Raw genomic sequence first — 57,171 nt, forward strand, 5'->3', positions numbered from 1 at the left:
AGCAAAACTGGGCCAGTCATGGATCGGGGATCAGGCGGGGGCGTGCGCCTCGAGGAACTCGTAGACCTCGGTGGGGTCGACGCCGGGGAAGGTGCCGGTGGGTAGCGCCGCGAGCAGGCTCGTGGGGGTGCGCGCGACCGGCCAGGCCTGGCCGGCCCACCGCCCGGAGAGCTCGTCGGGGGCGCGCCGGCAGCAGGACTCGTCCGGGCAGCGGGACACGGCCCGGTTGGTGGTTTCCCGGCCGCGGAACCAGTTGACGTGGGCGAACGGCACTCCAACGCTCACCGAGTAGTCGCCCTCCTTGGCCTTCTCGATGCGGGAGGTGCACCAGAACGTGCCGGCCGGGGTGTCGGTGTACTGGTACCAGGGGCTGAACCGGTCGGGCACGTCGAACACCGTGCGGGCCGTCCAGCTGCGGCACACCGTCGAGCCCTCCACGGCGCCGAGCGCGTCGCTGGGGAACTGCACGTCGTCGTTCTCGTAGGCCTTGATGATCGTGCCGGACTCGTGCACCTTCATGAAATGCACCGGGATGCCGAGACGCGCGGTGGCCAGGTTGGTGAACCGGTGCGCGGCCGTCTCGTAGGAGACCGAGAAGGCATCCCGCAGGTCTTCGAGCGAGATGCGGCGGGCGGCCTTGGCGTCGTTGAGCAGCCGCAGCGTGTCGGTCTCCGGCAGCAGGATGGCCGCGGTGAGGTAATTCGTCTCCACCCGCTGTCGCAGAAACTCCGCATAACTTTCGGGCTCGTGATGCCCGCAGAGATGGCTGGCGAAGGCCTGGAGGATCGGCGAGCGGCTGTCGCGCGACGTTGACTGTTCGGTGGGCAGGTAAATTCGGCCGTTGCGCTTGTCGGTGACCGACCGGGTGGAGTGCGGGAGGTCTCCGACATAGTGCAGCGAGAAGCCGAGGTGGGCGGCCATGTCGGCCACCACCTGCTGCGAGACCGGGCCACCGGAGTGCCCGACGGCGGTGAGGAGCTCGAGCGCCTGGGCCTCGAGGTCGGGGAAGTAGTTGTCCCTGGCGCGCATCTCGGCGCGCAGCTGCGCGTTGGCCCGGCGCGCCTCCTCCGGGGTGGCCGCACGCTCCCGGTGCAGCCGCTCGATCTCGTTGTGCAGGGTGAGGATGGTCTGCAGGGTCTCGTCCGGCTGGCCGGGCCCGACCCGCAACCTGGGCAGCCCCAGGGCGGGGAAAACCGGGCCGCGCTGGGCCCGTTCGACGGCGATCTCCAGCGCCGCGCGCGGGCTGGGGGCGTCGGTGCGCAGCAGGTCGTCGACGGTGGTGTCGAGGGCAGCTGCAATCAGCCGCAGCATCGAGAGACGCGGTTCGCGCTTGCCGTTTTCGATCATCGAGATCTGCGACGGCGCCCGGTCCACGGCCGCGGCGAGGGTGTCGAGGGTGAGGCCGAGCCGGTGGCGCTGGTCGCGGATGCGGCGGCCCAACGTGATGGCGTCGAGACCCCCTTCGCTCTCGGCGGCGCCGGCAGGCGCGCGGGACGGGGTGGCTGAGGCAGCGGGGAGATCGACGGTGACCATGTGCTCATGGTCACACGCGGTGATTGTTCACACAACCGGAAGAACTCGTTTTCTTCTTCGGAATGAGTCGCCGGCCGAGGTTGAACCGGGTCGCAGAGTGGGTGCAGGCAACACCGGGACCGACCCCGGTGTAGCCGCCACCGATCCAGATCCGCACCGTCGCAGACCGAGGAGAACACCATGACGAACCCCACCGCAGCCACCCCCGCATCAGGCCCCGCTGCATCCGGCTACACCGGCACCCGCCCCGGCGACCAGACCCAGACGGCCGCGGAGCTCGCCCTGGAATGGGCCGCAGACCCCCGCTGGGAGGGCGTGCGCCGCGACTACACCGCCGAGGACGTGATCGCCCTGCGCGGAGCCGTGCGGGAAGAGCGCACCCTGGCCCGCCGCGGCGCCGAGAAGCTCTGGGAGCTGATCCACCAGAACGGCACGCCGGAGAACCCCGAGTGGGTCGCCGCGCTCGGCGCCCTCACCGGCAACCAGGCCGTGCAGCAGGTGCGGGCCGGGCTCAAGGCCATCTACCTGTCCGGCTGGCAGGTCGCCGCCGACGCGAACCTGTCCGGCCAGACCTACCCCGACCAGTCCCTCTACCCGGCCAACTCGGTGCCGGCGGTCGTGCGGCGGATCAACAACGCGTTGCTGCGGGCCGGCCAGATCGAGGGGGCGGAAGCCGTCGCATCCGGCGCCGACGCCACGAACAACGGCGCCGGCATCGACTGGCTGGCGCCCATCGTCGCCGATGCCGAGGCCGGTTTCGGCGGCCCGCTGAACGCCTACGAGCTGATGGCCTCGATGATCGAGGCCGGCGCGGCCGGCGTGCACTGGGAAGACCAGCTGGCCAGCGAGAAGAAGTGCGGTCACATGGGCGGCAAGGTGCTCGTGCCCACCGGCCAGCACATCCGCACCCTCAACGCGGCCCGGCTGGCGGCGGATGTCGCGGGCGTGCCCACGATCATCATCGCCCGTACCGACTCGCTCGCGGCCACCCTCATCACGAGCGATATCGACGAACGCGACGGCGCCTTCCTCACCGGCGGCCGCACCGCCGAGGGGTTCTACGACACCGCGAACGGCCCGGACGTGGTGATCGCCAGGGGACTGGCCTACGCGCCGTACGCCGACCTGCTCTGGGTGGAGAGCAGCGAGCCAGACCTCGCCCTGGCCCAGCGTTTCGCGAAAGAGATCCATGCGCAGTTCCCCGGCAAGAAGCTGGCCTACAACTGCTCCCCGTCGTTCAACTGGAAATCCCACCTCAACGACGAGCAGATCGCCGCGTTCCAGCGCGAACTCGCCGCCTGCGGCTACGCCTTCCAGTTCATCACCCTGGCCGGCTTCCACGCCCTCAACCACTCCATGTTCACCCTGGCCAAGGACTACTCCGAGCGTCAGATGAGCGCATACGTCGACCTGCAGGAGGCCGAATTCGCCTCAGAGGCCGACGGCTACACCGCCACCCGCCACCAGCGGGAGGTGGGCACCGGCTACTTCGACCGGATCGCCACCGCGCTCAACCCCACCAGCGCCACCCTCGCGCTGGCCGGCTCCACCGAGGCCGAACAGTTCTGACCCGGCTCTTCGGCATCACCACAGACATCCGAATCGCTTCGAAGGAGAAACCGATCATGACCACCCCACCACTCTCAACAGCACCGAGAACCGATAGCCGGGTCTCGACAAGCTCGACCACCGGGACCAGCTCGACCACCGGGACGAGCCCGACTACCGGGCGCGCATTCGGTGAGACGAGTACCGGCAGTTTCGCCACCATCCGCCCGCACCTCGAGATCACCGGCGAGCTCGGCGACCGCTACGACGAGATCCTCACACCGGAGGCCCTCGAGTTTCTCGCCGAGCTGCATGACCGTTTCGCCGGCACCCGGCACGACCTGCTGGCCGCCCGGCTGCAGACCCGGGTTGACGCCGCCAACGGCCGCGACCCGCGGTTCCTGCCGCAGACCGCGCACATCCGAGACGACCCGAGCTGGCGGGTGGCCGGCCCCGGCCCCGGGCTGGAGAACCGCCGGGTGGAGATCACCGGACCGACCGACCGCAAGATGGCGATCAATGCGCTCAACTCCGGCGCGGCAGTGTGGCTGGCCGACCAGGAGGACGCCACCAGCCCCACCTGGGCGAACGTGATCGAGGGCCAGCTCACCCTGTCCGACGCCGTGCGTGGCACCCTGTCGTATGACGGCCCCGACGGCAAGGCGTACCGGGTCACCGGCGCCCCTTCCGACCGGCACGACGGCGCGACTCCCGGGTCCACGCCCACGATCGTGATGCGGCCGCGCGGCTGGCACCTGGTGGAGAAGAACCTCACCTTCGTCGACCGGGCCAACCGACGGATGCCGGCCTCCGGCAGCCTGGTCGACTTCGGCCTCTACGCCTTCCACAACGCGCACAGGCTGGTGGAGAACGGCTCTGGGCCGTACTTCTACCTGCCCAAGCTCGAGAGCCACCTCGAGGCGCGGCTGTGGAACGACATCTTCAGCCACACCGAGGACCACCTCGACCTCGGCCACGGCACGATCCGGGCCACGGTGCTGATCGAGACGATCCAGGCCGCGTTCGAGATGGACGAGATCCTCTACGAACTGCGCGACCACTGCGCGGGCCTGAACGCCGGGCGCTGGGACTACATCTTCAGCATCATCAAGACCTTCCGGGCCAGGGGCCGCCGGTTCGTGCTGCCCGACCGCAAGGAAATCACCATGACGGTGCCGTTCATGCGCTCGTACACCGAGCTGCTCGTGGCCACCTGCCACCGGCGCGGGGCGTACGCCATCGGTGGGATGAGCGCCTTCATCCCCAACCGGCGCGACCCCGCGGTCACGGCCCGGGCGCTCGAGCAGGTGGCCGCCGACAAGCGGCGCGAGGCGCACGACGGTTTCGACGGCACCTGGGTGGCGCATCCGGACCTCATCCCCACGGCCAGGGCAGAGTTCGACGCCGTGCTTGGGCGTAGCCCCAACCAGCTGGAACGCACCCGCGACGACGTTGAAGTCACCGCCGCCGACCTGCTTGATGTGGCCTCCGCCGGCGGCCAGATCACCGAGGCCGGGGTGCGCGACAACGTGCGCATCGCCCTCTGCTACATCGAGTCCTGGCTGCGCGGTGTGGGCGCGGCAGCCATCGACAACCTGATGGAGGACGCCGCCACCGCGGAAATCTCTCGGTCGCAGGTCTGGCAGTGGATCCACGACAACTCGGCACTCGCCGACGGTCGCCGGATCGACGCCGACTGGGTGGCCGGACTGGTGGCCGAGGAAATGGCGGCACTGCCCCGCACGACCGGAGACAGGTTCGACGACGCCCTCGAGGTTTTCAGGTCGTCGGCGCTCGAACCCGAGTTCCCGACGTTCCTCACGGTGGCCGCGTACGCCCGCTACCTGTAGGCGACAGCCCCACCCGAACGGCCTCGCCGGCACCCCGGCGGGGCCGTTCGTGTTGCCGCGGGCGGCGTTTGCGTGCCGGCGGCCGGACTGTGAAGCTGGAGCCATGATCGATTCCCCGCCTGTCGCGCCGGGCCCGCAGGTGCGGGTCCGCACGGCTCGACCCGACGAGGCCGCCGCGCTCGCCGAGTTGGCCGCCGCCACCTTCCCCCTGGCCTGCCCGCCGCACACTAGCGCAGAGGCGATCGCCGATTTCATCCGCACCGTGCTCGCCCCGGCGAACTTCGAGTCCTACCTGGCGGACCCCGATCGGCTCCTGCTCGTGGCCGACGACGGCACCGGCACCCTCACCGGCTACACGATGCTGGTCTTCGGCGAACCGCACGACGCGGATGCCGCCGGCGCGATCCGCATCCGCCCCACCGTCGAATTGAGCAAATGCTACGTGCGGGCAGAGGCGCACGGCACCGGAACCGCGGCGGCGCTGATGACGGCCACGCTGGCTGCCGCCCGCGGCCGTGGCGCCGCCGGGTCGTGGCTCGGCGTGAACGAGGAGAATGACCGTGCTCTGCGGTTCTACGGCAAGCACGGCTATGAGCGCGTCGGAACCAAGCATTTCCTGGTCGGTGCCCGCTACGAGGACGACTACGTCCTGGAGCGCGCCCTCTAACCCGCCGCCGCCGCGCAACTGGTGCCGAAGCGGACTTGTGCGCCCGGCACACCGGGCGCATTTGTCCGCACGGGGAACAGTTGCGCCGCGCGAGTCAGGTGGGGCGCGCGGCCTTGACCTGCTCGTAGGCGGCGAGGGCGGCGCGGCGGGTCTCGCCGAGGTCCACGATCGGCGCCGGGTAGGCAGCCGTGCCCCACTCGGGCACGTTCTGCCGCACGTACTCGTTGGCGGGATCGAACTTGGCCGCCTGCAGGTCGGGGTTGAATACCCGGAAGTATGGCGCGGCATCCGCCCCCGAACCGGCCACCCATTGCCAGCCGAACGGGTTGCTCGCGGCGTCGGCGTCGACTAGGGTGTCCCAGAACCAGCGCTCGCCCTCGCGCCAGTCGATGAGCAGGTTCTTGATCAGGAATGACGCCGTGACCATGCGCACCCGGTTGTGCATGCTGCCGGTTCGCCAGAGCTCGCGCATGCCCGCATCCACCAGGCGGAAGCCCGTACGACCCTGCTGCCAGGCGCGCAGCGCATCGGCGTCGAGCGGCGGCCAGGGGAAGGCGTCGAAGCCGGGGCGCAGGTTGGCCGTGGCCAGATCGGGTGCGTGGAAGAGCACGTGGTAGGCGAACTCCCGCCAGCCGACCTCGGTGAGGAAGCGGGTGGCGCTGGTGGCGGCGGCGCCGGTGAGGCCGCGGCGGGCGATGTCGGTGGCGTGCCAGATCTGGTGCGGGCTGATCTCGCCCCAGCGCAGGTACGGCGAGAGCCTGGAGGTGGCCTGCTGCGCGGGCAGGTCGCGTTCGGTGCCGTACTGCGGCAGGGACTCGGAGAGGAAGGTGGCGAGCAGTTCCTGGGCGGCGGCCTCGCCGGGAGTCCACGCTTCCCGGAGGCCATCGGCCCAGTCCGGGTGGCGCGGTTCCAACGCCCAGGATGCGAGGTCGTCACCGGCCAGGGTCGCTGAGGCGTCGGTGAGTTCCACCGGCGCCGGGTAGGGCGCCCGCGGCGGCGGCCCGGCCGTGCAGGCCCGCCAGAACGGGGTGAAGACCGTGTACGGCGTGCCGCCGCCGGTGCGGATGGTCCACGGTTCGAAGAGCAGCGTACCGGCCAAGCTGTGCGCCACGACGCCGGCCTCGGTGAGGCTCGTCTTGATGTGGGTGTCCACCTCGCGTTCGGCGGCGCCGTAGCGGCGGTTCCAGAAGACGGCGCCGGCGCCGAGCTCCTCGACAAGTTCGCCGATCACTGCTTCGGCCGCGCCGCGGCGCAACACCAGACGGCCGCCGATCGCCGCGGCATCGGTGGCGAGCGAGACCAGGCTCTGGTGCAGCCACCAGCGCGCGGCACCGCCGAGCGGGCGGATGCCGGGGGAGACCTCGTCGAGAAGGTAGACCAGCGCGATCGGCCGGCCGCGCTCGACGGCGGCCGTGAGGGCAGGGTTGTCGCCCAGCCGGAGATCGTCGCGCAGCCAGACCAGCGAGGGGCCGTCCGGGCGGGCCGGGGTCATGATCGGGGCGGCCGCGTCGCCCGTCCCGCTCACGCGGCGCTCTCATCGGCGTCGGAGACCCGCAGCACGATCTTGCCGCGGGTGTGCCCGCCCTCGAGGGCTCGGTGCGCGGCGGCTCCGTCGGCGAGGTCGAAGACCTGGTCGATGTTCACCCGCACGGTGCCGTTGTCGATCAGGGCGGTGATGGTGTCGAGAACGCGGGCGTCGGCGGAGACCTTGTATCCGGTTGCGCGCACGCCCGCCGCGGCGGCCTCGGCCTGCATGGTGGGCCAGCTGCCGGTGGGCGCGTTCACGAGCAGGCCGTCGGGGCGCAGCACCGCGAGCGACCGGGTGCCGGTGTTGTCGTGCACATTGCCGATCAGGTCGATGACGCTGTCGAGGCCGCGCAAGTCGTCGTCGAAGCGGGTGGTGCTGTAGTCGATCACCTCGTGCGCGCCGAGGCGGTGCAGGAACTCGACCGAGGCGGTGGAGCCGGTGGCGGTGACGTGGGCACCCAGGTGTCGGGCGAACTGCACCGCGAAGTGGCCGACACCGCCGCTGCCGGCGTGCACCAGCATCCGCTGGCCGGGAGCCGCGCCGGCGAGGGTCACCATGCCCCAGGCCGTCATCGCGGCCAGGGGGATGCCCGCGGCCTCCGTGTGGCTCACCGCCGCGGGCTTGCGGGCCACGGACATGGCCGACACCGCCACATACTCGGCATACGTGCCCGCGATCCGGGGCGGCTTGGCCATGCCGTACACGGCGTCGCCGGGCTGCAGCGGGAAGGTGTCGTAGGGAGCGCGCACGACGATTCCGCTGAAATCATTGCCGAGCACGGTGGGGAAGCCAGTGATCGCGGCGGCGGCGCCCGAGCCGGCCCTGGTCTTGGCATCGATGGGGTTGATGCCCGCGGCCAGGACGCGCACGAGGAGTTCGTCGCTCACGGCGACGGGCAGCGGCAGCTCGACCAGGTGCAGTTCCTCCGGGCTGCCGGTGCGGTCGATGACGAGGGCGCGCATGTGTGTGGGCAGGACCGGAGTAAGGGGCATGAACCTATTCTGCGGCAGCGGAGCGCCGTGCGGGCGGTACCCCGGTCTCAGCGCCCGTAGTCGTATGGCGGCGGGCCGTCGGCACGCTCGCGTTCGCGCTGGTGGTTGAGCAGGTCGATCAGCTGGTCGGCGAAGCCCACCAGGATGCTGATCTGATCGTCGTCCCTGTCGATCCACCGGCACTCCGGCACGTCGGAGCGGGGCACGAAGTTGTCGTGCTCTTCCCAGACCAGCAGGGTGCGGTCGGCGCCCAGCACGTACTGCTGCCACCAGATCTGGCGCAGGTACGAACGGGGGATGCTGCGCCACGGCTTGCTCGTGGTTTTAATCTCGGCGAGCTCGAAGACGCCGCTGCGCCCGAGGCCCAGGCCGTCGGGGGTGGCGAGGTGGCGAGGCTGGCCCGCCGCGTGGAAGAGGGCGGTGCTCGGCTCGATGCCGTAGTTGGCCAGCACCCACGCCGCAATCTCCGGCTCCCTGGCCCGACCGTGGTCGGTGTACGGGTTGCCGCCGAAGCCGCTGCCGTTGATCTTCTCCCTGGCCGCGTTGTGCACGGACTTCTCCGTGGCCAGCTTGGCTACATCCGTGGCCGTGATGCCCTGACTGCGCGCCCGCAGCCAGGCGACCCGATCGGTGGAGTCGGCCACGATGCGGCCGAGGTGCCCGAGTGGCGGCGTCACGGCGGCGAGCAGGGCCGCGGCGGGCACTGCAGCGGATGCCGCCACGGATGCTTCCGGGATCTGCTCGTCCAGCTCGAAGAGGGACAGCAGGGAGTGGGACACAGCTTCTATTCTGCTCTGTGTCGGCGGCGGTGGCGGACACCCCGCCGCGCTTTCGCCGACCTCGACCGCCGGCGCGGACGAAGAGACGGCCGGATACAGAGAGAACACCCCGGCCGATAGTCGCCCGGGGTGTCCGTTTGTTCGTCGGGTCCGGTGTTCGCCGGCGCCGCGCCTAGGGGTGAGGTCAGGCGACTTCCTTGACCACGCCCTGCTTGATCAGCAAGCGACGCTGAGCGCGCCTGGCCACGGCCGAGTCGTGGGTGACCACGATCAGGGTGAGTCCGCGATCACGCCACATCCCCTCGAGCAGTTCCATGATCTCGTCACGGGTCTGTTCGTCGAGGTTTCCGGTCGGTTCGTCGGCCAGGAGCACGGCCGGCTCCTTCACCAGGGCGCGGGCGATCGCAACGCGCTGCTGCTGGCCACCGGAGAGCTCGGCGGGCAGGTGGCTGCCGCGCTCGCCGAGTCCGACGGATTCGAGTGCCGCCGCCGCGCGGGAGGTGCGCTCGACCGAGGAGATGCCCAGCGGGGCGAGGGCGGTCTCCACGTTCTCCTGCGCGGTGAGGGTGGGGATCAGGTTGAACCCCTGGAACACGAAGCCGATCTCCCTGGCCCGGATCTCACCCAGCGGTCCCTGGCCGAGCTTGGAGAGGTCGGAGCTGCCCAGCTGCACGATCCCCTCCGTGGGGCGGTCGAGGGCGCCGAGCATCTGCAGCAGCGTGGACTTGCCGCCGCCGGTCGGCCCCTGGATGGCGACCATCTGGCCGTCCGGGATGGACAGGGTGACCTTGTTGAGGGCCGTGACGGACCTCTTGCCCTGGTCGTACTTCTTGGTGACATTCGTCAGTTCATACATGAGAGCTCAATTCGCTTGTCGAAATCGTCGGGGTGAGGGTCACGCGATGCTGCGGAGCGCTTCGGACGGGCTCAGCCGCGAGGCACGCCAACCGCCGATGGCGCCGGCCAGCAGGCCGCCGAGCACGGCCAGGCCGACGGCGATGAGGATGACCGACAGGGTCACCGGAACCTGCAGCACGATGTCGGAGGTGGCGGCCTCCACGGCCGCCTGCCCGAAGCCGCCGGGGGCGCCGCCTCCTGCGCCGGGGCCGAAGCCCGCCGCGGCATCCGTCGTAGCAGCGCCGGCGGTGAGGGTGGGCGCGACGAGGTTGATCACGAGAATGCCGATCAGGCCGACAGCGATGCCGACGACTCCGCCGATGAGGCCCTGCACCAGGGATTCGCCGGCCACCTGGCGCACGATCCGGCCGTTCGACCAGCCGATCGCCTTGAGGGTGCCGAACTCGCGGGTGCGTCTGGTGACGCCGGAGATGGTGAACAGGATGGCGATCAGGAACGCGGCGGCCAGCACGATCAGGGACAGCCACAGGCCGAGGTTCTTGACCAGGTCGGAGGCGCTGGAGAGCGAACCGGAGACGCTAGACGCCAGGTCGGCCTGGGTTTTCACTGTCGAGTCCGGCAGGGCGGTCTGGACGTCGGCCTGGATCTGGTCGATGTCGGTGGACGAGGCGGCCTGCACGTAGATGTCGGTGACCTGGTCGGTGAGGCCGGACAGGGTCTGGGCGACGTCAAGCGGGATGTACACGTTGGAGGCGGTGGCGGCATCCGCGGAGGAGGCGGTGACCAGGCCGACGACGGTGAAGTCGGTGCCGGCGATGGCGACGGTGTCGCCCACGACGAGCTCTGCCGTGGTGGCGTAGCTGGCGTCGAGAACGGCCACGTTGGTGCCGGCATCCGTGCTCTCGAGGCTGCGACCGTCGGTGAGGGTCACGGCGGAGAGCGGGCCGACGGCGTCATCGGCCGGGTCGAGGCCGAGCACGGTGAAGGAGTCGACGCTGAAGGAGCTGCCGCCGGCGCCATCCGGTCCGCCGCTGGGCGGGGTGCCGCCGGCCGCGGCGTCGCCGCCGGTCGGTGCGGTGCCGGTGCCGTCGGTGGAGCGCTCGGGCAGTGCGCCGTTGAAGGTGGTGTTGCTCAGCGACAGGGTGGCGGCGGCCGCTGTGACGTTGTCGATGCCGCTCACGGTGTCGAGCGCGGCCGCGTCGAAGGAGGTGGTGCTGCGGTCCACGGAGAGGCGGGCCTGGCTGACGGTGGTGGTGCCGTCTGTGGTGGCGCCGTCGTCAGCGCCGAAGTCGAAGTTCTGCGGGCCGCCGGCGCCGGCCTCGCCCTCGGTGGGCGCGACCGGGGTCTCGCTCACGGTGATGTCTGTGCCGACGCCGTAGACGGAGGCCAGCACCGTCGACTGGGCGAGCTGAACGCCGCTCGACACGGCGTTCACGATAATGACCAGGGCGATGGCGAGTGCCATGCCGATGGCGACGATGGCGGTCTGCTTGCGGCGACCCGCCAGTTCTCGTCGCAAATAGGTGACAAACATCGATTCTCCAGTCCGGTGGCAGGGAGGATCCCGCCTCTACGCGTTCGAACCTAGAGAGCCCGTTTATGCAGCGACTATGGCCAACCTATGAATCTGCCCAGGGAATCCCCGGTCGATTCCGCCCGGCCGGCCCACCCGGCTTTCACAGGGTCGCCGTGGGCGACGTATAGGCGATTCATAGAAAGCACCCGGATACTGAATGCATGACCACACGAGCGAACGAGCAGTCGGCCCACGGACCCCGCCTTCACAAGGCCGACGGTTCCCCTATCCGGGTGCTCGTCGTCGACGACGAACCCACCCTGACCGATCTGCTCTCGATGGCCCTGCGATACGAGGGCTGGGAGGTGCGCACGGCCGGCGAGGGCCGGCAGGCGCTCACCCTGGCGCGCGAGTTCCGGCCGGACGCCATCGTGCTCGACATCATGCTGCCCGACATCGACGGCCTGCAGGTGCTGCAGCGGGTGCGGGCGGATGGCTACGAGACGCCGGTGCTCTTCCTCACCGCCAAGGACTCGCTCGACGACCGAATCGCCGGCCTCACCGCGGGCGGCGACGACTACGTCACCAAACCCTTCAGCCTGGAGGAGGTCGTCGCGAGGCTGCGTGGACTCATCCGCCGCTCCACGATGGCCGTCTCGGATTCCACCGACCCGCGAATTACCGTGGGCGACCTCACGCTCGACGAGGACAGCTACGAGGTGTTCCGCGCGGGCGAGCAGATCGAACTGACCGCGACCGAGTTCGAACTGCTGCGCTTCCTGATGCGCAACCCGCGCCGAGTGCTCAGCAAGGCCCAGATCCTCGACCGGGTGTGGAGCTACGACTTCGGCGGCAAGTCCTCCGTCGTCGAGATCTACATCTCCTACCTGCGCAAGAAGGTCGACGCCGGCCGCGACCCCATGATCCACACGGTGCGCGGCGCCGGATACATGCTGAAGATCGCGTAATGAAACGGCGCATCCGGGAGGCGGCCCCGATCATCCCGACCCGAAGCGGCCGGGCACCGTGGACCCTCCGCAGGCGCCTGGTGGTGGCCGTGGTCGCGATGCTCGCCCTGGTGAGCCTCGTGATCGGCGTGGTGAGTGTCGCCATCCTCAGCGCCAACCTGATGGACGGCCTCGACAACCAACTGGGCAATGCTGCCCAGCGCTCCCAAACGGCAATGGACGGCCGTCCTGGCGGCTTCGTGATCACGACCCCCACAGCCAGCGATGTGCTCAACGGTCCCGGCCAACCGTCCGGCACCCTCGCGCTGATCTACGACGGCAGCACTGTCACGGCCGGCTACACCGACGAGAGCGGAACCGTCGTCAGTCTCACCAACGACCAGATCACCCAGCTGCTCACCGAACTCGAGTCCGCCGTGCAGAACAACAGCACCTCGGCCCCGTTCACCGTCAACCTCGGCGGTGACGTCGGCGAGTACCGCGTGCTCGCCGCCACGGCCAAGACCGGTGAGCTCTACCTCGTCGGCCTGCCCACCGCCAGCGTCACGCAAACGGCCGCGCAGCTGGCCGTGACCATCGGCATCGTGTCGCTGGCCGGCATCGTGCTCGTGGCCTTCCTGGCCACCGCCATCGTGCGCCTGGCCCTCCGGCCGCTGCAACGTGTCACCGAAACGGCCACCCGAGTGTCCGAATTGCCGCTGGATCGCGGCGAGGTGCTCCTGGTGGATCGCGTGCCTGCCGCCGACACCGACCCGCGCACCGAGGTGGGCCGGGTGGGGTCTGCGCTCAACCGCATGCTCGATCACGTCGACCTCGCGCTCGAGACCCGCCAGGCCAGTGAGAACAAGGTGCGCCAGTTCGTGGCGGATGCCAGCCACGAGTTGCGCACGCCCCTCGCCTCCATCCGCGGCTACTCCGAGCTCACCCGCCGCAGCGGCCAGGAACTGCCGCCGGACACCATCCACGCCATCGGCCGCATCGAATCGGAGTCTGTGCGGATGACGGGGCTGGTGGAAGACCTGCTGCTGCTCGCCCGGCTCGACGAGGGCCGCGAGCTGGAGCACGAGCCCGTCGACCTCACCATGTTGCTCGTCGATGTGGTCAGCGACGCGCATGCGGCCGGGCGTGACCACACCTGGGACCTCGACCTGCCGGAGGAGCCCGTGCTGGCGGCCGGTGACGGACCGCGTCTGCACCAGGTCTTCGCCAATCTGCTGGCCAACGCACGAGTGCACACCGACCCCGGCACGAGGGTCGAGGTGGCCCTGGTCACCGAGGGTGACCGCGCCGTGGTGACCGTGACCGACAACGGCCCCGGGATCCCGGAGAACCTGCGCGCGACCCTCTTCGAGAGGTTCGCCCGCGGCGACAGCTCCAGGTTCCGCGGCACCGGCGGTAGCACCGGCCTCGGCCTCGCCATCGTGCAGGCCGTGGCCCAGGCCCACCACGGCGAGGTCACCGTGGACAGCCGGCCGGGGCGCACCTGCTTCCGGGTGGCGTTGCCCCTGGCCTGACGAAGAGGGCCGGCGGCTCGGCTCCACGGCGGCTCAGTCCGGGCGCACTCCACCGATGATCGCGCGAAGGCGCTCCATCGGCGCCTTGGCCGTGCGGTCTTCATCGAGCAGCCCGTTGGTTTCCTGCAGGGTGTCGGTCAGCTGGGTGTAACAGAAACCCGCCAGCACGGTGCTCCCGTTGACGGCGGTCACCAGGGCGGACAGCCGTGCGAGGAAGTCCTCGGTGGAGCTGGCGCTGGAGTACCCCCAGGAGCCGGCGTCGGCATCCTCCCGCGGGAAGGAGATGCCGCCGAACTCGGAGAGCATCACCGGCCGGCCGGTACCGTCCCGGCCGGGGAGTTCCTGGCCGGGAAGGAGCAGGCGTCGCCCGGCCGGCCCGGTGCCGGAGAGCAGGCGGGCCATCGCAGCGTCATCCAGGTAGCGCCCGCCGAGCGTGCGGGCATCCGCGTCATAGTCGTGGATCGTCACGATGTCGGAGTCGACGTGCTCCCAGCCGTCGTTCGATATCACGGGGCGCGAAGGGTCGATGGCCCGGGTCAGCTGCACCAGCGCGCGCACGAAGGCCGCCTGGGCCGGGTCGTGCGCCAGGTGCGGCACTCCCCAGCTTTCGTTCACCGGCACCCAGGTCACGATCGACGGATGCGAGAGGTCGCGCTCGAGCACGGCCGTCCACTCCGAGGTGGTGCGCCGCATGGCCGTGGCGCTGAACTCGAACGCGCCGGGCGCCTCGCCCCAGACCAGCAGCCCCAGGCGGTCGGCCCAGTACAGAAAGCGGGGATCCTCGATCTTCTGGTGGATCCGCGCGGCGTTGAAGCCCAGCTCCTTGATGAGCTCCACATCGCGGCGGAGCGCCGCGGGGGAGGGGCTGGCCAGGTGCGAGGCCGGCCAGTAGCCCTGTTGCAGCACCGCGCGCACATAGTACGGCCGGTCGTTGAGCAGGAACCGGCCCCCGCCGATCGCGGCGGAACGGAGCCCGAGGTAGGACTGCACCAGATCCACAACACCATCCGCCGTCGTCAGCGTCACCGTGGCGTCGAGCAGGCGCGGGGTCTCCGGCGTCCACAGCAGCTCCTCGGCGGCCTGGCCGTTCGACTGCGCCGGCAGGCTGATGGTGGTGGTGGAGGTGGTGTCCGAGACCGGGTGGCTGACCTCCGCCACCGGTGAGCCCTCGAAACTGAGAGCGTAGGAGAGGGTGCTGCCGGCGGGAGGGCGGCGGTTCAGGTCGACCCGCAGCGTCACCGTCCCTGCGACGAGGTCTGGCGTCCAGTGCAGCAGTGTCACGGCGGTCTCGCCGGTGGCCTCCAGCCAGACCGGCTGCCAGATGCCGCTGGTGCGGTGGTACCAGATGGAGTGCGGCTCCAGCCGCCAGTCCTGCTTACCGCGCGGTTGGGCGGCGTCCAGTGGGTCGTCTTCGGCGCGCACGACCACGGTGTGCTCGGCCACGGCCGGGTCGAGCACGTCGGTGATGTCGAACGAGAACGGGGTCTGGCCGCCCTCGTGCTCGCCGAGGAAGCTGCCGTCGACCCAGACCCTGGCCCGGTAGTCGACCGCGCCGAAGCGCAGATGCATCCGCTGTGCACGGGGTGCGCCGGGATCGAAGCCCGCCGCGGCCAGTTCGGCGGCGCCGAACCGGCGGGAATACCAGATGGTGGGGTGGAAGCCGGTGTCGTGGATGCCCGAGGCGGCCGACTCGTACGGGAACGGCACCTGAATGGTGCGCTCGAACCGCGGGTCGGTGTGCCAGCGCGCGGCCTCACCCACACCCGCGTCGTCGAACGCGAATCCCCACGCGCCCGCCAGCTCGTGCCAGTGCGGGCGCACGAGCTGCGGACGTGGGTAGCTGCCATCCTGACGGCTGGCGGTGAACCCACTCGAATCGGCTTCGACGCTGATGCTCATGCACCCATCATGCTCGCGAGGTGTGCCCTCGGGGAACGGACGGCTAGGCGGCGGGAGTCGGCTCGCCGTCGCCCGGTGAATTCAGCCGGGACAGGAACCGGGCGAACTGGGTGAGGTCGGCTTCCGGCCAGCCGGCCAGGCGGGCGCTGATGAAGGTCTTGTCGCTGCCGGGCACCGCCGACAGCTTCTCGATCGCCAGCGGGGTCGCCGCGAGAAACCGGGCCCGGCCATCGGCCGGGTCTGCCGCGAGTTCCAGCAGGCCCAGTTCCTCGAGCAGGCGAGCCTGACGGCTGATCACGCTGCGGTCCACATCCAACGATTCCGCCAGGGCGCTGGCGTGGGTCGGCCCGCACCGGCGCAGCGTGCGCAGGATCTTGAAGCCGAAGGGCTGCAGCGCCGGGTCGATCCGGGTGGCTGCGTCCCGGAGGGCGGCCCGAACGTGGGCGCCCAGCTCCATCATCTGCTCTTCAACCTCGGCCAGCGCCGCGGCGACATCACCGGTGGGGGTGACGTCGCCGGCGGCGGTGACCGGGGGAAGCTCGCCGTGGTCGGTCATGACCATCACACTAGCGACCCGTGCTCGCATTTCCCGACGCGTTGTCGGCGTCACGCAACACACGGATCGACCCGGTCGGGGTGGCCATTCCCACCGGTGCGAGCCCGGCGGATGCCGCGCCCACCTCGATCAGGATGTCCTCGGCGTCTTCGAGCTCGCGCTGGCTGTCGGCCTTGGCGTTTGCGGTGCCGTCGAGCTTCGCCTTGGCCTTGGCCAGGGCGATCGCGGTCTGGGTGCCGAGCGAGGCGTTGGGCATCAGCGCGACCATCACGAGAGTGATCACGGCCAGCGGCACACCGAGCAGGAAGACGGTGCCCACGCCGCTGCCGTAGGCAGATTCGACGAGCACGCGGATCGCTCCGGGCAGGCTGCTGACGTGGGGGATGACGCCGGAGCCCAGCGTCTCGACAGCCGCGGCCTGGTTGGCCGGGCTGAGCGCGGGGATGCCGTCCTTGATGTGCTGGGCGACAACGGTGCCGAGCACCGAACCGAGCACCGAGACGCCGATGGTGCCGCCGAGGCTGCGGAAGAAGGTGACAGCGCTGGTGGCCACGCCGAGGTTGGTGACCTCGATCGAGTTCTGAACGACGAGTACGAGGTTCTGCATCAGCATGCCGAGTCCGGCGCCGAGAATGGCCATGAAGATGCCGACGAGGATCAGGTTGGTGTCGTACTGCAGGGTGCCCAGCAGCAGGAGGCCGGCGATGACGAGAACGGCGCCGGAGACCATGATGGCCTTCCACTTGCCGGTGCGGCTGATCACGGTTCCGAACAGGGTCGACGAGATCAGCAGACCACCCATCATCGGGATGGTGAGAAGGCCCGACTGGGTGGGCGTCGCGCCACGGGCCAGCTGCATGTACTGGCTGAGGAAGACCGAGGTGCCGAACATCGACACACCCACCGAGATGCTGGCGACGGTGGCCAGGGTGAAGGTGCGGTTCTTGAACAGCGAGAGCGGGATGATCGGCTCGTCGACCTTGAATTCCACGATCACGGCGGCCACGAGCAGGGCTGCGGCGACGGCGACCATGATGAACGAGGTGACGGATGCCCACTCGAAGTCGTTGCCGGCCAGGGTCACCCAGATCAGCAGCAGCGAGACGCCGCCGGCGATGAGGGCCGCGCCGAGGTAGTCGATCTTCACGGCGCGCTTCACCCGGGCGGGCAGGTGCAGGGTGCGCTGCAGGAGGACGATGGCGATGATGGCGATGGGCAGGGCGATGAAGAAGTTCCAGCGCCAGCCGAACGCATCCGTCACCACGCCGCCGAGCAGCGGCCCGCCGACGGTGCCGACGGCCATGACGGCGCCGAACAGGCCGGCGTAGCGGCCGCGGTCACGCGGGCTGATGATGTCGGCCATGATGATCTGGCTGAGCGCGGCGAGGCCACCGGCGCCGAGGCCTTGCAGAACACGGAAGCCGATCAGGGTTCCGGTGTCCTGCGAGAAGCCGGCGAGGGCGGAGCCGATCACGAAGACGGCCAGGGCGAGCTGGATGAGCAGCTTGCGGTTGAAGAGGTCGGCGAACTTGCCCCAGATGGGTGTGGACACCGTGGTGGCCAGCAGGGTCGCGGTGATGACCCAGGTGTACGCGGACTGGTCACCCTTGAGGTCGGAGATGATGATCGGCAGCGAGGTGCTCACGACGGTGCCGGCGAGGATCGAGACGAACATGCCCAGCAGCAGGCCGGACAGGGCCTCGAGCACTTGGCGTTTGGTCATGGAACCGTCGGCCGTGATGGCCCGGTTCGGGGCGGTGGTGGTGCGAGAAGGGCGTGACATGAATCTCCAGCTACATAATTGACAGATGTCAACTATAAATAGATAGTGGACTTCTGTCAACTAGTTTTTCGAACTGGCCGCTCTCGACCCCTGGACTGGGCGATTTGCGCTGGGCCGGGGCATCCCGTAGTGTGGGGAACAGCCAAAGACCGCCGGTTGTCGCTGCCCAGAATATGGAAAAGCGATCGAAGGTTCATTCACGTGAACGGCCCGCGCAGGTGTTCGAAGTTATCCAGTCATCGACTGGCCTCAGCTCCGGCGCTTGCGCTGGGGCTTTTTTCATGTCTGCGCCCCGGGCTACCGGCACATGAATATCTAGAGGAGCGCCATGGCGAACAAGGAAGCAACGGTCGCCGAGCTGCAGGACAAGTTCCAGAGCTCGACCGCCGTTCTGCTCACCGAGTACCGCGGACTCACTGTTGCGAAGCTCAAGGAGCTGCGCACGTCCATCAGTGAGGACGCCACGTACGCCGTGGTAAAGAACACGCTCACCAAGATTGCGGCCAACAACGCCGGCATCACGTCTTTTGACGAGGAGCTCGTTGGCCCGTCCGCAATCGCTTTCGTACACGGTGACCCTGTCGCCGTGGCGAAGAAGCTGCGTGCCTTTACCAAGGCAAACCCTCTCCTGGTTGTCAAGGGCGGTTACTTCGACGGTAACCCCCTGACCGCCGCAGAGGTAGGCAAGCTCGCCGACCTCGAGTCCCGTGAAGTTCTGCTCGGCAAGCTTGCCGGCGCCTTCAAGGCCTCGCTGTTCGGAGCCGCATATCTGTTCAACGCACCACTCTCGAAGGCTGTTCGCACCATCGAGGCGCTGCGTGAAAAGCAGGAGTCCGCGAACTAGGCATCTGCCTGTACCGCGGTGAGTAACTAAGAAACTAATAGGAGAAAAATCATGGCAAAGCTTTCCACTGAAGAGCTGCTTGAGCAGTTCAAGGGCCTCACCCTCATCGAGCTCTCCGAGTTCGTCAAGGCATTCGAGGAGACCTTCGAGGTCACCGCGGCCGCCCCCGTTGCCGTCGCCGGAGCCGCTGGCCCCGCCGCCGCTGCCGAAGAGGTCGAAGAGCAGAGCGCGTTCGACGTCATCCTCGACGCCGTTGGCGACAAGAAGATCCAGGTCATCAAGGTTGTGCGCGAGCTCACCAGCCTGGGCCTCGGCGAGGCCAAGGCCGTTGTCGATGGCGCGCCGAAGGCCGTCCTCGAGGGCGTTGCGAAGGAAGCTGCCGAGAAGGCAAAGGCTTCCCTCGAGGCCGCTGGCGCAACCGTCACCCTCAAGTAGTCGGTCCCCGCAAGGGGCAGTTCTACAACAGGTGTAACGGCTTAGCCGACTCACTCGCGACGGGCGTCGCATCCTTCGGGGTGCGGCGCCCGTCGCAGTTAACCCACGGCGCTCCCGCCGCCGCCCCGTGACTGGCCCATTCTTGCTAGTCCTGACCCCTCCCGCACTAGCAATTCCGGGCCACTTCTAGTCGTGCAGGCGGGGCAGCTGGGCGAGGGCGCGGATGCGTTGCACGAGCTCAGTCGGATTCCTCAAGTCGTCGGCGTTGAGCTCCATCACCCGCCAGCCCTGAGCCTCGAGCTTGGCGCGACGCGTCATGTCGGCCCGCCACTGGCCCTTCTTCGTGCGGTGATAATCGCCCTGGTATTCCAGAATGATCCGATATCTGTCGATGAGCAGATCGGTTCGGGCCACGAACTCGCCGAATCTGTCGGTCACGACGTGATTCACCCCGGATACCGGCAGCCCGGCCAGCTCGAGGAGCGCCCTGAGGATCGACTCCGGAGCAGACTCCGACCGGTCGTTCAGTAGAGCGCCCGCGTGGCGCAGCTTGCGTTGCACGCGTCTGTTGAGCGGGCGGTTGAGGGCCTCAGCCAGGTCGAGGGCTGACACCAACGGTCGCCTCCAGTGGATGAGCGCGTCGCCGGCGGCGACCAGGTCGAGTAGGCCGAGACTGTGCGCCAGGTCGAACCAGGTGCGCAGAGGCGTGGTCAGACGAAGCCCATCCACGCTCGTCATCAGATCGTGGGCTTCAACCTGCAGCGAGTGGCCGGCGATGCCGCGTGCGTGTGGTGCACGGTGCGGCGAGGGAAATGAGATGTGAACGCGTGCATCGGTTGCCCTCTCGTAGGGCACCGGCATCCCATGCAGCAGTGCGGCGGTGCTGTGGCTGAAAAAGCTCTCCGGCGCGAGGCGCAGTTGGAAGAGGGCGCATCGATCGGGCAGCGTCAGATCGTGACGAAAGGATCGGATGCCGGCTACCTCGGCGTTGAGGTCTGCAGCGCGCAGCCTGTGCCCGGGAACGCCGGCGCGCTGGGCGTGACCGACGGTGAAGGCCGGTGTCGGCAGGTCGGGCGGAAGGGGGAGTCGTGCGCTCATGCGGAGACTGTTCCGCATTCGTGATCCTCACGTTGGAGTTGTCCACAGCCTCGACCCGAAATCTGGCAGGGATCCCGAGGCGTTCGCAATCCAAGTCCCGTGGGTGGCCCACTTTTGCTAGTGTGCGAACCGTCGTGACTAGCAAGAATGGGCCACCCAAGCCGCGGGGCGGGGTAGATATATAGCTTGGCTATGTATATAGTGGACGGATGGCTTCTGACCTACACGACATCCTCGGGGACCTGGTCTCCGTCAACCACCGCCTCACCCGCGTGGCCGCCCGCGCCGCCCGCGGCACCGAGTCGCCCGCCCTGTGGCGCACGCTCAGCGTGCTGCTCTCCACCGGTCCGATCCGCCTCGGCGAACTCGCCGAGCTGAGCCGCGTCTCGCAGCCCACCGCCACCAAGCTGGTCGGCAGCCTCGTTGCCCGCGGCTGGATCGCACGCACCAGCGACCCCGACGACGCCCGCGTCAGCCTCATCGCCAGCACCCCGGCCGGCGAGACCGCGCTGATCGCCTGGCGCACCGAGCTCGCCGCCGCCCTGCTGCCCTACTTCGCCGACCTGCCGACCATTGATGTCGAGACGCTCGAGCGGGCCGTCGCGATCCTGCGCGACCGGGTCGAAGCCACCGAACGGCAGGATGCGCCAGAGCGCCTGGCCGCCCGCGCCACGGAGGCGACCCGATGAGCCGCACCGTCCAGGGCTCCGCACCCGCTTCCGCGCACGGCGTTCCCGCCGGCACCAGCATCCTGCACCAGCCCAAGGCGGTCTGGGCCGTCGCCTTCGCCTGCGTCATCGCGTTCATGGGCATCGGCCTGGTCGACCCGATCCTGCCGGCCATCGCCGCGGACCTCGCCGCGACGCCGACCGAGACCGAGATGCTCTTCACGAGCTACCTGCTCATCACCGGCATCGCGATGTTCTTCACCAGCTGGCTGTCCAGCCGGATCGGCGCCAAGCGCACCCTGCTGATCGGTCTGGCCCTGATCGTGGTCTTCGCCCTCGCCGCCGGCCTGTCGCAGGACGTCGAGTCGATCATCGGCTTCCGCGCGGGCTGGGGCCTCGGCAACGCCCTGTTCATCTCCACCGCGCTGGCCACCATCGTGGGCGCCGCAGCGGGCGGCACGTCGTCGGCGATCATCCTCTACGAGGCCGCCCTCGGCCTGGGCATCGCCATCGGCCCACTGCTGGGCGGACTGCTCGGCAGCATCAGCTGGCGCGGCCCGTTCTTCGGCAGTGCCACGCTCATGGCCGTCGGCTTCATCGCCATCGTGGTGCTCCTCAAGACCGAGGGGCCCAAGCCGGTCCCCACGCGCCTCTCCGCACCGTTCCGCGCGCTCGCCCGGCCGGGCCTGGGCATCCTGGCCGCCGCCGCCCTGTTCTACAACATCGGCTTCTTCGTGCTGCTGGCCTACACGCCGTTCGCGCTCGTGCCGCTGGGCCTGGGCAGCGCCGTGAGCCTGGGCCTGGTGTTCTTCGGCTGGGGCCTGTCGCTGGCCATCACCTCGGTGTGGGTGGCGCCGCTGCTCACTCGACGGATGCGCCGCAGCCGGGTGCTCTGGCTTGTGCTGCCCCTGCTCGCCCTCGACCTGGCCGCGGCCGGAGTGCTCGTCGGCTCAGGCGTCGGCTTGGTGGCCTGCGTCATCGTCGGCGGGCTGCTGCTCGGCGTGCTCAACACCGTGCTCACCGAGAGCGTGATGGAGGCCACCGACCTGCCGCGCAGCGTGGCCTCGTCCGCCTACTCAGGGGTTCGATTCCTCGGCGGGGCCATCGCGCCGCCGGCAGCCACCCTGCTCGCGGACCAGTTCACCTCGGCGACACCGTTCTTCGCCGCCGGCGCCTCCGTGCTCGTGGCGCTGCTCGTGATCGTGCTCGGCCGCCATCACCTCGCCCGCGCCGACGGTGCCGTCGAGGACTCCCTCGAAGAGGCCGAAGCGATCGGCGCCGGCGACAGCTGACCGGTGCTCGGCCCGCCGAGTTCCTCGCGGCACTCGTTTGGTGCGGTGGCACGTGTTCCAACCCGTGCCGCCGGGCGTAACGCGTGCCGCGGGGCGTAGGGCGGGCCGCGGTGGTCAATGGAAGCGGTGGTCCTGGATGGTCATGCGCGGGCCGCGCCGCGGGGCCCGGTAGCCGCTGCCCAGGATGAGCCGCACCACTCGCTGACGGTGGCCGAGGAACGGCTCGAGCAACTCGAGCATGCCGTCGTCGTCGACGGGGGAGCCGGTGAGCGCCCAGCCCACCTGGGCGGCCAGGTGGTAGTCTCCCACACTCACCGAATCCGGGTCGCCGTGTGAGCGCTGGGTCACCTCGGCTGCGGTCCAGCGACCCACCCCGGGCAGCGACTGCAGCCGCCGCGCGGCCGTGACCACGTCGACCGGCCGGTCGAGCGAGGCGGCGACGGCCGCCACCGTCACGGCCGTGCGGGACCGGCGCGGGTCGACTCCGGCCCGATGCCACTCCCACGACGGCACCAGCCGCCAGCGCTCGGGGCCGGGGGACACCATCATGCCCGCCGGCGCCGGCCCGGGGGCAGCCTCGCCATGTCTGCGGATGAGCCGGTACCAGGCCCGGTGGGCCTCGAGGGTGGTGACCTTCTGTTCGATGATCGCGGGGATGAGGGCCTCGAAGACCAGACCAGAGCTGCCCAGCCAGACGCCGGGAGCGCGGCGGCGCACCTCGGCGAGAGCGGGGTGCGCGCCGAGGTCGAGTCCGGTCCAGTCGTCGCCGTCGCCGAGCAGCGCCGGCACCTGGCCGATGCTCCACTCGGCGCCCTCGCCCCAGGCCCGGGCGTCGACGGCTCCGTCCGCGCGCTGGCGGAGCAGCAGGGTGGCCGGCCCGAGCGGTGTTCGCTGCGTGCGCCAGATTCCGGCGTCATCGGTGCGGCAGGTGGGGTCACCCAGGCCGCGGCGGTGCGGGGCCATGGTGGCGGCCAGGGTCACCGGGCGCCGGGGCGCGTACAGCGTGGCGGCCGTCGGGGCCGCGGCGGCTGGATCGGAATTCATCCCCTCGAGGTTAACCCGCCCGGGTGACAGTTGCGCATCCGGGTCACCGGGGGGCGCTGGTGCTCGAGCGCATCACCAGGTTGGTCGGCACCCGGGTGAGGTGTCCGGTGCGTTCGGGCCCCTCGGTGTGGTCCAGTTCCGCCAGGAGCGAGTCGATGGCCATCCTGGCCTGGTTGCGCGGATGCTGTTCGATGGTCGTGAGCCGGAACATCTCGGCATACGGGTGGCCGTCGATCCCGATCACCGAGAGTTCGGTGGGGATCTGGATGCCCAGCTCCCTGGCGGCGATGATGAGCCCGACGGCGATCTCGTCGCTTGCCGCGAACACCGCCGTCGGCCGGCGGCGCGGGTCGCCGAACAGGGCCAGCCCTGCCTCGTACCCGCCGGGCACAGTGAACGCGCAGGCCGAGAAGCCGTCGTCGGTGGGCAGGCCCGCTGCGCGCATGGCCTCGTTGAAGCCGGTGAGCCGCTTGGTGTGCACGGCGAAATCCATCTGGTCCACCTGGTCACCGCCCACGTGGCGGATGTCGGTGTGGCCGAGGCTGAGCAGGTGCTCGGTGGCCAGGCGCGCGGTGGCGATGTCGTCGATCGCGATAGTGTGCACGCCGGGGATCTCGCCGCCGATCCCCACCAGGGGGCGGCCCATCCGGTGCAACAGGGCGACCTCGGTGTCGCTGAGCTCCACGCCGACCGAGATCACGCCGTCGAACCGCTTGCGGGCGAGGAAGAAGTCGAAGACCCGCTCGCGCTCGGCCGAGTGGGCGGGCAGGTTGTACAGCGTCATGTCGTAGCCCTGGGCCAATAGCGACTGCTCGAGGCTCTCGAGAACCTCGGAGAAGAACCACCGGCTGATGAACGGGATGATAACGCCGACGCTCTGGGTGCGCCCGGTGACCAGGCTCGCCGCATTGGGGGAGGCGACGTAGCCGATCTGGGCGGCGGCGGCGATCACCTTGCTCCGGGTCTCATCTGACACATAGCCGCGACCGCTGAGCGCACGGGAGGCTGTGGCCTTGGCGACGCCGGCCAGGCGCGCAACATCGGCGATTGCGCTCATGCCAGCCTCCGTCCTTGGAAACGCTAGTGGACACCATAGCCGCAACCCGGGAGCGAATGGAACCGGTTCCATAAAGTCGCAATCGAAGCGTGACCCTCTCGCAGGTCCCGAGGAATGAGAGCGCGATCTTTGTCAATCTGTGACCAATCCGGGGTTGTGGCGAACGGTCGGGTGCCGTACTTTGTGGTGTGGAACCGGTTCCTTATGCAACCGTTTCCAGAAGCGTCACCACGAGCACCTGCACCACACATTCCGGTCGACCGGCCCTGCCGGCTCGGCCACAAGCAACACTCAACGAGGAGGATTTGCATGAGCGTGAAACAGCACCGCCGGCTCTTTGTCCCGGTCGCTGCAGCCGCAGTGATGGGACTCGCCCTGACCGGCTGTACCGGCGACATCGCCGCCCAGGACGCAGCGGACACCGACTGCGCGGCCTACACCGACTACGGCACCTTCGAGGGCAGCCCCGAAGTCACCATCAGCGGCACGATCCAGGACGTCGAGGCCGACCGCCTCGTCAGCTCCTGGGCAGACTTCCAGGCCTGCACCGGCATCACCGTGAGCTACACGGGCACCAAGGAGTTCGAGGCTCAGATCGCCGTTCTCGCCGAGGGCGGCAACGCCTCCGATATCGCGATCATCCCGCAGCCCGGCCTGTTCAACAAGCTCGCGGATGCCGGCTTCCTCAAGCCTGCCCCCCAGGCTGTCGAGGACAACGTCGACAAGTGGTGGTCCGCTGACTGGAAGGGCTACGGCACCGCGTCCGACGGCACCTTCTACGCCGCACCGCTGATGGCCAGCGTCAAGGGCTACGTCTGGTACTCGCCCTCGATGTTCAAGGACAAGGGCTACGAGATCCCCACCTCGCTCGACGAGATGATGGACCTCACCGCCCAGATCGCCGCCGACGGCACCGTGCCGTGGTGCGCCGGCGTCGGATCGGGTGACGCCACCGGTTGGCCGGGAACGGACTGGATCGAGGACTACGTCCTGCGCGAGGCCGGCGCCGACACCTACGACAAGTGGGTCACGCACGAGATCCCGTTCAACGACCCCGCGATCGTCTCGGCCTTCAACTCGGTCGGCGACATCCTGAAGAACCCGGACTACGTCAACGCTGGACTCGGCGACGTCTCGTCGATCATCTCCACGGAGTTCGGCGACGCCGGCCTCCCGGTGCTCGACGGCACCTGCGCACTGCACCACCAGGCCTCGTTCTACGAGGGCTTCTGGAAGAACGCCGACGAGTCGGCAGTGGATGTCTCGCCTGACGGCGACGTCTACGCCTTCCTCCTGCCGCCCGCAGAGGCCGGCGGAGAGCAGGCTGTCACCGGTGGTGGCGAGCTGGTCGGTGCCTTCAAGGAGAGCGACGAGATCACCGCAGTGCTCAGCTACCTCTCCAGCGACACCTGGGCGAACAACCGGGTCAAGCTGGGCGGTGTGATCAGCGCCAACACCGGCCTCGACGCCTCCCTCGCCTCCAGCGACATCCTCAAGCAGAGCGTCGAGATCCTGCAGGACCCGAACACGGTCTTCCGTTTCGACGGCTCTGACCTGATGCCCGGCGCCGTGGGAACCGACTCCTTCTGGAAGGGCATCGTGTCCTGGCTGAGTGGCGACGATACCCAGAAGGTCGTCGACACCATCGAGTCGAGCTGGCCGAAGAGCTAGTACCCGCTCCACCCGGGTGGGTCTGCCGCGAGGCAGGCCCACCCGGCAGTACCACCCCCCAACTTTTAGTACCACCCCCTCTCGAGACCATAGAAGGGTCCGGCCAATGACGACCGCGGATCTACTCGGCAAGATAATTCAGGTGGTGGCGGCTCTCGCCGCCTTCTCGCTCGTCATCGGGCTAGTACTCTTCCTGATCGACAAGGCGCCCAAACGCGGGCGCGACTACTACCAGCTCGCCTTCTTCCTGCTCCCCGCCGTGCTGCTGCTGCTGGTCGGGCTCATCTACCCAGCCTTCCGCACCTCGCTGCTGGCTTTCACCAACAACTCCGGTGACTGGGTCGGGGCGGAGAACTTCATCTGGATGTTCACCCAGCCAGCTGCCCTCGTGACGCTCGGGAACACCATCATCTGGGTCGTCCTCGTGCCAACGATCTCCACCGCGATCGGCCTGGCCTACGCGGTGTTCATCGACAAGTCCCGCGGTGAGAAGTACTTCAAGGCCCTGGTCTTCATGCCTATGGCCATCTCGTTCGTGGGCGCCGGCATTATCTGGCGCTTCGTCTACGACTTCAAGTCCGGCGACAACGCCCAGATCGGCTTGCTCAACCAGATCCTGGTCTGGGTGGGAATCGAACCTGTGCAGTGGCTGCAGACGTCGCCGATCAACACCTTCCTGCTGATCGTGGTGATGATCTGGATCCAGACCGGATTCGCCATGGTCATCTGCTCCGCCGCGATTAAGGGTGTGCCCACCGAACAGATCGAGGCCGCCCAGCTGGACGGCACCAACCCGTGGCAGCGGTTCACCAACGTGACCCTGCCGGGCATCCGCGGTTCGCTGGTCGTGGTGATCACCACAATCTCAATCGCCACCCTCAAGGTGTTCGACATCGTGCGCACCATGACCGCCGGTAACTTCAACACCAGCGTCATCGCCAACGAGATGTACACCCAGGCCTTCCGGGCCGGCGAGCAGGGCCGAGGCGCCGCGCTCGCGATCGTGCTGTTCCTCCTGGTGCTGCCGATCGTCATCTACAACGTACGAATCCTGCGTCAGCAGAGGGAGATCCGATGAGCGACAACGTAGTCGACCTGCCCATCCCGGGCGCCGGAACCAAGGCGAACACGACCGCTGAAGTGGTCGGCAAGTCCGAGCGGGTGAAGCGGCGGCTCACGTCGCGCCCGGCGACGGCTGTGGCCCTCGTCATCGCGGTGCTGTGGACCCTGCCGACCTTCGGACTGTTCATCTCCTCGTTCCGGCCCGCGGGCCTGATCAGCACCACCGGCTGGTGGACCATCTTCCAGAACCCGGGCTTCACCCTGGACAACTACTCCGAGGTGCTGTTCAGCACCTCGCAGTCGTCGCCGCAGCTGGGCGCGTACTTCGTGAACTCGCTGGCCATCGCCATTCCGGCCACGCTGTTCCCGCTGGTGATCGCCGCCATGGCCGCCTACGCCTTCGCCTGGATCAAGTTCAAGTGGAGCGGCGGACTGTTCGTGCTGATCTTCGCACTGCAGATCGTTCCGCTGCAGCTCGCCTTGATCCCGTTGCTGCAGATGTTCACCCAGTTCCTGCGCCCCGGCCAGGCTTGGATCCACGACCTGATCCCGATGATCCCCGAGCAGGGCTACCTGCCGGTCTGGATCGCGCACACGATCTTCGCGCTGCCGCTGGCGATCTTCCTGCTGCACAACTTCATCTCGGAGATTCCGGGCGAGGTCATCGAAGCGGCCAGGGTGGATGGCGCCAGCCACGGCCAGGTCTTCTTCCGTATCGTGCTGCCGCTGGCCGTGCCCGCGCTGGCGTCGTTCGCCATCTTCCAGTTCCTCTGGGTCTGGAACGACCTGCTAGTGGCGTTGATCTTCTCGGGCGGTACCCAGGACGTGGCGCCGCTCACCCAGCGGCTGGCCGAGCTCACCGGAACCCGCGGCCAGGACTGGCAACGTCTGACGGCCGCCGCGTTCGTGTCGCTGATAGTTCCGCTGATCGTGTTCTTCAGCCTGCAGCGTTACTTCGTGCGCGGGCTGCTGGCAGGCTCGACCAAGGGGTAGTTCCCGCCGGCAGAGCAGCGACGGACCGGCCCCGGAAGTCCGGGGTCGGTCCGCTGACTTAGAGTGAAACCATGAGCGGAATGCACGGCGGGGGCGGACGTCCCCCTGAAGATTTCCGGGGGCGCCGCAACCGCGTCAGTAACGACGACAAGGACGCCCAGAAGGCCGAGAACGCCGAGGCGCCGGTGATTCCCAACCTGCTCGGCCGCATCCGGGCGCTGTTCGCCCCGCACACCAGGAAGCTCACCGTCACGGTGATCCTGGTGCTGTTGTCGGCCGGGTTGTCCGTGCTGCCTCCGCTGCTCATCCAGCGGGCGTTCGACGAAGGCCTGTTCCCGCCCTCCGGCGGGCCGAACCTGCAGCGGCTGACCGTTCTGGTGGTGCTGATGATCGCCGCCTACATCACCACCGCCCTGCTGGGGGTGTGGCAGACCTGGCTCACCGCCACCGTGGGCAACTCGGTGATGGGCGAGCTGCGAGTGCGGCTGTTCACCCACCTGCAGGCCATGGAACTGAGCTTCTTCACGCGCACCAAGACCGGCGTGATCCAATCGAGGCTGCAGAACGACGTTGGCGGGGTCGCCGGCGTGCTCACCAACACGGTCTCGAGCATTCTCGGCAACGCCGTGACCGTGATCGCCGCGTTCGTGGCGATGCTGCTGCTCAACTGGCAGCTCGCCATCGTGGCCGTGATCCTGATGCCGATCCTGGTCTTCGCACAGCGCCGGGTCGGCCAGGTGCGCGCCCGCATCGCGGCGAAGACGCAGGAGTCGCTCTCCGACATGACCGCGATCACGCAGGAGACCCTGAGCGTGTCCGGCATCCTGCTGTCCAAGAGCTTCACCAGGCAGAAGGCCGAGATCTCCCGGTACTCCGGCGAGAACGACAACCAGGTGCGGCTGCAGGTCAGCCAGCAGATGAGCGGCCAGTGGTTCTTCGCCATGGTCAGCATCTTCCTGTCCAGCATCCCGGCCATCGTGTACCTGGTCGCCGGCCTGCTGCTCACCAACGGCGCCACCGACATCACCGCGGGCACCGTCGTCGCGTTCACCACCGTGCAGGCGCGGCTGCTCTTCCCCCTGCTCGGACTCATGCGGGTGGCCCTGGACCTGCAGACCTCGAGCGCCCTGTTCGCGCGGATCTTCCAGTATCTCGACCTCACCCCGGCCATCAGCGATGCGCCCGGTGCCATCCCCGCCCCGGCCGTGAACGGGCGGGTGCAGTTTGACGCCGTCACCTTCGCCTATCCGGATGCGGCGCCCGAGTCCCGGCCGACCCTCGACGCGGTCTCGTTCACCATCGAACCCGGCGAGTTCGCCGCTTTCGTCGGGCCGAGCGGCGCGGGCAAGACCACGGTGTCGTACCTGATCCCGAGGTTCTACGAGGCCACCGCCGGGAGGGTGCTGTTCTCCGGCATCGACGTGCGCGACCTCGCCCAGGAGTCGCTGGTCTCGCACATCGGCATCGTCAGCCAGGAGACCTACCTCTTCCACGCGACAATCGCCGAGAACCTCCGGTATGCCAGGCCCGAGGCCACGGATGCCGAGCTGGAGACCGCCGCGCGCGCCGCCAACATCCACGACACCATCGCTTCGTTCCCGGCCGGCTACGACACCATCGTCGGCGAACGCGGCTACAGGCTCTCCGGTGGGGAGAAGCAGCGCGTGGCGATCGCCAGGGTGCTGCTGAAAGACCCCGAGGTGCTGATCCTCGACGAGGCCACGAGTGCTCTCGACTCGATCTCGGAGCGGGTGGTGCAGGCGGCCCTGGACACGGCATCCCGTGGACGCACGACCATCGCCATCGCGCACCGCCTGTCGACCATCGTGACCGCCGACGTGATCTTCGTCGTCGAGAGGGGCCGCGTTGTAGAGACCGGAACCCACCAGGACTTGCTCGCAAGGTCAGGGGTGTACGCGTCCCTCTACGCAGAACAGGTCCGCGAGCCGTGAGGTAAGCCCCAAAAAACTCGAGTTTTCGGGGCTCAGGTCACGGCTCGCGAGACTGCAGCATTCCCTCCATCAGGGTGATCTCGGCCTCCTGGGAGGTGATGACCGCGCTGGCGAAACCCAGGATCGAGGTGTTGTTTGCTCGATCCTGGGCGGCCTCGGCCATCTCGACGGCACCACGGTGGTGGGCGATCATGAGGGTGAGGAAGGTGCGCTCGGCCGCCACACCGCTCGCGGCCGTGAGCTCGGCGATCTGGTCGTCGGTGGCGAGGCCCGGCATCGGGTCCCCCGGGGTGTGCGCACCTGCACTGCTGTCACCGGCGTCGTGGGCGTGAGTCGACCCCGACCGGCCCGGCCGGGTCATCCACGTCATCGACGGCTCGGGTCCGGCCTGCGACAGGTTCCACTCGGTGAGCCAACCGTAGAGCTGCCCAGCCTGCTGTGACTGGGTGAGGGCGATGTCGTACGCGAGCCTGCGCACGTCGACGTCGTCGGTGCGATCGCGGATGATCATGGCCAGCTCAGCGCCCTGCAGGTGGTGCACCTGCATGTCGCGGGCGAACCCGGCCTCGGCGCTCGTCGCGGTGGGGGTGGGATTGTCCAGGGTGCTCAGACGGCCGACGGCGAACCCGGCCAGGCCGATCATTACGGCCGCGACCGCGGCCGTGACGATCAGCGCGACGCGGCGCGCGCCGAAACTACGCCTTTCCGGGGGCATCGAGACCGCCGGTGCACGGGGCGCCGGGTTCCGGCACCGAGTTGCTCTGCCAGTACTCCTGGATGAACTCGGCGATGCGCTCGTCGTCGACGGAGTCGACTCCCAGCTGGGAGTTCCAGCCGCTCAGCACGATCGGCGACGGCAGGCCGTCGAACGGCGACAGGATGACATAGGTCGACGGCAGGAGACCGCGCAGGGCGGCGAGGTCGTCATCGCTGATGGCGGGGTCGTAGGTGATCCAGAGCGCGCCGTGCTCCTGCGCGTGGACGGCGTTCTCGTTCGGCACCGGCTCGGTGTAGACGCCGCAGTTGAGCCAGGTCGGGTTGTGTTCGCCGCCGGCCGGCGGGGTCTGCGGGTAGCTGACCGGCGTGGTGACGTGCGCCGCGGTGTTCTCGAAGGTCTGCACGCCCTCGATCGTGGCACCGGTGCCCCCACCGGCGGTGTAGCTGGGGCTCTTCGGGGTGAGCACGACCGAGGTGATCACCAGACCCACGACGGCGACGGCGGCCGTGATGCCCGCGATGAGGCCGATGCGCCGGTTGCGGGCGCTGCGCTTCTGCTCGCGGTGGTACTGCTCCAGCTTTTGCGCCCGTTGGGCGGCTCGTTGCTGTTTGACGCCGGGCTTGGCCGACGACGACGATGATCCGGACGGGCCGGTGGGCGGGGCAGGGGTCACGGTGGGCCTCTTTCGTTTGCTGTTCTCTCATTCGAACGCATGGACCGTGGCCGAGCCTTCCCCCGGCCCCGATCTCACAGACGGTTCACAGGCTGGTCGAGGCCTGCGCCCGCGGACTAGAGTGAGGGAGTGATCATTCTGACGTCGTGTCCCTGTCGCTGCTGTCTCTAGCCGACCCACGCACCCCTCACTTTCGGTTCCAGGACCGCCCATTCACAGGCACCGGTCTCTCCCACCGGCACCGCACCACGTCTCCCAGACGAAGGATCATCCATGAAAATCGCTGACACCATCCTCGACCTCATCGGCAATACGCCACTGGTCAAACTGCACAAGGTCACCGAGGGCGTCTCCGCCACCGTGCTGGTCAAGCTCGAATACCTGAACCCGGGCGGCTCCGCCAAGGACCGCATCGCCACGCGCATCATCGACGCCGCCGAGCGAGACGGCCAGCTGCTGCCCGGTGGCACGATCGTCGAGCCCACCTCCGGCAACACCGGCGTCGGCCTGGCCCTGGTGGCGCAACAGCGCGGCTACAAGTGCGTGTTCGTGCTGCCGGACAAGGTGGGCGAGGACAAGCGCAATGTGCTCACCGCCTACGGCGCCCAGATCGTCGTGACGCCCACATCCGTGGCGCCGGACGACCCGGAGTCCTACTACAGCGTCTCGGACCGGTTGGCGCGGGAGATTCCCGGGGCGTTTAAGCCCAACCAGTACTCCAACCCGAACGGTCCGCTCAGCCACTACGAGTCCACCGGCCCCGAGATCTGGCGCGACACCGACGGCACCGTCACCCATTTCGTGGCCGGCGTGGGCACCGGCGGCACCATCACCGGAACCGGCCGGTACCTGCGCGAGGTGTCGAACGACGCCGTGCGCATCATCGGCGCCGACCCCGAAGGATCGGTGTACTCCGGCGGCACCGGGCGCCCGTACCTCGTGGAGGGCGTCGGCGAGGACTTCTGGCCGACTGCATACGACCCGGCCGTGCCGCACGAGATCATCGCCGTCTCCGACGCCGACTCCTTCGCGATGACCCGCCGCCTGGCCCTCGAAGAAGGCATCCTGGTGGGCGGCTCGAGCGGCATGGCCGTGGTGGCCGCGCTGCGCGCCGCGAAGGACCTGCCCGCCGACGCCGTCGTGGTCGTGCTGCTGCCCGATGGTGGCCGCGGCTACCTGGCCAAGATCTTCAACGACGGCTGGATGCGCAGCTACGGTTTCAGCAACGCCCCGGCCGGCCACACCGTGGCCAACCTGCTCGCGTCGAAGACCGGCACGCTGCCCGCGTTCGTCTACGTGCACCCCAACGACACGGTGCGCGACGCGATTGAGACGATGACCTCGGCCAGCGTGTCGCAGCTGCTGGTCCTGGCCGCCAAACCGCCCGTCGTGATGGGTGAGGTTGTCGGCACCCTCGACGAGCGCAGCCTGATGGGCCGGGTCTTCTCCGGCGAGACCAAGCTCACCGACAAGGTCGGCTCGATCGTGGGCGACGCGCTGCCTCTGATCGGCGTGAACGAGCCCGTCGGCTCGGCCCGCGCCGCGTTCGCCGACCACGACGCCCTGCTCGTGACCGACGGTGGCAAGCCGCTCGGCGTGATCACCCGGCACGACCTCCTCACTTACCTCAGCGTCTAACTCCACGATTTTTCGAAAGAGACCCGTCATGAGCACTACAGAGAACAAGAAGTTCAACACCATCGCCATCCACGCCGGTCAGGAGTTCGACCCGACCACCGGTGCTGTCATCCCGCCGATCTACCAGACCTCCACCTACGTGCAGGAGAGCATCGGGGTGCTTCGCGGCGGCTACGAGTACAGCCGCGGCGGCAACCCCACCCGCACCTCGCTGGAGACCATGCTCGCCGCGCTCGAGGGCGGCAAGCACGGCCTGTCGTTCGCGAGCGGCCTCGCCGCCGAGGACAGCCTGCTGCGTGCGGTGCTCACGCCCGGCGACCACGTGGTGCTCGGCAATGACGTCTACGGCGGCACCCACCGGCTGATCAACCGGGTGCACGGCGCCTGGGGCGTGCGCAACACCACCGTGGAGATGAGCGATCTGGCCGCCGTCGAAGCCGCGATCATCCCCGGTGAGACCAAGATCCTCTGGGTGGAGACGCCGAGCAACCCGCTCATGAAGATCAGCGACATCGCCGGCCTGGTCGAGGTCGGCCACAAGTACGGCGTGCTCGTGGTGGTGGACAACACCTTCGCCTCGCCCGCCCTGCAGCAGCCCCTCGCCCTCGGCGCCGACGTCGTTGTGCACTCCACCACCAAGTACCTCGGCGGCCACTCCGACGTCATCGGCGGCGGCCTGGTCATCAACGACGACGAGCTCGCCGAGAAGACCGCGTTCATCCAGTTCGCGGCCGGACCCGTCTCGGCGCCGCTGGATGCCTGGCTCACCGTGCGCGGCATCAAGACCCTCGCGGTGCGCATGGAACGGCACAGCAGCAACGCGCTCACCATCGCCCGGTATCTCGAGACCCACCCGGCCATCGAGAAGGTCTACTACCCGGGCCTGGAGAGCCACCCCGGCCACGAACTCGCGAAGGCCCAGATGAGCGCCTTCGGCGGCATGCTGTCCCTCGCGTTCCACGGCGGCGAGAGCGCGGCCCGCCTCTTCGCCGAGTCGATGCACCTGTTCCAGCTGGCCGAATCGCTCGGCGGCGTGGAGTCCCTGGTGAACTACCCGTCCGAGATGACGCACGCCTCGGTGCGCGGCACCGAGCTCGAGGTCGCCACCAACATCGTGCGCCTCTCCGTGGGCATCGAAGACATCGACGACCTGCTCGCCGACCTCGCCCAGGCGCTGCCCGCCGCCTGACCGGCGAGCGGATGCCCGCGGTCGGTCAGCCGATCCGGGTGAGGACGGTGAACGACATCGTAGTGTTCGAGCCGTCGATGCAGGTCTGGTACAGCAGGTCGTAGCCGCGCGGAACGTCGCCGATGCCCTGCGTGTTGGCGTTGAGCACCGCGGCGACGCCGCCCACCAGGTAGGTGCCCGAACGCACCCCGGAGAGGGTGATCACGGTGCCGCTGCCGGGAAACCACGCCCCGCCGCAGGACCAGTGTTCGGCGATGACGGCCACACCGTAGTTGCCGGTGACGTCCACCGCGCCGTTGCAGGCGTCGATCTCGGTCTGGAACCCGCTCGTCCAGACGTACTTGTCAACCGAGGCCGGCCCGGCCGGCGCACCGTCGTCTCCCGGGTCCGCGGTGCCTCCGCCCTGGGCGGCCTGGGCGGCCTGTGCGGCCTGGGACTCCTGGGCGGATGCGGCGGCGGCGGCCGCGACCCGTTCGGCCTCGGCGGCCTCGACCCTGGCGGCTTCGACCCTGGCCGCCTCGACTCTGGCTGCCTCCTCGGCCGCGAGCCTCTCCTGCTCTGCCTGCCAGCTGGCGACGGCCGCCGTCACGGCGTCTGCTGTGCCGTCGAGAGCGTCGGCTACCTCGGCCAGGTCGGCGCCGTTCGTGAGGGGCATCCGCTGCAGGGTCTGGGTCGCCCGCGCGAGGTCCGGCGGCGAGAAGAACCTGCCGCCCGAGCGAAGCGGGTCGGCCTGCAGTGCGGCCCGGTCGACCACCTTCTCGGCCCGTCTGACGGAGGCCGTGGTGGAGCGGATGCTCTCGGCCAGGACTGTGCGCGCCTCCTCGTCGAGCACCCGGCCGGCGCTGTCGGTGAGCGTGGCCCTGGCGTCGGCAAGCACGGCGTCGGCGTGGACGATCGCGGCGGTCGCCGTGCGCGACGACGTCGGGAAGCCGTCGACGGCGGTGAGTCGTGGCGCCGCCGCCGACGCCGACGCCACGACCTGGCTCGTGTCGAGTGTGAGGGCGGTGCCGGCCAGCAGCAGCGGCACCCCGATGAGCGCGAGCAGTGCGGCGGGCGCGTTCCGGTGGCCGTGCGCGGACCGCGGAGCGCGGCTCGGCGGGCGAATCTCCGTGGGCGTTCTCGCTGAGCGCATGGCTGCCGTCCCTGGCCGGCCCCGTTCGGGAAGGGACGGCCCAGACAGTAAACGCCCGCGCGTCAAAGCTGAATAGTCCTCATTACCGACTGCGGCCGGCCTGATCACCCCCAGTTCGGGGCCGGTGGGAGTGAGTCCGAGCCCAGGTCATGGCGGAAAATCGACGCAGAGTGGCCGGTCACAGGTCGCCGCGGGTCACCCGGCTCGGCACACTGGAACCTCACCCGACGGGCGCCCAGCCGACGGACAGACCCAGCAGGAGAACCCCGCATGACGACATCCCACTCCCGCCTCGTCGAGCTCAGCCACGAGATCAGTGCCGGCCTGGTCACCTACCCCGGGCTTCCGGTCCCGGTGATCACCCCCCACCTCACCCGGGCGGACTCGCGCAGCAACTACGCGGCCGGCACCGAATTCGCGATGGACACGATCACCATGATCGGCAACACCGGCACCTACCTGGACAGCCCGTTCCACCGCTTCGACGGCGGAACCGACCTGGCCGGGTTGCCCCTGGACTCCCTGGCCGACCTGCCCGCCCGTGTCTTCAGGCACGACCAGGCGACCGGGCGCGGGATCCCGGCGACGGTCTTCGCCGGGGAGCAGCTGGCCGGCACCGCCGTGCTGCTGCAGACCGGCTGGGACCTGCACTTCGGCACCCCGGCCTATGCGTCCGGTGCACCGTTCCTCACCGAGGCCGGCGCGGAAGCCCTGGTTGCGGCCGGCGTGACGCTGGTGGGGATCGACTCGCTCAACATCGACGACACCGAGTCAGGGGGAACCCGTCCGGCGCACTCGCTCCTGCTGGCCGCGGGCATCCCGGTCGTCGAGCATCTCACCGGCTTGGCCGCCCTGCCCGACCGGGGAGCGCACTTCTTCGCCGTGCCTCCGCGCGTGCGCGACTTCGGCACCTTCCCGGTGCGGGCATTCGCCCGGCTGCCCTAACCGAGGGACAACCGTTCCCCACCCGGACAAGTGCACCCGGTGCGCCGGGTGCACAAGTCCGTTCGGGGAACAATTGTGCGGGGGAGCGGAGTGGGGCGGGCTACCGGACGGAGCGCACCACGCGGGTGAGCCCGGCGGGCACCAGCACGGTTCCCCCGACGACCGTGTTCGTGAGCAGCTCGGTGCCGGTGGCAGGCACCGCCTGGTCGGCATCCGTGTGGTTGATCAGGAAGACGAAATCGGCGGTGTCGCTGGACCGGGTGACCGACTCCAGGCCGCCTATGACCCGGGCCGGGGCGATACCGGCCGCGGTGAGCACGTCGAGCAGCAGTGAATCGAGGTCGTTGCCGATGAGCTTGGTGGACAGGTACCAGGCAACGCCGTCGCCGAAGGCGTTGCGGGTGATGGCCGGCCCGCCCGCCGCGGGCCCGTCCACGTACCTGGCCAGGACCTGGGCGGTGGACACCTCGATATCGTCGGTCCAGGCGCTGCCGGTGCGGGAGTCACTGAGGGTGACGGTCTCGCTCTCGTGCAGCGGGAGGAACTCGGGGATGCTGAGGCCGAGCACCTCGCGCAGGGCTCCCGGTGCTGCACCGGCGTAGACGGTGTCGTTCTCGTCGACGATGCCGGAGAAGTAGGAGACGAGCAGGTGGCCGCCGGCTCGCACGTAACCGGTGAGGTTCTCGGATGCTGCGGGCCCGGCCAGGTACAGGCTGGGTGCGATCACGAGGTCATAGCCGCTGAGGTCGCCGGTCGGGTGGGCGAAGTCCACGGTCACATTGCGGTTCCACAAGGCCGTGTAAAAGGCTTCGATGCGCTCGCGGTGCCCGAGCTCCACACTTGGACGCCACTCGAAGTCCTGGGCCCAGAACGACTCGGTGTCCCAGAGCAGAGCGACCCTGGCGCGCACCCGGGAGGAGCGCACGTCGGCGAGCTCCCCGAGGGCCTGGCCGAGCGCCACGACCTCTCGCCAGATGCGGGTCTCGGCGCCCGCGTGCGGGAGCATCGCCGAATGGAACTTCTCCACGCCGAACCTGGAGGCGCGGAACTGGAAGAACAGGATGCCGTCCGCTCCGCGGGCGAGGTGCGAGAGCGAGTTGCGGGCCAGTTCGCCGGCCCGCTTGGCAATGTTGCGCGGCTGCCAGTTGACCGCCCCGGTGGAGTGCTCCATCAGGATCCAGGGCGCCCCGCCGGCCAGCGACCGGGTGAGGTCGGCATCCATGGCCAACAACACGTGGTTGTCGGCGCGTTCGGCCACCAGGTAGTGGTCGTTCGAGACGACGTCCACCTCGCGGCTCCAGCGCCAGTAGTCGGCGGAGAGGCAGTTGGTGGCCATGAAGTTGGTGGTGACCGGGATGTCGGGGGTGAAACGGCGAATGACGTCGCGTTCGTTGATGAAGCACTCGAGCAACGCGTCGGAGGTGAACCGGTGGAAGTCCAGGCGCTGCGCCTGATTGCTCACCGAGGCGGACTGCCGGGGTGCGTCGATCTCGTCCCACTCGCCGTAGACCTGGCCCCAGAAGGTGGTGCCCCACTTCTCATTGAGGACCGCCAGGGTGCCGTAGCGGGTGCGCAGCCAGGCCCGGAACGCGGCGACGGAGTAGTCGTCGTAGGAGTCGCTGATCGGTGCGCCGTATTCGTTGTGCACGTGCCAGAGCACGAGCGCCGGGTGGTTCTTGTACCGGCGGGCGAGCTGTTCGGTGATCTGGGCTGCGGCTCGGCGGTAGTCCGGGCTCGACGGGCTGACCATGCCGCGGGAGCCGTTGCCCAGGGTGATGCCCTCGCGCGTGACCGGGCGGGAGTCCGGGTATTTCTTCCAGAACCAGGCCGGCGGAGCGGCGGTGGGCGTGGCCAGGTCGACGTCGATGCCGGCCGCGTGCAACAGCTCGATGATGTCGTCCAGCTGGCTGAAGTCGTATTCACCCTCGCGGGGTTCCAGGATGCCCCAGGAGAAAATTGCGAGGCTCACCAGGTTGATGCCGGCCTGCTTCATCAACTCGATGTCCTCGAGCCAGGTGGCGCGCGGCCACTGCTCGGGGTTGTAGTCGCCGCCGTAGCGGATCCCGGTCGTGCCGTTCAGCAACCGCTGCATGGCGGGGGAATCGGCGGGTGGTGGGGTCTGGATCGACATTGGTCTCGGGCTCCTTTTACTGTGTGCGCTCCCAGTTCTAACACAGTGCTGTGACAGAAGCCAGATGCAGGGCCCTTGTTGACAATGGAAAATTTGTGTGGATTACTAGTACCGCTCCCAGTCGCATCGTCCAATCGCCGTCGCGAAGACCTGATGATCCACCAGGGGCGCCCACTCACAGCACCAGCATTCATCAAGGAGGACGAGATGCGCACGTCGATTCGAGTCGGGGCGGTGGCCATGGCCACTGCCGCAACCCTGCTCATGTCAGGTTGTTCGGCACAGGCGGGCGGCGGTGACGCAGGGCCGGTGAAGCTGAACTACTGGGCCTGGGCGCCGAACCTCGAGCAGGTCGTGGACATCTGGAACTCCGAGAACCCCGACATCCAGGTGACGGTGCAGAAGCAGGATGGCGGCGACCCCGCCATCACCAAACTTCTTACGGCCATCAAGGCCGGCAGCGGTGCGCCGGACCTGATCCAGGCCGAGTACCAGAAGATCCCCACTCTGGTCTCCTCCGATGCCCTCGCCGACCTGTCCGAGTACGGTGCCGGCGACATCGAAGACTCCTTCGCCGCCGGCGTCTGGGATTCAGTCACACTGGGCTCAGACGCGATCTACGCCATCCCGCAGGACAGCGGCCCGATGATGTTCTACTACCGGGCCGACATCCTCGCCGACCTCGGCCTGGCCGTGCCCACCACCTGGGACGAATACGCCGAGGTGGCCCGTGCGGTGCACGCCGCGGACCCGTCCAAGTACCTCGGCACTTTCTCATCGAACGACGCCGGTTGGTTCACCGGCATGGCGCAGCAGGCCGGCGCCTCCTGGTGGGGCATCGACGGGGACGCGTGGAGCGTGGACATCGCGGCCACCCCCACCGAAACCGTCGCCGGCTACTGGGGTGGCCTCGTCGAAGAGGGCGTCATCGACAACAAGCCGATGTACACCCCGGAGTGGAACGCCGGGCTCAATAACGGCGAGCAGGTGGGCTGGCTGAGCGCCGTCTGGGCTCCCGGCGTGCTCGGCGGGAACGCCGCGGACACCGCCGGGCTCTGGGAGGCCGCGCCGATGCCGCAGTGGGACGTCGATGCGCCCGCGACCGGCAACTGGGGTGGATCGTCCACCGCCGTCACCACCCAGTCCGACCACCCGAAGGAGGCCGCGGAGTTCGCCACCTGGCTGAACACCGACGCCGACGCCGTGCAGGCCCTCGTCACCACGTCAGGCATCTACCCAGCGGATGCCGAACAGGCCAAGGCTGCGCTCACCGCGCCGCCGGAGTTCTTCAGCAACCAGCCTGACTTCTACGACGTCGCCGCCGAGGTGGCTGCCACGGTGAGCCCGTTCACTTACGGCCCGAACGTGAATGTCGCCTACAGCGCGTACAACGACGAGTTCGCCAAAGCGGCGGACGCCAAGACGAAGAGCGCCTTCTTGGACGCCGTCGACGCGATGCAGAAGATCACCACGGACGATATGAAGAAGAACGGCTTCACGGTCAAGTAGCTCGGTCCCGGGGGTCCGCCGGCAAACCGGCGGACCCCCACACCCCGCCTGACCCACCCCATCATCACCCACCCCAGACACTCGCGTCGATTGAGGACAACTCGTGACAGTGACAGAGGCCGAAGTGGCCACCAGGAGCAGTGCGCCGCCGGTTCGCCGGGGCCGAGGGACCTTCCGATCGAGGGTGCTCGTGCCGTACGCGATGCTGGCGCCCGGCATCATCCTCTTCGTGGCCTTCATGGCCGCGCCCATCCTCTACACGCTCTACTTGAGTTTCCAGAAGACCAAGGTGTCCGGTCTCGGACTCGGCTCCGGAGCCCGCACCGCCGTCTTCGCCGGGATCGACAACTACGTCGCGACTCTCACCAACACCGAATTCGGGGCCAGTGTCGGCCGCGTGCTGCTTTACGGCTTCATCTTGATCCCGCTGATGCTCGGACTCGCGCTGCTTTTTGCGTTGCTGCTGGACTCCAAGCGCACCAGGGCCGCCGGTTTCTCCCGCACCGCCATCTTCCTGCCGTACGCCGTGCCGGCCGTGATCAGCTCGCTGCTCTGGGGGTTCCTCTACCTGCCGGCGGTGAGCCCGTTCTACTTTGTCTTCGACAAGCTCGGCTGGGACGTCCCGTCGATGCTGTCCTCTGGCGGGGTCACCTTCGCGATCGCAAACATCGCCCTCTGGGGCGGGGTGGGCTTCAACATGATCGTGATGTACACCTCCCTCAAGTCGGTGCCCTCCGACATCTACGAAGCGGCCACATTGGACGGTGCGAGCGAGGTGCAAATCGCGCTGCGCATCAAGATCCCGATCATCGCGCCGGCGATCGTCATGACCGCGTTGTTCTCCATGGTCGCCACTTTGCAGGTGTTCGCCGAGCCCACCACGCTCCGCCCGCTCACCAACTCGCTGTCCACCAGCTGGTCGCCGCTGATGTTGGTCTACCGGGATGCCTTCACTCGCGACGACATCTACTCGGCCGCGGCGACCTCGATCGTCATCGCCCTGGTGACCTTCGCCTTCTCATTCCTGTTCCTGCGCGTCGTGCAGAAACGTGCCTTCGGCCAGGAGGACTGACCCATGACCACCACGCTCACGCGCGCCCGCACCGATCGGACCCGGCGTCAAGCGGAGCGGGCCTCGGCCCGAGTCTTCCGCCAGAAGGCCAGCCCGGTCTCCACCGGCATCCTCATCATCGGTGCCATCTACTGCCTGTTCCCGGTGTTCTGGGTTCTGATGGCGTCGAGCAAGGACAGCTCAGAACTGTTCTCCACCTTCACCCTGATGCCCAGCACCCACCTGTGGGACAACATCGTGGAACTCAGCCAGTACCGGGGCGGCCTGTTCTGGCGCTGGGTGCTCAACACCGCGATCTACGCCGGCGTTGGCGCCCTGGCCTCGACCTGGATCTCGGCGATCTCCGGCTACGTCCTGGCCAAGTTCGAGTTCCCCGGCAAAAAGGTGGTCTTCTCGATCCTGCTGATGGGCGTGCTCGTGCCGGGCGTCATCCTCGCGATCCCGCAGTACTTCCTGCTCGCCGAGGTGGGACTGACCAACACGATGTGGTCGGTGCTCCTGCCGCAGATCATCAGCCCGTACGGCATCTACCTGGCCCGCATCTACGCGGCGGCATCCGTGCCCACCGAGGTCATCGAGGCCTCCCGCACCGAGGGTGCGGGGGAGCTCTACATCTTCAACCGCATCGCCCTGCCGATGATGGGCCCCGGCCTGGTGACGATCTTCCTGTTCCAGTTCGTCGCGGTCTGGAACAACTTCATGCTGCCGTACATCATGCTCGGCGACGACCAGCTCTTCCCAGTGACGGTGGGCCTGAGCGGCCTGCTCAATCAGGGTGCGAGCGCACCGTCGATGTACACCCTCGTGATCACTGGAGCCCTGCTGTCGATCATCCCGCTGATCATCCTGTTCCTCGTGCTGCAGCGTTATTGGAAGGTCGACCTCGCCGCCGGTGCGGTCAAGGCCTGACGGTCGCTAGGCTTCACACGTGACCCCGCCCCCCGCCAAGCGCCGTCCGACCATCGATGACGTGGCCGCCGCCGCCGGTGTGTCCCGCGGCACGGTCTCGCGGGTGCTCAACGGCGGCCACTGGGTGAGCCCGGATTCCCTGGCGTCGGTGAACGCTGCCATCAAGAAGACCGGGTACCGGGTCAACCCGCATGCCAGGAGCCTTGCCACGAGCCGGGCGAACTCGGTGGCGTTCCTGCTCACCGAATCACACGACAGGCTGTTCGAAGACCCGAACTTCGCCGTGCTGATGCGCGGGGCGTCGAAGGCGCTGTCCGCGCACGACATCTCGCTCGTGCTGATCATGGCGGGCAACGAAGACGAACAGCGTCGCGCCACCGAGTTCATCACCGCCGGCCACGTGGATGGTGTGCTCCTGGTCTCCTCGCACAGCAGCCGGCGCGGCCTGATCTCCGAGATCATCGCCGCCGGCGTCCCCGCCATCGCCTGCGGGGTGCCGCTCGGTTTCGAGAAGAAGATGGGCTACGTCGCCGCTGACGACTACGACGGCGCCAGGGAGATGGTGCGTTACCTGCGCGGGCTCGGCCGCTCTCGCATCGCAACGATCGCCGGTCCCGAAGATACCTCTGGAGGCATGCGTCGGTTCGAGGCGTATGCCGACGAACTCGAGGGGGCCTTCGACGAGAGCTATGTGGCCCGAGGCGACTACAGTCGGTCGAGCGGTGCCCTCGCCATGACCGAACTCCTGGAGCGCCACCCCGACCTCGACGCTGTCTTCGCGGCCAACGACGTCATGGCCGCCGGCGCCATCGATGTTCTGCTGCAGTCGGGGCGCCGGGTGCCGGAGGACGTCGCCGTCGGCGGCTTCGACGATGCTCCGATTGCGACCGCCATCACCCCGGCGCTGACCACCATGCACCAGCCTTTCGAGCGGATCAGCGAGGAAATGGTGCGGTTGCTGCTTCGGGTCATCGATGGCGAACGCCCCGCCACGATCGTGCTGCCGACCGACCTGGTGGTGCGCGCGAGCGCCTGACCGCCCACCCGGCGGGCGCGGCACGCCGCCCCGGCCGCCGGAGATGGGCCGGTGCCCTCCCGGATGTGACAGTCACATTGCGTCGGCCTGCTTGCTGCCCACTCATGTGACTGTCACACCGCGCATTCCCCGCGGGCCGCTCGCGTGCATAATTGACCTGCGGCCACATTTGTGACCGTGCACATTCAAACGAGGCCTTTCCCCGTGTCAGCTGATCTGCCCAAGAGTCGCGCACCCAGCATCCGGGATGTGGCGCGCCTTGCCGGGGTCTCGCACCAGACCGTCTCCCGGGTGCTCAACAACCACCCCAGCATCCGCGAGTCGACCAAGGCCAGGGTGCAGCAGGTGATGGACGACCTGCAGTACCGCCCCAACCGGGCGGCCAGGGCGCTCTCCCGCGGCACCTCGCGCACCATCGGTGTGCTCTCGGCGTCGAGTTCGCAGTACGGGCCGGCCAGTAGCATCGCGGCGATCCAGGATGCCGCCAGGGATGCCGGCTACTACGTGAACACGGCCAACCTCACCTCCGTGGACCCGGAGTCGATCGAGGCCGCCCTCGACCACCTGATGCTGCAATCGGTGGAGGGGATCGTGGTGATAGCCCCGCAGATGCGGGTCTTCGACGTGCTCGAGCAGCTGTCTATCTCGGTGCCGTACGTGACTCTGCAGTCCACCGGCCGGCTGAACGATCATGGCCTCTCCGTCGACCAGATCGCCGGCGCGCGCCTGGCCACCCGGCATCTCATCGACCTCGGGCACCGCAGCATCTACCATCTGGCGGGCCCCCAGGACTGGATCGAGGCCGAGGCGCGTATGCGCGGGTTCCTTGACGAGATGGGGGCGATGGATGTGCCGACGACGGCGCCCATCCTCGGTGACTGGACCGCTGACTTCGGCTACTACGCCGGTCGGGAACTTCTGCGGGTGCGGGACTTCACCGCGATCTTCTCCTCGAACGACCAGATGGCTCTGGGGCTGATGCACGCGATTCGCGACGCCGGCCTCGACATCCCCGGCGACGTCAGCGTGGTCGGATTCGATGATATTCCGGAAGCGGCACATTTCTGGCCGCCCCTCACGACAGTGCGGCAGGACTTCGCCGAACTGGGCAAACGCTGCATCGCCCTGCTTCTGGACGACATCACCGCCGGACCGGTGGAGGACCGCAACGCCATCATTCCCGCGCTCATCGTGCGCTCGTCGACGGGTCCGCCGGCGTTCTGACCGACAGGCGAATCGGCCTCGCCGGACCCCGATCGAGGGCGTTACCTAAAAGTGACCATCCGGACTTGACAGATCTTTCCCCGATACGGCTAACATGAGGTCAGCAATGTGACCGTTCACATTCACCCCAACTTCAGCATCACCCGCATTACCCCAGACAAGGAAGTCGATCCTGTGAGCATGACCCCCGCGCAGCCCACGGCCGCCGCCACGTCAGCGGCGGTGGCCGCATGAGCACCTTCGGCCCACAGATCGAGGTGGCTGTCGCCCGCGTCCGAGCAGAGATCGCCCGCCTGCACGGCGAACTCACCAGCAACGGTCTCGTCGTCTGGACCGGCGGCAATGTTTCCGGCCGCGTGCCCGGCGCCGACCTCTTCGTGATCAAGCCCTCCGGCGTCGACTACGCCGACCTGGCCCCCGAGAACATGATCCTCTGCGACCTCGACGGCGTCGTCGTGCCGGAGACGCCGGGCTCTGACCGCGCCCCGTCCAGCGACACCGCCGCGCACGCCTACGTCTACCGGCACATGCCGGAGGTCGGCGGCGTTGTGCACACCCACTCCACCTACGCCACCGCGTGGGCGGCCAGGGGCGAAGAGATCCCCTGCGTCATCACGGCCATGGCGGATGAATTCGGCGGCCCGATCCCGGTCGGCCGGTTTGCGATCATCGGCGACGACACCATCGGCCAGGGCATCGTCGAGGCGCTCACCGGGCACCGCTCCCGCGCGGTGCTGATGCAGAACCACGGTCCGTTCACCATTGGCAAGGATGCCCGCGACGCGGTCAAGGCGGCCGTGATGGTCGAAGACGTCGCCCGCACCGTGCAGATCGCGCGTCAGGGCGGCGAACTGCTGCCCATCCCGCAGGACGCGATCGACTCGCTCTTCAACCGTTACCAGAACGTCTACGGGCAAGCGCCGCAGGGAGCACTGAAGTGATGGCCTTCCCGGCCGCCGCATCCCGCCGCCTGGCCGACGCCGCCCACCCCCACGATTTCTCACGGGACGCTCACACCGAGCTTCTCCTGATCGAAAAGACCACCACCCTGCGGGACTCCACCCGCGCGGTGCGCTGGAACCAGGCGGACCACCGCCTGGCGCACGGCCTGTAATCACACGCATCACATTCGCTTCACCGATTTGACATCAATGTCGATAGAAAATACGAAAGGAACCACAGTGAAGAAGAAAGCTTTCCTCGCAACCCTGGCTGCCGGAGCCATGGTCATCTCCCTGGCTGCCTGCTCCAGCGGCGGCGGAGACGACTCCAGCTCGGGCGCCGGCGACGGCGGACTTGTTGGCGTCGCGATGCCCACGAAGTCCTCCGAGCGCTGGATCAACGACGGTAACGCCGTCAAGGAACAGCTCGAAGCCGAGGGTTTCAAGGTCGACCTGCAGTACGCAGAGGACGACATCCCCACCCAGGTATCGCAGATCGAGAACATGATCACCAAGGGTGCGGAGGCCCTGATCGTCGCCTCGATCGACGGCACCACCCTCACCAGCGTGCTCCAGGACGCCGCAGACGCCGACATCCCCGTCATCGCCTACGACCGCCTGATCCGCGACACCGAGAACGTCAGCTACTACGCCTCGTTCGACAACTTCAAGGTCGGCCAGCAGCAGGCCTGGTCCCTCCTCAACGGCCTCGGCCTGGTCGAGCTGGACGGAACGCCCATCGACGGCGCCCCGGCCGGCCCGTTCAACGTCGAGCTGTTCGCCGGCTCGCTCGATGACAACAACGCGTTCTTCTTCTACGACGGCGCGATGGATGTCCTCCAGCCGCTGATCGACGACAAGACCATCGTTGTCAAGAGCGGCCAGACCGACATCGAGCAGGTCGCAACCCTGCGTTGGGACGGTGAAGAGGCACAGAGCCGGATGGAGAACATCCTGACGTCGACGTACTCTGACGGCAGCGTCGTCAACGGCGTGCTCTCCCCGTACGACGGCATCTCCCGAGGCATCATCTCTGCCCTCGAGGGCGCCGGCTACTCGCTGGGCGACGCCTGGCCCGTCATCTCCGGCCAGGACGCCGAGCTCGACTCGGTCAAGGCCATCGTTGCTGGTGAGCAGTACGCCACCATCTTCAAGGACACCCGCAAGCTGGCCGAGGTCGCCGTCTCGATGACCCTCGCCCTGCTCAACGGTGACAAGCCGGAGATCAACAACACCACCGACTACGACAACGGCGTGAAGGTTGTGGACTCCTACCTCCTCGACTCCGCGATCGTGGTCAAGGACAACATCACGGAGCAGCTGGTTGACAGCGGCTACTGGACCCAGGCCGAGATCGACGGCTAAGAGTCACGTGTTCGTGACCGGCCGGCGGGGCGTCTCGTCCCGCCGGCCGGTCACTTCAACGGATAGACCTCAGAAAGGAACGCACGTGACCACCAACATCCTCGAGATGCGCGGTATTACCAAGACCTTCCCCGGCGTCAAGGCGCTGCAGGACGTGACGCTCAACGTCGCACGCGGCGAAGTTCACGCCATCTGTGGTGAGAACGGCGCGGGCAAGTCCACGTTGATGAAGGTGCTCAGCGGTGTGTACCCGCACGGCACCTACACCGGCGACATCGTCTTCGAAGACGAAGTCGTTGAATTCAAAGACATTCGGGACAGCGAAGCCAAGGGCATCGTCATCATCCACCAGGAACTCGCACTGAGTCCCTACCTCTCCATTGCGGAGAACATCTTCCTCAACAACGAACAGCGTGGCGCCCTCGGCCTCATCGACTGGAACAAGACCAACAGCGAGGCCGTCAAACTCCTCGCCCGCGTGGGCCTGCGTGAAAACCCGACCACCAAGATCATGGACATCGGTGTCGGCAAGCAGCAGCTCGTGGAGATCGCCAAGGCGCTCTCCAAGCGTGTGAAGCTACTCATCCTGGACGAGCCGACGGCCGCCCTCAACGACGAGGACTCCGACCACCTGCTCAACCTGATGCTGCACCTCAAGGGCCAGGGCATCACGTCGATCATCATCAGCCACAAGCTGAACGAGATCAAGAAGGTCTCCGACGCCGTCACGGTCATCCGCGATGGCAAGGCCATCGAGACGATCGCCAAGCAGGAGGTCACCGAAGACCGCATCATCAAGGACATGGTCGGCCGTGACCTCGAACACCGCTACCCGGATCACACGCCGAACATCGGCGAGGAGATCCTGCGGGTGGAGGACTGGACCGCTCACCACCCCCAGGACCCGAGCCGAGTGATGGTCGACAACGTCAACCTGAACGTTCGCCGCGGCGAGATCGTCGGCATCGCCGGACTGATGGGCGCCGGGCGCACCGAGTTCGCGATGAGCCTGTTCGGTCGCACCTACGGCAGCCGCATCAGCGGCAAGGTGTTCAAGGCCGGCAAGGAGATCAAGACCCGCACGGTGACCGAGGCGATCGACAACGGCATCGCGTACGCCACCGAAGACCGCAAGACCTACGGGCTCAACCTCATCGAGGACATCAAGCGCAACATCTCGATGGCGTCCCTCGGCAAGCTCGTCAAGGGCGGTCTGGTCGACGACAACGAAGAGTTCAAGATCGCCAACGAGTACCGCACGAGCATGAACATCAAGGCGCCGACGGTGCTGGCCAAAACCGGGAAGCTCTCCGGTGGCAACCAGCAGAAGGTCGTGCTGTCGAAATGGATCTACTCGAACCCCGACGTGCTGATCCTCGACGAGCCCACCCGCGGCATCGACGTTGGAGCCAAGTATGAGATCTACGCGATCATCAACGCCCTCGCGGCACAGGGCAAGGGCGTCATCGTGATCTCGTCGGAGCTGCCGGAATTGATCGGTATCTGCGACCGCATCTACACCCTTTCCGAGGGGCGCATCACGGGAGAATTCCCCATCGACGATGCCACCCCGGAAACCCTCATCAAGCACATGACCATGGAAAAGGCCCGTTAGCGTCGGCGCTATCGGAATAGGAGAAACGTCAAAATGAGTGATCTCGACACCAAGCCGGCGAGCAACACGGCCGCAGGCGCGCAAGTCAATCCCAGCAACTCCAAGGTGGGGGCCTGGCTCAGCCATGTCGTCACCGACCTCGGCAAGAACGGTATCTTCATCGCGCTCATCGTGGTGGTTGTGCTGTTCAGCGTCCTGACCGACGGCATCCTGCTGCGGCCGCAGAACATCTCCAACCTGATCGTGCAGAACGGGTACATTCTCGTTCTCGCGGTGGGCATGGTGATGGTCATCATCGCCGGCCACATCGACCTGTCGGTCGGTTCGGTCGCCGCCTTCGTCGGCGCCGTATCCGGTGTGTTCGCCGTGACCTGGGGCCTGCCCTGGTGGCTGTCGATCATCCTGTCGCTCTTGGTCGGCGCCCTCGTGGGTGTCTGGCAGGGCTTCTGGATCGCCTTCGTCGGCATCCCGGCCTTCATCGTGACGCTGGCCGGCATGTTGATCTTCCGCGGCCTCGCGCTCGTGGTCCTCGGCAACGCGAACATCGGCTCGTTCCCGGCCGAGTACCGCGCCCTGGGCAACGGCTTCCTCACGGACATCTTCGGCGAGTTCGAACTGGACCCGCTCACGCTCGGTGTCGCCGCGCTGGCCATCATCGCCCTGATCGTGCAGCAGGTGCGCACCCGTCGTGGTCGCGCCTCGTACGGCCAGGAGGTGGAGCCGCTCGCCTGGTTCATCGCCAAGCTCGTGCTCATCACCGCCGGCATCGGCCTGTTCGCCTACGCCCTCGCCTCCTACAAGGGCATCCCGGTCACCCTGATCGTGCTCGCCGTGCTGGTGCTGGTCTACGGCATCATCATGAACCGCAGCGTCTTCGGCCGTCACATCTACGCGATCGGTGGCAACCTGCACGCCGCTGAGCTCTCCGGTGTGAAGACCCGCAACGTGACGTTCTGGCTGTTCGTGAACATGGGCGTGCTCGCTGCCCTGGCCGGCCTGATCTTCACCGCCCGCCTCAACCTGGCCGGCCCGAAGGCCGGTGACGGCTTCGAGCTCGAGGCCATCTCCGCCGCCTTCATCGGTGGCGCGGCCGTGCAGGGTGGTGTCGGCACCATCGGTGGCGCCATCATCGGTGGTCTGATCATCGGTGTGCTGAACAACGGCATGTCGATCATGGGCATCGGCATCGAGTGGCAGCAGGCCGTGAAGGGCCTCGTGCTCCTCCTGGCCGTGGCCTTCGACGTCTACAACAAGCGTCGCTCCGGCGGCCGCTAGCCGCTGCACCTGCTCCATCCGGCCGCCGGCCCCGCTTCCTCTCTACGGATGCGGGGCCGGCGGCTTTTCCGCGCCTCCGCCCGCCCTCGCGGCACTAGTTAGGCCCGAGGGCACGGGTACGTACGCGTGCCGCCGGCGTGAACTAGTGCCGCGGGCGGGCGAACTAGTGCCGCCGGGACGAACGAGTGCCACCGCGGCTGAGCGCCGCGGCTGAGCGCCGCTGGGGAGAGCTTGATTCGGCGGGGCGGTGAGTCTCCGGGTAAGCGGGAGGCGGGAATCAGCTGGTCCTCCACAGGGAAGTGGTGGGCGAGTGCAGCACCGGGCTGTAGCTGGACCATCCCATCGTGGCGGCATCGAGGGACGCTGGCGTATGGCCAACCTTCACCAGTCACCACGCGCCCAGCCGCCCCCTCGACGGCGGGGGGAGAGCACGCCACAGACTCGCCCGTCTGGCTCTCGCCGAGATCGTGGGTGCTCGGTACGGCGGACTACTTCCGGCCGGCGCGCTACTGGAGGCCGGTATCTCGCGGCGGGGTATTCAGCAGCTGTGTGCGGAGGGTGCGCTGACCAACATCCGACGCGGCGTGTATGTCGCGGCTGAGCGCTGGCGGAGCGCGGATGCGAACGAGCGTTACCGCTTGCTGGTGCGGGCGACCGTGCTGGCGGCCGAACGCTCGCCCGTGCTGTCGCACCAGTCCGCGGCGGTGCTGCACGGCCTGCCGATCATCGGGGCGTGGCCTGCCAGCGTGCACACCAGCACTCCCGATGCCGGCGGAGGCAGCTCTACCCGGGCAACCATCGCTCACCGGGGCACGCGGCCCGACGCTGTGGAGACCATCGACGGTTGTCAGGTCACTACGCTGGCGCGCACGCTGGTGGACGTGGCGTCCTCATCCTCCTTGCTGGTGGGCGTGACGATGCTGGACCACGCGCTGCGCGTCGAGCAGGAGCGCGCCGACGGGAGTCGAGCTGGCCGCGGCCAGGTTTTTGGAGCCCGACCGGCGCTGACTAAGGCGGACCTGTACACAGAGCTTGAGGTGGTGAACCCGCGGACGGGCCGGCGGCAGGCGGAGCAGGCGATTGCATTCGCGAACCCGCTTTCGGCCAACCCGGGGGAGACGCTCAGCCGGGTGCGGATCTTCCAGCTCGGCTTCGAGGTGCCGGAGTTGCAGGTGTGCTTCCCCAACATCCTCGGCGGCAACGCCTTCGTGGATTTCTGGTGGCGCCGCGTGCTGAAGATCGGCGAGTTCGACGGGTTCCTCAAATACGGCAGCGGTCCCGTGCTGGGCGACCGAGATCCGGGGTCGGTGGTGTGGCAGGAGAAGCGACGCGAAGATGCGTTGCGTGCGCGGGTCTCCAGCTTCGACCGGTGGGGGTGGGAGCTGGCGCTCTCGCCCACCCGCTTCCACGCATTCCTCACCGAGCGGGGCGTGCCGCGCGCTTGACGCGCCGCCGCATCCGCTCACGGCACGTGTTCGGCTCGGCGGCCCGCATTGCAGCGCGTGCCACCGGGACGTACCCGTGCCGCCGGGACTGAGGCGTGCCGCGAGGGTTGAGCGTGTGTCGAGCGGACGCCATGAAATTGGCATGTTTTGGGGGTTGTGAGCGCTAACTTGTGAGCGCTAACATTCCTGAAAGATCAGAATGGCCTGATCCCCGGTGCCAAGGCACGCAGCACGTTCACCACCGGGAACTAAACAAGGAGGTTTGGTTACATGAAGAAAATCATTGGAATGGCGGCTGCGGGAGCGATGCTCCTGGCCCTGGCCGGATGTTCAGCGGCGGCCGACACATCGGGCTCCGGCGAAGCGCCGGCGGCCGAAGACCTGATCGTCGGATTCTCCCAGGTGGGCGCCGAGAGCGGCTGGCGCGCGGCCAACACGAAGGACATCCAGGCGGCATTCGCCGACGCGGGTATCGAACTGAAGTTCTCCGATGCCCAGCAGAAGCAGGAGAACCAGATCAAGGCCATCCGCTCCTATATCCAACAGGGCGTGGACGTCATCGCGTTCTCCCCGGTGGTGGAATCGGGCTGGGACACCGTGCTCAAGGAAGCCAAGGACGCCGGCATCCCCGTGGTGCTGACCGACCGCTCGGTGGACTCCGCCGACAAGTCTCTCTATGTGTCCTTCCTCGGCTCCGACTTCGTCGAAGAGGGCAAGAAGGCCGGGGAATGGGTGACTGAGGAGTTCGCCGACGCCGACGCCGTCAAGATCATCCAGCTCGAGGGCACCACGGGATCCGCACCGGCCATCGACCGGGCAGAGGGTTTCGCCGATGTGATCGGCAGCGACCCGAAGTTCGAGATCGTGGCCAGCCAGACGGGTGACTTCACCCGTTCCGGCGGCAAGCAGGTGACCGAGGCGCTGCTGAAGTCCAACCCCGACGTCGACCTGATCTACGCACACAACGACGACATGGGCCTGGGTGCGATCGAGGCCATCGAGGCGGCCGGCCTCAAGCCGGGCGTTGACGTGAAGATCGTCACGATCGACGCTGTCAAAGACGGCATGCAGGCCCTGGCCGATGGCAAGATCAACTACATCGTGGAGTGCTCGCCGCTGCTCGGCAAGCAGCTCGTGGAGATCGTGAACAAGGTGGTGGCCGGCGAAGACGTCGACGCCCGTATTGTCACGGAGGAAACCACCTTCACGCAGGAAGAAGCGATCGCCGCACTGCCGGACCGCCAGTACTAGATCGGCGCCACCCGACGCAACGCACCACGGCTCCACCGCACTACCGCTCCACTGCCACACCGCACCAGGATGACTGATCCACCCGCTCACCGCGGGCCGGCGCCCCCTCGGGCCGGCCCGCTGTGCGGCGCACACGGCACCACCGCCCGACATCCGTCTCAATGAAGAGAGCCAGGCATGACCACTCAGGCCCCCGTCGTCGACATGACGAACATCTCCATCTCGTTCCCCGGCGTGAAGGCACTCGACAGGGTGAACTTCCGGATGTTCCCCGGCGAGGTGCACTCGCTGATGGGGGAGAACGGCGCCGGCAAGTCCACCATGATCAAGGCGCTCACCGGCGTCTACCCGATCGACTCCGGCACCATCCTGCTCGACGGCAATCCGCTCGTGATCACCGGGCCCGCCCAGGCGCAGGAGGCCGGTATCAGCACGGTGTACCAGGAGGTGCACCTGCTCACCAACCTCTCGGTGGCCGAGAACATCATGCTCGGCCGGGAACCGCGCCGCGGCGCCGCCATCGACTGGCGGGCCATGCGCGCCCGGTCCGCCGAGATCCTCGACGGCCTCAACCTCGACATCGACCCGGCCTCCCAGCTGGGTTCGCACTCCCTGGCCGTGCAGCAGCTCGTGGCCATCGCCCGCGCCATCGACGTGCAGGCCAAGGTGCTCATCCTCGACGAACCGACCTCGAGCCTGGATGTCGACGAGGTCTCCGAACTGTTCCGGGTCATCCGCTCGCTGAAAGAGGATGGCGTGGCGATCCTGTTCGTCTCGCACTTCCTCGAGCAGGTCTACGAGATCTCCGACCGGCTCACGGTGCTGCGCAACGGCCAGCTCGTGGGCGAGTACCTCACCGACGAGATCCTGCGCATCGAGCTGGTGCACAAGATGATCGGCAAGGACATCGCCGTGCTCTCCGACCTCGACCGCAAGGCCCGCGCGCCGATCAGTGAGCAGAGCGAGGAGGAGCCCTTCGTGCAGGCCATCGGGCTGGGCCGCAAGGGCTCCATCGCGCCCGTCGACCTCAGCGTGTACGAGGGCGAGGTGGTGGGCCTGGCCGGGCTGCTCGGCTCCGGCCGCACCGAACTGGCTCGCCTGCTCTCCGGCGCGGACCGGCCCGACCACGGTGAGCTCAGGGTCGGCGGGCGCGCCCGCCGGCTGCGCACCCCGCGCCTGGCGCTGAAGTCCCGCATCGCCTACTCCTCGGAGAACCGCCGCAGCGAGGGCATCATCGAAGACCTCAGCGTGCGCGACAACATCGTGCTCGCCCTGCAGGCCGACCGCGGCTGGTTCCGGCGGATCCCGAAGAAACGCCAGGACGAACTCGCCGCCAGCTACATCCAGGCCCTCAACATCCGCCCACCCGACCCGGATGCCATCGTGAAGAACCTCTCCGGCGGCAACCAGCAGAAGGTGCTCCTGGCCCGTTGGCTGGCCGTCGCCCCTCGGCTGCTGATTCTGGACGAACCCACCCGCGGCATCGACGTGGGCGCCAAGGCCGAGATCCAGAAACTCGTCGCCGACCTGGCCGAGAACGGGATGTCGGTGGTCTTCATCTCGGCGGAGCTGGAGGAGGTGCTGCGGCTCAGCCACCGCATCGTGGTGATGCGCGACCGGCAGAAGGTGGCCGACATCACCAACGACGACGTCACCGTGGGCCAGGTCATGACCCTCATCGCGAGCGGAGCAGAATCATGAACGCCACCGTGGCCAAGGCCCTCAAGAACCGCCTGTTCTGGCCGATCACCACCCTGCTGGCCCTGCTCGTGCTCAACGTGGCCGTCTACCCCGCATTCTTCTCCATCCGGCTGCAGGACGGCCACCTCTTCGGAAGCCTGGTCGACATCCTCCGCAACGGCGCGCCGACCCTGCTGGTGGCGCTGGGCATGACCCTGGTGATCGCCACCCGCGGCATCGACCTGTCGGTGGGCGCCGTCGTCGCCATCTCCGGTGCGCTGGCCTGCTCGATCATCGCCGGGTCATCCGACCCGAACAGCCCCACGACGGTGCTCGTCGCCGTGGGCATCTCCATCGTGCTGGCCCTCGTGCTCGGCGCCTGGAACGGTTTCCTGGTCTCGGTGATCGGCATCCAGCCCATCATCGCCACGCTCATCCTGATGACCGCGGGCCGGGGACTCGCGATGCTCATCACCGAGGGTCAGATCATCACGATCAACTCGGCACCGTACAAGGTGATCGGCGGCGGCTACTGGCTCGCGCTGCCCGCCTCGATCATCATCGCCCTGGGCATGTTCGCGCTCGCCGCGCTGCTCACCCGCAAGACGGCGCTCGGGCTGTTGATCGAGTCGGTGGGCATCAACCCGCAGGCCAGCCGCATCGCCGGGGTGCGCAGCCGCAGCATCATCTGGATGGTCTACATCTTCAGCGGGCTCTGCGCCGGAATCGCCGGACTGATGATCAGCTCCAACGTGACCGCCGCCGACGCCAACAACGCCGGCCTGTGGATCGAGATGGACGCCATCCTCGCCGTGGTGATCGGCGGCACCTCCCTGGCCGGCGGGCGCTACTCGCTCGGCGGCACCCTGATCGGCGCGGCGATCATCCAGACCCTCACCACCACGGTCTACACGGTGGGCATCGCCCCGGAGATCACCCTGGTGTTCAAGGCTCTCGTGGTGATCATCGTGTGCCTGCTGCAGTCGCCCGCCCTGCAGACCCGCCTCGGCGCACTGCGCCGCAGACCCGTCACGACAGCTACAGGAGGGGTCCTCTCATGAGCATCCGCACCATCGACCCGCCCACCGCGCGCTCCAGGTTCGGTACGCCGCGCCGCCGCTTCACCCTCGGCTCCCGGTACACCCCGGTGCTCGTCACCCTGGCTCTCCTCATCGCCATGTGGGGCATCGGCGCCACCCGGTACCGCGGCTTCCTCTCGGTGCAGATGCTGCTCAACCTGCTGATCGACAACTCCTTCCTGCTGGTGCTCGTGGTCGGCATGACGTTCGTGATCCTCACCGGCGGCATCGACCTGTCGGTGGGGTCGGTCGTCGCGCTGTCCACCATGATCGCCGCGTCACTGCTCCGGGCCGGCTGGCCGCCGCTCGTGGTGATCGTGATCGTGCTGATCGTGGGCTCCACCCTCGGGATGCTGGTGGGCCTGGTCATCCACTTCTTCGAGATCCAGCCGTTCATCGCCACCCTCGCCGCCATGTTCCTGGCCCGCGGGCTCTGCTACGTGATCAGCCTCAACTCCATCTCGATCACCGACCCGTTCTTCGTCGAAATGGCGCAGACCCGCATCCCCCTTGGACCGGGACTGATGATCACGCCCAGCGTGATCATCGCCCTCGTGGTGGTGGGCATCGCGTTCTTCGTGCTGCACTACACGCGCACCGGCCGCACCGTCTACGGCATCGGCAACGGCGGCCAGTCCGCGATGCTGATGGGCCTGCCCGTGGCCCGTACCCGGGTTCTCGTGTACGTGATCAGCGGGTTTTGCTCGGCGCTCGGCGGTGTGCTCTTCACCTTCTATACGCTGTCCGGCTACAGCCTCACCGCGGTGGGGATGGAACTGGATGCGATCGCCGCCGTCGTGATCGGCGGCACCCTGCTCACCGGCGGGTCCGGGTTCATTCTCGGCTCCGTGCTCGGCGTGCTGGTGCTGGGCATCATCCAGACCATCATCAGCTTCGAGGGCACCCTGAGCTCGTGGTGGACCAAGATCGTCATCGGCGCCCTGCTGCTGGTGTTCATCGTGTTGCAGCGCCTGCTCACGACGCTGCGGCGGTAAAACGAGCGGTGTTCTGTCGGGAGAATAGGAGTGCGCCGCAATGGGCGCCTCGGTGCGGTCGCACCGGCTGCAGGAGGTGCGTGTGACGGACGACGACAAGGCGCGCGTCGCGACGATCTTCGACGTGGCCCGGCTCGCCGGCGTCTCGCACCAGACCGTCTCCAGGGTGCTCAACGATCTGCCCAATGTGCGCCCGGCAACCCGGCAACGGGTGGAGAAGGCCATCGCCGCCCTCAATTACCGCCCGTCGCCTGCCGCGCGGGCACTGGTCACCCGCAGGTCCCGCACCATCGGACTGATCACCACCGGCGGGCCGGACTACGGTCCGTCCAGCGCCGTGCTCAACTTCAACGAGGCCGCCAGGTCTGCCCGCTACGCCGTGAGCATGGCGAGCATGCTCAAGTCCGACCCGGAGTCACTGCACTCCGCCGTGGAACTGCTGCTGCGGCAGAACGTGGAGGCGATCGTCCTGATCGCCGCGCACCGCGGCGCCCTCGACGCCGTGCAGGGGATCGAGCTCGGGGTGCCGCTGATCAACGTGGAGTCCAGCGGCCGCAGCGGGTTCCACAGCGTGGCCATCGACCAGTACCACGGAGCCAGGGCAGCCGTGGCCCACCTCGCCGGGCTGGGGCACACCCGCATCCGCCACCTGGCCGGACCGGCCGACTCGGTGGATGCCACCGAACGGGTACGCGGCTGGCGCGACGAACTGGTCGCCCGGGGGCTGGCCGTGGTGGAGCCGATGGTGGGGGACTGGTCGCCGGCCAGCGGGTTCGGGTTCGGCAGTGTGCTGGCCGAGCACGGCGGGCCGCTGGACTTCACGGCGGTGTTCGCCGGCAACGACCAGATGGCGCTCGGCCTCGTGCACGCTCTCGCCGACCACGGGTTCGCGGTTCCGGACGACGTGAGCGTGATCGGCTTCGACGACATCCCAGAGTCGGCCTATTTCGCGCCGCCGCTCACGACCATGCGGCAGGACTTCGACGGACTCGGCCGGGACATCATGCTCACGTTGCTGGCCGTTCTGGCCGACGAGGATGCGCCGGGCGTGCCGCCGACGGTGCCCGAGCTGGTCGTGCGCGCCTCGACGGCGCCGCCGCGACCCTGACCCGACCCGCCAGACGCAGCCCGAGCCCGCCCGGGCCGGCTCCGACGCGCCCGGCGCGAATTCCACAGACCGAAAAAACAGGATCCGGCTGCCTGTGGATAACTTGTGCTCGACCCGCGGGATTCTGCGGCTTT

Annotated in this window: 49 protein-coding genes; 33 read left to right on the forward strand and 16 right to left on the reverse strand. The window is 68.1% G+C overall.

Annotation, left to right across the window (positions count from 1 at the left end; genetic code table 11):
* Nucleotides 1-30 precede the first annotated feature (30 nt).
* Nucleotides 31-1,533, reverse strand: coding sequence for a helix-turn-helix domain-containing protein (locus BJQ94_RS01645; protein ID WP_265400609.1), 1,503 nt, complete (start codon nt 1,531-1,533; stop codon nt 31-33).
* A gap of 180 nt (nt 1,534-1,713) precedes the next feature.
* Here BJQ94_RS01645 and aceA point away from each other — a divergent pair, with 180 nt between their 5' ends.
* The 3 genes from aceA (at nt 1,714) to BJQ94_RS01660 (ending at nt 5,598) form a co-directional block, all read left to right on the forward strand.
* On the forward strand, nt 1,714-3,102 hold the full coding sequence (gene aceA, locus BJQ94_RS01650) for an isocitrate lyase (RefSeq protein ID WP_265400610.1): 1,389 nt from the start codon (nt 1,714-1,716) through the stop codon (nt 3,100-3,102).
* 56 nt (nt 3,103-3,158) lie between these two features.
* Complete coding sequence (gene aceB, locus BJQ94_RS01655) at nt 3,159-4,931, forward strand: malate synthase A (RefSeq protein ID WP_265400611.1); 1,773 nt, start codon at nt 3,159-3,161, stop codon at nt 4,929-4,931.
* 103 nt (nt 4,932-5,034) lie between these two features.
* Nucleotides 5,035-5,598, forward strand: a complete 564-nt coding sequence (locus BJQ94_RS01660) for a GNAT family N-acetyltransferase (RefSeq protein ID WP_265400612.1) — start codon at nt 5,035-5,037, stop codon at nt 5,596-5,598.
* A 94-nt stretch (nt 5,599-5,692) separates the two neighbouring features.
* Here the strand turns inward: BJQ94_RS01660 and BJQ94_RS01665 are convergent, their stop codons facing one another.
* From BJQ94_RS01665 to BJQ94_RS01685, 5 genes are all read right to left on the reverse strand, one after another.
* Nucleotides 5,693-7,090: a deoxyribodipyrimidine photo-lyase gene (locus tag BJQ94_RS01665; RefSeq protein ID WP_265400729.1), complete on the reverse strand. Its 1,398-nt coding sequence runs from the start codon at nt 7,088-7,090 to the stop codon at nt 5,693-5,695.
* 29 nt (nt 7,091-7,119) lie between these two features.
* A complete protein-coding gene (locus tag BJQ94_RS01670; protein WP_265400613.1) occupies nt 7,120-8,118 on the reverse strand; it encodes an NADP-dependent oxidoreductase in 999 nt (332 codons plus the stop codon).
* A 47-nt stretch (nt 8,119-8,165) separates the two neighbouring features.
* Nucleotides 8,166-8,822, reverse strand: coding sequence for a YqaJ viral recombinase family protein (locus BJQ94_RS01675; protein WP_265400730.1), 657 nt, complete (start codon nt 8,820-8,822; stop codon nt 8,166-8,168).
* 259 nt (nt 8,823-9,081) lie between these two features.
* A complete protein-coding gene (locus BJQ94_RS01680) occupies nt 9,082-9,753 on the reverse strand; it encodes an ABC transporter ATP-binding protein (protein WP_265400614.1) in 672 nt (223 codons plus the stop codon).
* Between the two features lie 39 nt (nt 9,754-9,792).
* Nucleotides 9,793-11,289 (reverse strand): ABC transporter permease, encoded by a 1,497-nt coding sequence (locus BJQ94_RS01685; protein ID WP_265400615.1) that lies wholly within the window; start codon nt 11,287-11,289, stop codon nt 9,793-9,795.
* A gap of 203 nt (nt 11,290-11,492) precedes the next feature.
* Between BJQ94_RS01685 and BJQ94_RS01690 the strand changes: the two genes are divergently transcribed.
* A complete protein-coding gene (locus BJQ94_RS01690) occupies nt 11,493-12,239 on the forward strand; it encodes a response regulator transcription factor (protein ID WP_265400616.1) in 747 nt (248 codons plus the stop codon).
* Entirely contained in the window at nt 12,239-13,753 is a 1,515-nt protein-coding gene (locus BJQ94_RS01695; protein ID WP_265400617.1) for a HAMP domain-containing sensor histidine kinase, read from the forward strand. Before BJQ94_RS01690 ends, BJQ94_RS01695 begins: the two co-directional genes overlap by 1 nt.
* A gap of 33 nt (nt 13,754-13,786) precedes the next feature.
* Here the strand turns inward: BJQ94_RS01695 and BJQ94_RS01700 are convergent, their stop codons facing one another.
* Genes BJQ94_RS01700 through BJQ94_RS01710 form a run of 3 tightly spaced genes read right to left on the reverse strand, consistent with a single transcriptional unit; the run spans nt 13,787 to nt 17,931 of the window.
* Entirely contained in the window at nt 13,787-15,652 is a 1,866-nt protein-coding gene (locus BJQ94_RS01700; RefSeq protein ID WP_265400618.1) for a sugar-binding domain-containing protein, read from the reverse strand.
* A 43-nt stretch (nt 15,653-15,695) separates the two neighbouring features.
* Complete coding sequence (locus BJQ94_RS01705) at nt 15,696-16,208, reverse strand: MarR family winged helix-turn-helix transcriptional regulator (protein ID WP_265400619.1); 513 nt, start codon at nt 16,206-16,208, stop codon at nt 15,696-15,698.
* A 10-nt stretch (nt 16,209-16,218) separates the two neighbouring features.
* The gene (locus BJQ94_RS01710) at nt 16,219-17,931 is read right to left on the reverse strand and encodes an MFS transporter (protein ID WP_265400731.1); all 1,713 of its coding nucleotides are present in this window, start codon (nt 17,929-17,931) and stop codon (nt 16,219-16,221) included.
* A gap of 388 nt (nt 17,932-18,319) precedes the next feature.
* On the opposite strand from BJQ94_RS01710, the gene rplJ reads away from it, so the two are divergent.
* Nucleotides 18,320-18,835: a 50S ribosomal protein L10 gene (gene rplJ / locus BJQ94_RS01715; protein ID WP_265400620.1), complete on the forward strand. Its 516-nt coding sequence runs from the start codon at nt 18,320-18,322 to the stop codon at nt 18,833-18,835.
* A gap of 51 nt (nt 18,836-18,886) precedes the next feature.
* Nucleotides 18,887-19,270: a 50S ribosomal protein L7/L12 gene (rplL, locus tag BJQ94_RS01720; RefSeq protein ID WP_066592329.1), complete on the forward strand. Its 384-nt coding sequence runs from the start codon at nt 18,887-18,889 to the stop codon at nt 19,268-19,270.
* 186 nt (nt 19,271-19,456) lie between these two features.
* Here rplL and BJQ94_RS01725 read toward each other — a convergent pair whose 3' ends face one another.
* Nucleotides 19,457-20,368 carry a DUF559 domain-containing protein gene (locus tag BJQ94_RS01725; RefSeq protein WP_265400621.1) on the reverse strand — a complete coding sequence of 304 codons (912 nt, stop codon included), beginning with the start codon at nt 20,366-20,368 and terminating at the stop codon, nt 19,457-19,459.
* Nucleotides 20,369-20,577: 209 nt separating this feature from the next.
* Between BJQ94_RS01725 and BJQ94_RS01730 the strand changes: the two genes are divergently transcribed.
* Both BJQ94_RS01730 and BJQ94_RS01735 read left to right on the forward strand, forming a co-directional pair.
* Nucleotides 20,578-21,057, forward strand: coding sequence for a MarR family transcriptional regulator (locus BJQ94_RS01730; protein ID WP_265400622.1), 480 nt, complete (start codon nt 20,578-20,580; stop codon nt 21,055-21,057).
* Nucleotides 21,054-22,328 carry an MFS transporter gene (locus BJQ94_RS01735; RefSeq protein ID WP_265400623.1) on the forward strand — a complete coding sequence of 425 codons (1,275 nt, stop codon included), beginning with the start codon at nt 21,054-21,056 and terminating at the stop codon, nt 22,326-22,328. The genes BJQ94_RS01730 and BJQ94_RS01735 overlap by 4 nt, the downstream gene beginning before the upstream one ends.
* A gap of 114 nt (nt 22,329-22,442) precedes the next feature.
* On the opposite strand, the gene BJQ94_RS01740 is transcribed toward BJQ94_RS01735, so the two are convergent.
* Entirely contained in the window at nt 22,443-23,372 is a 930-nt protein-coding gene (locus BJQ94_RS01740) for a DNA-3-methyladenine glycosylase 2 family protein (RefSeq protein ID WP_265400624.1), read from the reverse strand.
* 43 nt (nt 23,373-23,415) lie between these two features.
* Nucleotides 23,416-24,429 carry a LacI family DNA-binding transcriptional regulator gene (locus BJQ94_RS01745; protein ID WP_265400625.1) on the reverse strand — a complete coding sequence of 338 codons (1,014 nt, stop codon included), beginning with the start codon at nt 24,427-24,429 and terminating at the stop codon, nt 23,416-23,418.
* A gap of 309 nt (nt 24,430-24,738) precedes the next feature.
* Between BJQ94_RS01745 and BJQ94_RS01750 the strand changes: the two genes are divergently transcribed.
* The 4 genes from BJQ94_RS01750 to BJQ94_RS01765 all read left to right on the forward strand — a co-directional run bounded on the left by BJQ94_RS01750 (nt 24,739) and on the right by BJQ94_RS01765 (nt 30,107).
* On the forward strand, nt 24,739-26,100 hold the full coding sequence (locus BJQ94_RS01750) for an ABC transporter substrate-binding protein (RefSeq protein WP_265400626.1): 1,362 nt from the start codon (nt 24,739-24,741) through the stop codon (nt 26,098-26,100).
* Between the two features lie 106 nt (nt 26,101-26,206).
* The gene (locus BJQ94_RS01755; RefSeq protein ID WP_265400627.1) at nt 26,207-27,178 is read left to right on the forward strand and encodes a sugar ABC transporter permease; all 972 of its coding nucleotides are present in this window, start codon (nt 26,207-26,209) and stop codon (nt 27,176-27,178) included.
* Complete coding sequence (locus BJQ94_RS01760) at nt 27,175-28,155, forward strand: carbohydrate ABC transporter permease (protein WP_265400628.1); 981 nt, start codon at nt 27,175-27,177, stop codon at nt 28,153-28,155. The genes BJQ94_RS01755 and BJQ94_RS01760 overlap by 4 nt, the downstream gene beginning before the upstream one ends.
* 71 nt (nt 28,156-28,226) lie before the next feature.
* Complete coding sequence (locus tag BJQ94_RS01765; protein ID WP_265400629.1) at nt 28,227-30,107, forward strand: ABC transporter ATP-binding protein; 1,881 nt, start codon at nt 28,227-28,229, stop codon at nt 30,105-30,107.
* Nucleotides 30,108-30,144: 37 nt separating this feature from the next.
* Here the strand turns inward: BJQ94_RS01765 and BJQ94_RS01770 are convergent, their stop codons facing one another.
* A complete protein-coding gene (locus BJQ94_RS01770) occupies nt 30,145-30,822 on the reverse strand; it encodes a DUF305 domain-containing protein (protein ID WP_265400630.1) in 678 nt (225 codons plus the stop codon).
* Nucleotides 30,803-31,498, reverse strand: coding sequence for a DUF3105 domain-containing protein (locus tag BJQ94_RS01775; RefSeq protein ID WP_265400631.1), 696 nt, complete (start codon nt 31,496-31,498; stop codon nt 30,803-30,805). Before BJQ94_RS01775 ends, BJQ94_RS01770 begins: the two co-directional genes overlap by 20 nt.
* Nucleotides 31,499-31,771: 273 nt before the next feature.
* Here BJQ94_RS01775 and BJQ94_RS01780 point away from each other — a divergent pair, with 273 nt between their 5' ends.
* Both BJQ94_RS01780 and BJQ94_RS01785 read left to right on the forward strand, forming a co-directional pair.
* Nucleotides 31,772-33,136: a cystathionine beta-synthase gene (locus BJQ94_RS01780; protein ID WP_265400632.1), complete on the forward strand. Its 1,365-nt coding sequence runs from the start codon at nt 31,772-31,774 to the stop codon at nt 33,134-33,136.
* 28 nt (nt 33,137-33,164) lie between these two features.
* Nucleotides 33,165-34,325, forward strand: coding sequence for a cystathionine gamma-synthase (locus BJQ94_RS01785; protein ID WP_265400633.1), 1,161 nt, complete (start codon nt 33,165-33,167; stop codon nt 34,323-34,325).
* 25 nt (nt 34,326-34,350) lie between these two features.
* Here BJQ94_RS01785 and BJQ94_RS01790 read toward each other — a convergent pair whose 3' ends face one another.
* Nucleotides 34,351-35,457, reverse strand: coding sequence for a hypothetical protein (locus BJQ94_RS01790; protein ID WP_265400634.1), 1,107 nt, complete (start codon nt 35,455-35,457; stop codon nt 34,351-34,353).
* 270 nt (nt 35,458-35,727) lie between these two features.
* On the opposite strand from BJQ94_RS01790, the gene BJQ94_RS01795 reads away from it, so the two are divergent.
* A complete protein-coding gene (locus tag BJQ94_RS01795) occupies nt 35,728-36,402 on the forward strand; it encodes a cyclase family protein (protein ID WP_265400635.1) in 675 nt (224 codons plus the stop codon).
* 100 nt (nt 36,403-36,502) lie between these two features.
* On the opposite strand, the gene BJQ94_RS01800 is transcribed toward BJQ94_RS01795, so the two are convergent.
* Nucleotides 36,503-38,494, reverse strand: coding sequence for a beta-galactosidase (locus BJQ94_RS01800; protein WP_265400732.1), 1,992 nt, complete (start codon nt 38,492-38,494; stop codon nt 36,503-36,505).
* Between the two features lie 246 nt (nt 38,495-38,740).
* Here BJQ94_RS01800 and BJQ94_RS01805 point away from each other — a divergent pair, with 246 nt between their 5' ends.
* The 17 genes from BJQ94_RS01805 (at nt 38,741) to BJQ94_RS01885 (ending at nt 57,037) form a co-directional block, all read left to right on the forward strand.
* Nucleotides 38,741-40,042, forward strand: coding sequence for an extracellular solute-binding protein (locus tag BJQ94_RS01805; protein ID WP_265400636.1), 1,302 nt, complete (start codon nt 38,741-38,743; stop codon nt 40,040-40,042).
* Nucleotides 40,043-40,244: 202 nt separating this feature from the next.
* Entirely contained in the window at nt 40,245-41,114 is an 870-nt protein-coding gene (locus BJQ94_RS01810) for a sugar ABC transporter permease (protein WP_265400733.1), read from the forward strand.
* 3 nt (nt 41,115-41,117) lie between these two features.
* Nucleotides 41,118-42,023 (forward strand): carbohydrate ABC transporter permease, encoded by a 906-nt coding sequence (locus BJQ94_RS01815; RefSeq protein WP_265400637.1) that lies wholly within the window; start codon nt 41,118-41,120, stop codon nt 42,021-42,023.
* A gap of 19 nt (nt 42,024-42,042) precedes the next feature.
* Nucleotides 42,043-43,059 carry a LacI family DNA-binding transcriptional regulator gene (locus BJQ94_RS01820; protein WP_265400638.1) on the forward strand — a complete coding sequence of 339 codons (1,017 nt, stop codon included), beginning with the start codon at nt 42,043-42,045 and terminating at the stop codon, nt 43,057-43,059.
* Nucleotides 43,060-43,263: 204 nt separating this feature from the next.
* Nucleotides 43,264-44,283 (forward strand): LacI family DNA-binding transcriptional regulator, encoded by a 1,020-nt coding sequence (locus BJQ94_RS01825; RefSeq protein ID WP_265400639.1) that lies wholly within the window; start codon nt 43,264-43,266, stop codon nt 44,281-44,283.
* Between the two features lie 108 nt (nt 44,284-44,391).
* Nucleotides 44,392-44,517, forward strand: coding sequence for a hypothetical protein (locus BJQ94_RS01830; RefSeq protein WP_265400640.1), 126 nt, complete (start codon nt 44,392-44,394; stop codon nt 44,515-44,517).
* Nucleotides 44,514-45,224: an L-ribulose-5-phosphate 4-epimerase gene (locus tag BJQ94_RS01835; protein WP_265400641.1), complete on the forward strand. Its 711-nt coding sequence runs from the start codon at nt 44,514-44,516 to the stop codon at nt 45,222-45,224. Before BJQ94_RS01830 ends, BJQ94_RS01835 begins: the two co-directional genes overlap by 4 nt.
* On the forward strand, nt 45,221-45,397 hold the full coding sequence (locus BJQ94_RS01840; protein WP_265400742.1) for a hypothetical protein: 177 nt from the start codon (nt 45,221-45,223) through the stop codon (nt 45,395-45,397). The genes BJQ94_RS01835 and BJQ94_RS01840 overlap by 4 nt, the downstream gene beginning before the upstream one ends.
* Nucleotides 45,398-45,464: 67 nt before the next feature.
* Nucleotides 45,465-46,589 (forward strand): multiple monosaccharide ABC transporter substrate-binding protein, encoded by a 1,125-nt coding sequence (chvE, locus tag BJQ94_RS01845; protein WP_275875537.1) that lies wholly within the window; start codon nt 45,465-45,467, stop codon nt 46,587-46,589.
* A gap of 85 nt (nt 46,590-46,674) precedes the next feature.
* Nucleotides 46,675-48,204 (forward strand): multiple monosaccharide ABC transporter ATP-binding protein, encoded by a 1,530-nt coding sequence (mmsA, locus tag BJQ94_RS01850; RefSeq protein WP_265400642.1) that lies wholly within the window; start codon nt 46,675-46,677, stop codon nt 48,202-48,204.
* 33 nt (nt 48,205-48,237) lie between these two features.
* Complete coding sequence (gene mmsB / locus BJQ94_RS01855; protein WP_265400643.1) at nt 48,238-49,479, forward strand: multiple monosaccharide ABC transporter permease; 1,242 nt, start codon at nt 48,238-48,240, stop codon at nt 49,477-49,479.
* Nucleotides 49,480-50,063: 584 nt separating this feature from the next.
* Nucleotides 50,064-50,924, forward strand: a complete 861-nt coding sequence (locus BJQ94_RS01860) for a hypothetical protein (protein ID WP_265400644.1) — start codon at nt 50,064-50,066, stop codon at nt 50,922-50,924.
* Nucleotides 50,925-51,194: 270 nt separating this feature from the next.
* On the forward strand, nt 51,195-52,175 hold the full coding sequence (locus BJQ94_RS01865; RefSeq protein WP_265400645.1) for an ABC transporter substrate-binding protein: 981 nt from the start codon (nt 51,195-51,197) through the stop codon (nt 52,173-52,175).
* Nucleotides 52,176-52,352: 177 nt separating this feature from the next.
* Nucleotides 52,353-53,876, forward strand: a complete 1,524-nt coding sequence (locus BJQ94_RS01870; protein ID WP_265400646.1) for a sugar ABC transporter ATP-binding protein — start codon at nt 52,353-52,355, stop codon at nt 53,874-53,876.
* Complete coding sequence (locus tag BJQ94_RS01875) at nt 53,873-54,916, forward strand: ABC transporter permease (RefSeq protein ID WP_265400647.1); 1,044 nt, start codon at nt 53,873-53,875, stop codon at nt 54,914-54,916. The genes BJQ94_RS01870 and BJQ94_RS01875 overlap by 4 nt, the downstream gene beginning before the upstream one ends.
* Entirely contained in the window at nt 54,913-55,929 is a 1,017-nt protein-coding gene (yjfF, locus tag BJQ94_RS01880) for a galactofuranose ABC transporter, permease protein YjfF (protein ID WP_265400648.1), read from the forward strand. Before BJQ94_RS01875 ends, yjfF begins: the two co-directional genes overlap by 4 nt.
* 40 nt (nt 55,930-55,969) lie before the next feature.
* Nucleotides 55,970-57,037 (forward strand): LacI family DNA-binding transcriptional regulator, encoded by a 1,068-nt coding sequence (locus BJQ94_RS01885; RefSeq protein WP_265400649.1) that lies wholly within the window; start codon nt 55,970-55,972, stop codon nt 57,035-57,037.
* Nucleotides 57,038-57,171 lie beyond the last annotated feature (134 nt).

This window comes from Cryobacterium sp. SO2, assembly GCF_026151165.2.
In the GTDB taxonomy this organism is placed as follows: Bacteria; Actinomycetota; Actinomycetes; order Actinomycetales; family Microbacteriaceae; genus Cryobacterium.

What these genes read in the sequence shown, in the direction of transcription:
- BJQ94_RS01645 (WP_265400609.1), bottom strand. Translation starts at nt 1,533, where the DNA reads ATGGTCACCGTCGATCTCCCCGCTGCCTCAGCCACCCCGTCCCGCGCG.
- aceA (WP_265400610.1), top strand. Translation starts at nt 1,714, where the DNA reads ATGACGAACCCCACCGCAGCCACCCCCGCATCAGGCCCCGCTGCATCC.
- aceB (WP_265400611.1), top strand. Translation starts at nt 3,159, where the DNA reads ATGACCACCCCACCACTCTCAACAGCACCGAGAACCGATAGCCGGGTC.
- BJQ94_RS01660 (WP_265400612.1), top strand. Translation starts at nt 5,035, where the DNA reads ATGATCGATTCCCCGCCTGTCGCGCCGGGCCCGCAGGTGCGGGTCCGC.
- BJQ94_RS01665 (WP_265400729.1), bottom strand. Translation starts at nt 7,090, where the DNA reads ATGACCCCGGCCCGCCCGGACGGCCCCTCGCTGGTCTGGCTGCGCGAC.
- BJQ94_RS01670 (WP_265400613.1), bottom strand. Translation starts at nt 8,118, where the DNA reads ATGCCCCTTACTCCGGTCCTGCCCACACACATGCGCGCCCTCGTCATC.
- BJQ94_RS01680 (WP_265400614.1), bottom strand. Translation starts at nt 9,753, where the DNA reads ATGTATGAACTGACGAATGTCACCAAGAAGTACGACCAGGGCAAGAGG.
- BJQ94_RS01685 (WP_265400615.1), bottom strand. Translation starts at nt 11,289, where the DNA reads ATGTTTGTCACCTATTTGCGACGAGAACTGGCGGGTCGCCGCAAGCAG.
- BJQ94_RS01690 (WP_265400616.1), top strand. Translation starts at nt 11,493, where the DNA reads ATGACCACACGAGCGAACGAGCAGTCGGCCCACGGACCCCGCCTTCAC.
- BJQ94_RS01695 (WP_265400617.1), top strand. Translation starts at nt 12,239, where the DNA reads ATGAAACGGCGCATCCGGGAGGCGGCCCCGATCATCCCGACCCGAAGC.
- BJQ94_RS01700 (WP_265400618.1), bottom strand. Translation starts at nt 15,652, where the DNA reads ATGAGCATCAGCGTCGAAGCCGATTCGAGTGGGTTCACCGCCAGCCGT.
- BJQ94_RS01705 (WP_265400619.1), bottom strand. Translation starts at nt 16,208, where the DNA reads ATGACCGACCACGGCGAGCTTCCCCCGGTCACCGCCGCCGGCGACGTC.
- BJQ94_RS01710 (WP_265400731.1), bottom strand. Translation starts at nt 17,931, where the DNA reads ATGACCAAACGCCAAGTGCTCGAGGCCCTGTCCGGCCTGCTGCTGGGC.
- rplJ (WP_265400620.1), top strand. Translation starts at nt 18,320, where the DNA reads ATGGCGAACAAGGAAGCAACGGTCGCCGAGCTGCAGGACAAGTTCCAG.
- rplL (WP_066592329.1), top strand. Translation starts at nt 18,887, where the DNA reads ATGGCAAAGCTTTCCACTGAAGAGCTGCTTGAGCAGTTCAAGGGCCTC.
- BJQ94_RS01725 (WP_265400621.1), bottom strand. Translation starts at nt 20,368, where the DNA reads ATGAGCGCACGACTCCCCCTTCCGCCCGACCTGCCGACACCGGCCTTC.
- BJQ94_RS01730 (WP_265400622.1), top strand. Translation starts at nt 20,578, where the DNA reads ATGGCTTCTGACCTACACGACATCCTCGGGGACCTGGTCTCCGTCAAC.
- BJQ94_RS01735 (WP_265400623.1), top strand. Translation starts at nt 21,054, where the DNA reads ATGAGCCGCACCGTCCAGGGCTCCGCACCCGCTTCCGCGCACGGCGTT.
- BJQ94_RS01740 (WP_265400624.1), bottom strand. Translation starts at nt 23,372, where the DNA reads ATGAATTCCGATCCAGCCGCCGCGGCCCCGACGGCCGCCACGCTGTAC.
- BJQ94_RS01745 (WP_265400625.1), bottom strand. Translation starts at nt 24,429, where the DNA reads ATGAGCGCAATCGCCGATGTTGCGCGCCTGGCCGGCGTCGCCAAGGCC.
- BJQ94_RS01750 (WP_265400626.1), top strand. Translation starts at nt 24,739, where the DNA reads ATGAGCGTGAAACAGCACCGCCGGCTCTTTGTCCCGGTCGCTGCAGCC.
- BJQ94_RS01755 (WP_265400627.1), top strand. Translation starts at nt 26,207, where the DNA reads ATGACGACCGCGGATCTACTCGGCAAGATAATTCAGGTGGTGGCGGCT.
- BJQ94_RS01760 (WP_265400628.1), top strand. Translation starts at nt 27,175, where the DNA reads ATGAGCGACAACGTAGTCGACCTGCCCATCCCGGGCGCCGGAACCAAG.
- BJQ94_RS01765 (WP_265400629.1), top strand. Translation starts at nt 28,227, where the DNA reads ATGAGCGGAATGCACGGCGGGGGCGGACGTCCCCCTGAAGATTTCCGG.
- BJQ94_RS01770 (WP_265400630.1), bottom strand. Translation starts at nt 30,822, where the DNA reads ATGCCCCCGGAAAGGCGTAGTTTCGGCGCGCGCCGCGTCGCGCTGATC.
- BJQ94_RS01780 (WP_265400632.1), top strand. Translation starts at nt 31,772, where the DNA reads ATGAAAATCGCTGACACCATCCTCGACCTCATCGGCAATACGCCACTG.
- BJQ94_RS01785 (WP_265400633.1), top strand. Translation starts at nt 33,165, where the DNA reads ATGAGCACTACAGAGAACAAGAAGTTCAACACCATCGCCATCCACGCC.
- BJQ94_RS01790 (WP_265400634.1), bottom strand. Translation starts at nt 35,457, where the DNA reads ATGCGCTCAGCGAGAACGCCCACGGAGATTCGCCCGCCGAGCCGCGCT.
- BJQ94_RS01795 (WP_265400635.1), top strand. Translation starts at nt 35,728, where the DNA reads ATGACGACATCCCACTCCCGCCTCGTCGAGCTCAGCCACGAGATCAGT.
- BJQ94_RS01800 (WP_265400732.1), bottom strand. Translation starts at nt 38,494, where the DNA reads ATGCAGCGGTTGCTGAACGGCACGACCGGGATCCGCTACGGCGGCGAC.
- BJQ94_RS01805 (WP_265400636.1), top strand. Translation starts at nt 38,741, where the DNA reads ATGCGCACGTCGATTCGAGTCGGGGCGGTGGCCATGGCCACTGCCGCA.
- BJQ94_RS01810 (WP_265400733.1), top strand. Translation starts at nt 40,245, where the DNA reads ATGCTGGCGCCCGGCATCATCCTCTTCGTGGCCTTCATGGCCGCGCCC.
- BJQ94_RS01815 (WP_265400637.1), top strand. Translation starts at nt 41,118, where the DNA reads ATGACCACCACGCTCACGCGCGCCCGCACCGATCGGACCCGGCGTCAA.
- BJQ94_RS01835 (WP_265400641.1), top strand. Translation starts at nt 44,514, where the DNA reads ATGAGCACCTTCGGCCCACAGATCGAGGTGGCTGTCGCCCGCGTCCGA.
- mmsB (WP_265400643.1), top strand. Translation starts at nt 48,238, where the DNA reads ATGAGTGATCTCGACACCAAGCCGGCGAGCAACACGGCCGCAGGCGCG.
- BJQ94_RS01865 (WP_265400645.1), top strand. Translation starts at nt 51,195, where the DNA reads ATGAAGAAAATCATTGGAATGGCGGCTGCGGGAGCGATGCTCCTGGCC.
- BJQ94_RS01870 (WP_265400646.1), top strand. Translation starts at nt 52,353, where the DNA reads ATGACCACTCAGGCCCCCGTCGTCGACATGACGAACATCTCCATCTCG.
- BJQ94_RS01875 (WP_265400647.1), top strand. Translation starts at nt 53,873, where the DNA reads ATGAACGCCACCGTGGCCAAGGCCCTCAAGAACCGCCTGTTCTGGCCG.
- yjfF (WP_265400648.1), top strand. Translation starts at nt 54,913, where the DNA reads ATGAGCATCCGCACCATCGACCCGCCCACCGCGCGCTCCAGGTTCGGT.
- BJQ94_RS01885 (WP_265400649.1), top strand. Translation starts at nt 55,970, where the DNA reads ATGGGCGCCTCGGTGCGGTCGCACCGGCTGCAGGAGGTGCGTGTGACG.